The sequence below is a fragment of the Streptomyces sp. SDr-06 genome, from assembly GCF_003324565.1.
Classification (GTDB): Bacteria; Actinomycetota; Actinomycetes; order Streptomycetales; family Streptomycetaceae; genus Streptomyces.
On sequence record NZ_QOLA01000023.1, the window covers coordinates 55,660 to 113,154 of the forward strand.

Genomic DNA, 57,495 nt, shown 5'->3' on the forward strand with positions numbered 1-57,495 from the left:
ATCGTGTACGAGGCGAACGCGTCCACCTCTGCCGGGTCGATGCCCGCGTCGTCGAGCGCGGCGACGATCGCCCGGCACGCCAACGTCTTCTCGGACTCGGGCAGTTGCTTGGCGAAGGCCGTCTGCCCGATCCCCACTATGGCTGTCGCGTCCTTCAGGGTGGCCATGGCCCCACCTCCACGAGCGTCACCAGTACTGACAGCGGAGGAGGCTACAGCTAATCTGACGGATAGTCAGCAACGGGGAATCCCCTGCTCGAACGGGACCGAGAGCGCGGGGAAGGCGGAGGGGCGTGCGATGGGGCTTGCGATACGCGGGGACCTGGAGTGGGGCACGATCGCCCGGCTGGTGCGCGACGCCGCCGGGCGGTATGGCGAGCGCGAGGCCGTCGTCGAGGGGCGCGGCCGGATCTCGTACGCGGAGCTCGGCGAGCGCGTCGAGCGGGCGGCCGCCGCGTGCACGGCGGCCGGGGTGTCCCCCGGTGACCGGGTCGCGGTGTGGGCGCCCAACACCTCGGACTGGATCGTCTCGGCGCTGGGCGCGGTGACGGCGGGCGCGGTCCTCGTGCCGCTGAACACGCGGTTCAAGGGCGCGGAGGCGGCGTACGTACTCGAAAGCAGCCGGGCCAGGCTGCTCTTCGTGACCGGTACGTTCCTGGGCACCTCCTATGTCGCCTCGCTGCGCCGCGCGACCGCCGAGGGGTCCGGCCCCGGCCCGCTGCCGTCGCTGCCGCACCTGGAGCAGGTGGTGGTCCTCTCGGACGACGCCCCCGACGACTTCCGCACCTGGAAGGACTTCCTGGCGGGCGGCGAGGGCGTGTCCCGCGCCGAGGTGGAGGCCCGGTCGGCGCTCATCGAGCCGGGGTCGCCCTCCGACATCGTCTACACCTCGGGCACCACCGGCCGTCCCAAGGGCGCGGTGATCACCCACGCCCAGACCCTGCGCGGCTACGCCCTCTGGTCCGAGCTCGCGGGCCTGCGCGAGGGCGACCGCTATCTGATCGTGAACCCGTTCTTCCACACCTTCGGCTACAAGGCGGGCATCATCGCCTGCCTGATGCGGGGCGCCACGATGGTGCCGCAGCCGGTGTTCAACATCGACACCGCGCTCGCGAACATCGCCTCCGAACGCGTCTCGGTCCTGCCGGGCCCACCCACCCTCCACCAGTCGCTCCTGGACCACCCGGCCCGCGACCAGCACGACCTGAGCGCGCTGCGCCTGGTGGTGACCGGGGCGGCGGTGGTCCCGCTGCGCCTGGTCGAACGGCTGCGGGCCGAGCTGGGCGTCGGCACCGTCCTGACGGCGTACGGGCTCTCCGAGGCGAGCGGCATCGTCACGATGTGCCGCCGCGGCGACCCGGCGGAGGTCATCGCCTCGACCTCGGGCCGCGCGATCCCCGGCACCGAGGTACGGGTCGCGGCGGGCCCGGGCGAGCCGGGCGAGATCCTGGTGCGCGGCTTCAACGTCATGCGGGGCTACTTCGAGGACGAGCCCGGCACGGCCGGGGCGATCGACGCGGACGGCTGGCTGCACACCGGCGACATCGGCGTCCTGGACGAGGCGGGCAACCTCCGCATCACCGACCGGATCAAGGACATGTTCATCGTCGGCGGCTTCAACGCCTACCCGGCCGAGATCGAGCAACTCCTGGGCCTGCACCCCGAGGTGGCCGACGTGGCGGTGATCGGCGTCCCGGACCCGCGCCTGGGCGAGGTGGGCCGGGCGTACGTCGTGCGGCGGCCCGGGTCGGTCCTGACGGCGGACGACCTGATCGCCTGGTCCCGGCGCGAGATGGCGAACTACAAGGTGCCGCGGGAGGTCGAGTTCCTGGCGGAGCTGCCGCGGAACGCGAGCGGCAAGGTGGTGAAGGGAGAGCTGCGGGCCCGCGGTCCCCGTAGCTGACAGCTCCGCGCGGCGGCGACCGGCTCAGGTGGCGTGGATGTCCTGCGGGGAGATCACCGTGGCGTGGATGTCCTGGGCGGCGGGACCTCCCGCGGTGGCGTGTGGGGCGGTCGTCGCCGGGACCATGGCGGCGAGGGCCGCCGCTATGAGGACGGCGTACGTGGCGAGTGCGCGGCTGGTGCGGGTCATGGCAACTCCATGTGCGGTACTGGGTGTTGGGCGTGCGGGATGCGGGGCGTCGGCCCGCTCCGGTGACGGTGCGGGTGCCGCCCGCACGCAATGATCGCCGGTCCCGGTGGTGCGGTCACGGGGGCCCGCCGGAGCAGGCCTGCCGACATGCCACGGCCGCGGCGGCTCCCCTCCCGCGCCGCCGCGGCCGTCCCCCGCTCAGAAGGAGCTACGTGACGGGCTCCGAGGTCGCGTGGACGTCGTTCGTCGAGGCGTCCGTGGCCGTTGCGTGGACGTCCAGAGGCCCGACCGTGCCGTCGTCCGCGGCGGCCGTGGCGTGCACGTCCAGCGGCTTGACCGTGCCGTCGTCGCCCACGGCGGTGGCGTGGACGTCCAGCGGCTTGATGATCGGCTCGGTGCTCTTGATGTCGCCCATGGTGTCTCCCGTTGGCCGCGCAGTTGTGATGGACAGGACCCGTCCGGCCGCTCCCCCGAGGGCTTCCGGACGGGTCCTTCAGGGCCGCTCAGACTAGTACCGCGGCCGTTCGCCCTCCCGCTTGCCCCCCGGCCCACGGAACGACTGAGTAAGAGAGTGCCGGGTGGCGATAAACGAACGATGAACGCGCTGTACCGGGCCCTATGCGGCGTGTGCGGGGGTCAGCAGCGAGAGCACCACCTGGGCCTCCGGCGCGCCCAGCGCCTCGAACAGCTCCAGCGACTCCCGCCAGCAGACCTGCGCACGGCCGGTCTGCCCGATGGCGTCCAGGGCCTGCCCGAGGACGATCAGGACGTTGCCCCGCCGCCAGTCGCCGCCGATGCCGCGCAGCCGGGTGAGCGCCATCTCCGCGTTCGCGGCGGCCTGCGCCGGGCGCCGGGCCACGACGTCGACCTCGGCGAGACGGAACAGGGCCATCCCCTCCCACAGGCGCTGCCGGCCGTCCCGGAAGACGTCCAGGGCCTCCTGGAGCCGCAGCACCGCCTCGGCGTGCTGTCCGTTCTTGGCCAGGGCCAGGCCCAGCGCGTAACGGGCGTTGGCACCCCGCAAGGAGTTGCCGAGCCCGTCGTAGATGGCGATGCCGTTCTTCGCCAGCTCCACCGCGCTGGCCGTGCGGCCCATCGCGAGGTGGATGCGCGACAGGTTGCACAGCGCGCTGGCCTCGCCGGGGCGGTCGGCGCCCCGCGCGTAGTTCTCGATCGCCGTGGTGAGGTGCTTCTCGCCCTCCTCGTACCGGTTCTGGTAGAGGGCGATGACGCCGCGGATGTTGGGGGCCCAGCAGCCGGGCAGGGGGTCCTCGGCGATCTCGGCGAGCCGCATGCCCTCGGCGGCCTCCCGGTCGGCCTGGTCGAAGCTGCCCGCGGTGTGCCGGGCGTTGGCGAGCGCGGTGAGTGCGCGGCCCTCCGCCCGCACGTCGCCGTAGGCGTGGGCGGACGCCTGGAGGGCTGCGGCGGTGGCCACGTACTCCTTGGAGTTGGTGCCCGACTCGGCGAGGTCGAGGGCGGACCACAGCAGGTCCACGGCCCGGCGCAGCGCCTGCGGCCGCTCGGCGGCCTGCCGCACGCACGCGAGCAGCGGGATCGCCTCCGCGTACAACCAGTCCTGGGCCGCGTGGCGGTCCGCGAAGGACAGGCCCGCGCGCCCGGTCGGCTCCAGGTGGTCCACGAGCCGGTCGCCCGGCCGCTCCAGGGCGTACACCCCGGAGGCGGTCGCCAGATAGAAGTCGAGCAGCCGCGACATCGCGAGCTCCCGCTCCACGGGCGGGAGTTCGTCGCGCTCCGCGCACGAACGCGCGTAGAGCCGGACGAGGTCGTGGTAGCGGTAGCGGCCCGGGGCGGCCGATTCCACCAGCGACGTGTCGACCAGCGATTCCAGCAGGTCCTCGGTCTCCTGCTCGGGGAGGTCGAGGACGGCCGCCGCGGCGGCCAGTGAGATGTCGGGCCCGTCGGGCAGGCCGAGCAGCCGGAAGGCGCGGGACTGGGCGGGCTCCAGCTGCCCGTAGCCGAGCTCGAACGTCGCCTTGACCGCGAGGTCGCCGGCCTGGAGCTCGTCCAGGCGGCGGCGCTCGTCGGCGAGCTTCGCCGCGAGCACCGACACCGTCCAGGTGCGGCGCGAGGCAAGCCGGGAGGCGGCGATGCGGATGGCGAGCGGCAGGAAGCCGCAGGCGGCGACCACGTCCAGGGCCGCCTCGCGCTCGGAGGACACCCGCTCCTCCCCGACGATCCTGGTGAAGAGCTGGAGCGCCTCCTCGGGGGACATCACGTCCAGGTCCACCAGGTGCGCACCGACCAGGTCGACCATGCGGATGCGGCTGGTGACCAGGGCCGCGCAGCCCGCGGTGCCCGGCAGCAGCGGCCGGATCTGGGCCGCGTCGCGGGCGTTGTCGAGCAGGACCAGGACCCGGCGGCCGTCGAGCGTGGAGCGGAACAGGGCCGCGCGCTCCTCCATCGAGTCGGGGATCGCCGAGTCCGCGGTGCCGAGCGCGCGCAGGAACGCGCCGAGGACGGTGTCCGGCTCGGCGGAGTGCGAGCCCGCGCCCTGGAGGTCGACGTAGAGCTGGCCGTCGGGGAAGTAGGGGCGGGCGGCGTGGGCCACGTGCACGGCGAGCGTGGTCTTGCCCACGCCGCCGATGCCGGCGAGCGCGGAGACCGCCATCACCGTGGTCTCGGCGCTCGCCAGGCGCGAGGTCAGCTCGCGCACGAAGGCCGCCCGGCCGGTGAAGTCCGGCACGGAGGCGGGCAGTTGGGCCGGGCGCACCGGGATCGGGGCGGCCGCGGGCGCGGCGGCGGGCGGACGGGCCAGGTCCTCGTCGGCGCGCAGGATGCGCTGCTGGAGGCGGGCGAGTTCGGGGCGCGGATCGACGCCGAGCTCGTCGGCGAGCAGCCGCCGGGTGTCCGCGTACACCGCGAGGGCCTCGGCCTGGCGGCCGCTGCGGTACAGGGCCAGCATCAGCAGTTCGCGCAGCCGCTCGCGCAGCGGGTGGGCGGCGGTCAGCGCGGTCAGTTCGGAGACGGCCTCGGCGTGGCAGCCCGCCTCCAGGTCCATGTCGAGCCGGGCCTCGGTGAGTTGGAGGCGCCACTCGGCGAGCCGGGTGCGCTGGTTCTCGGCGTACGGGCCCGGCACGCCCGCCAGGGGCTCGCCGTCCCAGTGGGCGAGTGCGCTGTTGAGCAGGTCGCGGGCGCGGGTCTGGTCGCCGCCCGCCCGCGCCTTCTCGGCGGCCGTGGCCAGCTCCTGTGCCTGGGCGAGGTCGAGGGTGGCGGCGCCGACCCTGATCGCGTAGCCGCCGGACTCGCTGACCAGCACCCCGGGGTCGAGGACCTTGCGCAGCCGCGAGGCGTAGGTGCGGAGCGCGGCCAGGGCCTGGGAGGGCGGCTCGTCGCCCCAGATGGCGTCGATGAGTTCGGCGGCGGTGGCGGTGCGGCCGTCGCGCAGGAGCAGGGCGGCGAGCAGGGCGCGCTGCTGCGGGGAGCCGGAGGGCAGGGCCTGCTCGCCCCGCCAGGCCCGTACGGGTCCGAGAACGCCGAAGCGGAGCCCGGCGCCGGATGCCTCCGGGCCGTGCTCGGCCTCCTCCTGGGCGAGGTGCCCCGTCGCGCGCTGCGGCGGCGGTACCGGAGCGCGCTGCTCCGGTACGCGCGGCCCGCCGTCACGGTCCATAGCTGCCCCCTGTACCCCCGTACTCCTGGCATTGCTCCCGCCAGTCTGCCCTGTCCGGAGGGGTCGCGTCAGCAGCAGGTGACGCTCTGCACAAGGCTTCGACACATGCCCTGCACACTCATCGCAAGCCCCCCGGGGCGGAATTCGCGCCCGGGACGGGGCGGGGCGCCGCGCGGAGGCACCGTCCAACTAGCTGACGGATCGTCAGATCGGGTCTACCGTGAACGGCATGGAGACCTTCCCGAAGATCATCTCGGTGGACGACCACACCGTGGAGCCCCCCCACGTCTGGCGGGACCGCCTCCCCGCCGCGTACCGGGACACCGGCCCGCGCATCGTCCGGGCCCCCCTGAAGGAAATGACCTTCCTCGGCGGCAAGTTCGCCCCGGTCATGGGCGCCAAGGGCGACGACGGCCCGATCGGGGACTGGTGGGTGTACGAGGACCTCCACCGCCCGCTCACCCGCCTGGACACGGCGGTGGGCTACGCCAGGGACGAGATAAAGCTGGAGGTCATCACGTACGAGCAGATGCGGCCGGGCTCGTACGACGTGGCCTCGCGCCTCGCCGACATGGACGTGAACCACGTCCAGTCCGCCCTCTGCTTCCCGACCTTCCCGCGCTTTTGCGGCCAGACCTTCACCGAGGCGAAGGATCGCGAACTGGGCCTCCTCTCGGTGCGGGCGTACAACGACTGGATGGTGGAGGAGTGGTGCGGCCCCGAGGCGCACGGCCGTCTCATCCCCCTCACCCTGATCCCGCTGTGGGACGCGGAGCTGGCCGCCGCCGAGGTGCGCCGCAACGCCGCGCGCGGGGTGCGCGCGGTCGCCTTCTCCGAGATACCGCCGCACCTGGGGCTGCCCTCCATCCACACGGACGACTGGGACCCGTTCCTCGCCGCGTGCGACGAGACCGGCACCGTGATCGCGATGCACATCGGCTCGTCCAGCAGGATGCCCTCGACCTCCCCGGACGCCCCGCCCGCGGTCGGCTCGACCATCACCTTCGCCAACTGCTGCTTCTCGATGGTCGACTGGCTGATGAGCGGCAAGTTCGAGCGCTTCCCGCACCTGAAGATCATGTACGCGGAGGGCCAGATCGGCTGGATCCCGTACATCCTGGAGCGGGCGAACGTGGTCTGGGAGGAGAACCGGGGCTGGGGCGGAGTGGCGGACAAGGTCCACCGCCCCCCGTCCGAACTGTTCGCCGAGCACGTTTACGGCTGCTTCTTCGACGACGCGTTCGGTCTGCGCAACCTGGACGCGATCGGCGTGGGCAACGTCCTGTACGAGACGGACTACCCCCACTCCGACTCGACGTGGCCCAAGTCGCGCGAGGTCGGGGAGGCGCAGATGGGGCACCTGCCGCCCGACGTGGTGGAGCGGATCGTACGGGGCAACGCGATCGACCTGCTGGGGCTCAGTCCGGAGGGGCTCTGGGTGGGGGCGTAGGCGGGGTGCACGGGGTGAGGGACTGGCGGGCCGGCGTGCCGGCGGGGTTCCGGCGCTGGGCCGCCCCGCGCGCCGCCTGCGCGGCGGCCCCGGTCCCCGGCCGGAGTCCGCGGCCGGGGCCTCCCCGGGATGGCGGTGACATCCGGCCTCGTCGCCGCCACCATGAAGGCCATGGCGCTGACCCGTGCGGAAGCAGAGAAGATCCTGGCCGACCACTTCGCCCCTTGGGTGCTCGGCCTCGGGCTGACCGTGGAGGACACCGGCGAGCGGCACGCCGTGCTGCGACTGCCGTGGAGCGACGCGCTCGCGCGGGACGGCGGAGGGATCAGCGGGCAGGCCCTGATGGCCGCCGCCGACACCGCCACCGTCATCGCGGTGGCCTGCGCGCGCGGGGCGTACGGGCCGATGACGACCGTGCAGCAGTCCACCACCTTCCAGCGCCCGGTGACCGGCGCCGACGTACTCGTCGACGCGCGCGTCACCAAGCTCGGGCGCCGCATGGCCTTCGCCGACATCACCCTGACCGCCGAAGGCGCCGAAGAGCCCGCAGCCCGAGCGTCCACGGTGTACGCGCTGCTCGGCTGATCCGGCCGGTCCTACCCGGGCCTCGCCGTCCACGCGCCCGCTCCCACCCTGTCGGGGGCGGGCCATGATCACGCAACTCGGCGGGTACACGCGATAGTTGGTCTTGACCAACACATTGCCACTGCTATATCAGCCGTCGACCATGCTCCAGTGAATTTTGCCGACGGCGATCGGTGGCCAAGTGATCGTTTCGCATGTTACGTTCAGTCGTGCCTGGCACCGAAAGGCCGGGCGCCGGGCGGTCGTTCTCCTCCTTGACCGAAGGGGAGGCGACAGCCGGGTAATCGGGGGAATGAAGTCCGGGGGGACCTTTCGGTTTCCACGCCTGTTTGGGTTGCCCTTTGGGCTTCCTCCCCCTTGCGACGACGCAAGGGAAGAAACGAATGAACCGCAACTCTCTGCGCATGGCCGCTGTTTCCGCCATCGCCGCTGTTACCCTCGGCGGGGCCGCGGGTCTGGCCCAGGCCTCCGAGGCCCGGGTGGCCGCACCTCAGTCCGTTTCCGTCACGCAGCAGGCCGAGGCCCAGCAGGCCGCGCACGCCCTCCTGTCGAGCCCGCTGGCGGCCCGCCTCACGCCTGCCGAGCAGGTCGAGATGAAGCAGATCGCCAGCGGCGAGTTCACGGCTGCCAGCAAGTGGAGCGCCATCCGTGCCGCGTTCAGCAAGGTGGGCGGCTTCGCCAAGGCCATCGCCGGCAAGTACAGCGATTTCAAGAAGTGGTACGACGGCCTGTCCTGGTGGGTGAAGGCCCCGCTCGCGGCCGTCAGCCCGGGCCTGACGATTCTCGACATCTACAACGCCCTGCACTGATGACAGTGGGGGATCGGCCTGTTGGTGATCCCCGGTGAGCGGAATCCGGGGTGCGCATCACGGCACCCCGGAGCCCAGCACACGGTGTCGGCCGGGTCCGTCCGGACGGACCCGGCCGACACCCGGCATACGCAGAGACGGAGCGTCCTGGATGAACGAGACCAAGTCCCCCCGCGCCGCCACCGGCACGTGGGCGCTGCCCCTGCTCGCGCTGGCACCCTTGGCGGCCATCGGAGTCCTGGCGGATCAGACATCCACCCTGTGGAATGCGATTTCCTGGGTGCTGTGGGCCCTGTCCGCCCTTTCGGTGGCGGTCGAATGGGCAACGGTGCTTCGCCGTGGAATGCGCCGGTCCGCGCAATGGGGCATGTGCATTCTTGTCCACGCCGTAATGGCATGGCAGTTGATTGCCCTTTTGAATCAAGGGTGAATTGATGTCAGGAACGCGGTGCGGTGTTCGGGGCCGTGGCGCTCGGCGCTGCCCGGCCCGGTACGGCTGATCGCGCTCTCGAAGAGGTAATCGGGGGAAGAAGCTCGCGGGCGGCCTTTCGGTTTCCACGCCTGTTCAAGTCGCCCGTGAAGACTTCCTCCCCCTTGCGATAACACAAGGGAACCCTACCCGAACCCAGCGGCGGCGCGCGGCGGCTGTCCGGGCCCTCCCGGGCCGTTGGTCGGGCCGGCCGACCGGCTGCCCAGATGAAGGAATGACGCGGTGAAGAAGGGCGACCCGCTCGTGGAGGCGCACGGCCTCGGCCGGTCCCATGGCTCGAAACGGATCCTGGACGGTGTCTCGCTCGTCCTGCGGTCCGGCGAGGTGACCGGATTCGTCGGCGCCAACGGTGCGGGCAAGACCACGACGATCCAGGTGATGCTGGGCCTGTCGAGAGGAGAAGGGCACACCCTCTTCCTCGGCCGCCCGCTGCACTCCTTCGGCGCACCCGGAACCGTGGTGGGGGCGGTCCTGGGCGGCGTGGCGGGACATCCCCAGCACCGCCTGCGGGCGCACCTGCGCATGGTGGCCGCCGGGTGCGCGGCGCCGGACCGGCGCGTCGACGAACTCCTGGAGACCGTCGGGCTGTCGGACGCCGCCCAACTGCGGCTCTCCCAGCTGTCCTTGGGCATGGCGCAGCGCGCGGGCATCGCCCAGGCGCTCCTGGGCGATCCACCGGTGCTGGTGCTGGACGAGCCCGCGAACGGTCTTGACCCCCATGCGCTGCGGTGGTTGCGCGAGTTCCTGCGCACCCAGGCGGCGCTGGGCCGGGCCGTGCTGGTCTCCAGCCATCTGCTGGGCGAGATGGAGCAGTTGGCCGACCGTGTGGTGGTGCTGAGCCGTGGCCGGGTCGTGGCTCAGGCGCCGATGGCGGAGGTGATGGAGCGTGCCGCCGACCGTCGCTCGGTGACCCTGGAGGCCCCCGACCTGCCCACCCTGGAACGCGCGGTGGCGGCGCGGGGCGGCCGGTTGACGCCGACCGGCGGCCAGGGAGCGATCGTCACGGGCCTGGACCGGGCGCGCATCGGCACGCTGGCACTGGAGGCCGGCGTGCCCCTGTACTGGCTGCACGAGGAACGGCCCTCACTGGAGGACTTCTACCTGGCCATCGCCGAAGAGGAGTTCACGATCTCATGACAGCTCCCGTGACGACGGCCGCGACAGCCCCCACCGCCCCCGCGCCCGTCGGGCCCGCCGAGGCGTTCCGCCGGGCCTGCCGCTACGAAGGGCGCCACCTGCGCGCGCTGCGGTCCACCTGGATCCTGCTCGGCGTGGTCGCGCTCCTGAGCCTGCTGACGGGCGTCACGATCCTGCTCGACGCCGACCCGCGGCATACTGTCAGCCCGGTGGCCGTGGCAGACGCCATCGCGTGGACCCCGCTGGCGACGCAGGTTCCCGCCCTGTGCTTCTTCGTGCTCGTCCTGGCCACCGGCCCAGTCTCGACCGATCTGGTGAGGGGCGTCGCACGGACGACCTGGCTGGCCGTGAACGGGCGCGGCACCGCCTACGCGGCGAAGTGCGTGGTCGGCTGTCTCACCGGATCCGCCGTCGCCGCGGCGAGCGCGCTCCTCGGCTCGCTCTCCTGCGCGGTGGCCCTGGCGGCGGCCGGGGCCCCGCAGCCCGAATGGAGCGAAGTCCTGGCCCCGGCGGCGAGGTTCGTCGGCTGGATGGCGTGCTGGGCGGTGCTCTGCACGGCGGTGGCCGCGATGCTGCGCAACCGGACCGTCGCGGTCCTGCTCCTCGTCCTGTGGCCGCTGCTCGGCGAGCGCCTCGCGGGCATGCTGCTGCGGTATCTGCCGGGCCTCTCGGGGGTGAGCGACTGGCTGCCGTTCGCGGCGGGCCGGGCCATGCTGACCGACGTCTCGGCGTACGCGGCCGACGACCGGCCCTTCGCCCAGGCGCTGGTCGGTTCCCATCTGTCCACCCCGGTCGCGACGGCGGTGTTCTGCCTGTGCACGGCGGCCGTCGCGGCGGCCGGCCTGTGGGCGTACCGCCGCCGAGACATCACGTCGGCCTGACCCGGTCCAGTACCGCGTTCGCTTACGCCCCTTCCCCGAACCCGTGCGGCGCCGCGGACGTACCCCCTGACCCAGTCCGCACGCGCGGACGTCCCCACCCCTGATCGAGGAGACCCCTGCCATGTCATGGGCACGAAGAATCGCCGTGGGTCTGACGACCCTCGTTGTGCTCACCGCGGGCCTGTCGTCCGGCGCCGCGCCCGTCGCGTCCGCCGCTCCCACCGGAGAGGGCCGGACGGCGAAGGCCGCCATCGCCGACGCTGTCCCCGGCAGCTACATCGTCACCTTCAAGGAATCGGCCCCCCGCGCCGATTCCGCCGCGGGCCAGGCGGTGGCCCGGAAGTACGGGGCGACCGTGAAGCGGACCTATCACCAGGCCGTCAACGGATACTCGGTCCGGGCCTCCGAGTCGCAGGCCGAGCGGATCGCCAAGGACCCCGCGGTCGCGTCGGTCTCCGCCGACCGCGCCTTCCGTGTCACCGGCACCCAGTCCCGCCCGCCGTCCTGGGGGCTCGACCGCATCGACCAGCAGAGCCTTCCGCTGAGCCGGAGTTACACCTATCCGCGCAGTGCCGGATCGGGCGTGACCGCGTACATCATCGACAGCGGGGTCCGCATCACCCACCAGGACTTCGGCGGACGGGCCTCCTACGGCTACGACGCCATCGAGGACGACCAGGTCGCCCAGGACGGAAACGGGCACGGCACCCATGTCGCCGCCATCGCCGCGGGCAGCCGTTACGGCGTGGCCAAGAAGGCGAAGATCGTCGCGGTGCGGGTCCTCGACGACGCCGGATCCGGCACCACCGAGCAGATCGTCGCGGGCATCGACTGGGTGACGCGGCACGCGGTCAAGCCCGCCGTGGCCAACATGTCGCTCAGCGGAGGCGCCGACGCGGTGGTCGACCAGGCGGTCAGGAAGTCCATCGCCTCCGGAGTGACGTACACCGTCGCGGCGGGCAACGACGGCCAGGACGCGTCCCTGCACTCTCCGGCCCGGGTCCGCGAGGCGGTCACCGTGGGCGCCACCACCGAGCGCGACTCCCGCGACAGCCTGTCCAACCATGGCGCGGCACTCGATCTGTTCGCCCCGGGTGAGTCCATCGCCTCGGCCTGGAACGGCAGCGACACCTCCACGATCACCGACTCCGGTACGTCCATGGCGGCCCCGCACGTGGCCGGAGCCGCCGCCCTCTATCTCGCCGACCACCCCGAGGCCCGGCCCGTCCAGGTCGCCTCGGCCCTGACCGCGTCCGCCACCACCGGTCGCGTCACCAAGCCTGGCTCCGGTTCCCCCAACCGGCTCCTGAACATCGGCCGACTGCGCTGAGGCCCGCGACGAGGTGACCGCCTGCACACCCCTTGCCTGACGAGACGTCAGCTACGACGATGAGGCTCGTCGAGCCAATGTGACGGATCGTCAGATCAGGGGTGCGGGACGTGCCGATACTGCCGAACGGACGACTGGTGTACGGGATGCAGCTCCCCGTCCAGTCGCAGAGCACCATCTACGCGGAGGCGTGGGAGGCCGGTGCCGGGCCCGGGGATCTCGTCAAGATCGCGCGGGCCGCCGACCGGTCGGGCTTCGCCTATCTCGCGAGCTGCGACCACGTCGCCATTCCGCGCCGCCTCGCGGGAGCGATGAGCACCATCTGGTACGACCCGGTCGCCACCCTCGCCTTCCTCGCCGGGGTCACCGAGCGGGTGCTGCTGATGAGCCATGTCGCGGTGGTCGGGCTGCGCCATCCCCTCGTCACCGCCAAGCAGTACGCGACCCTGGACCACCTCAGCGGCGGCCGGCTGATCCTCGGGGTCGGGGCCGGGCACGTACGGGAGGAGTTCGAGGCGGTCGGAGCCGACTTCGAGCGCCGGGGCGCCGTGCTGGACGAGACGATCGACGCGCTGCGAGCCGCGCTCGGCCCGGAGGAGTACCCGTCCTTCCGCGGGGAGCGGTACGCGTTCGAGGGGCTGGGGCAGCGGCCCCGGCCCGCACAGCGGCGCGTCCCGGTCTGGGTCGGCGGATCGTCCCCGGCGGCGGTCCGGCGAGCCGCGCTGCGCGGCGACGGCTGGCTGCCGCAGGGCGACCCGAGAGACCAGCTCCCCACCCGGATCGCCCGGCTGAAGGAGCTGCGGGAGCAGGCCGGGGTCGAGGAGCCCATCGTGGTGGGCGCGATCACCGAGCCGCTGTACGTGGGCGAACCCGGCTGGGGCACCGGGCGGCACACCCTCACCGGCAAGCCGGAGGCCCTCGCAGAGTCGCTGCGCGCGTACCGCGCGATGGGCGTGGACCAGATCCAGATCCGGTTCCGCTCCCGCGGGTGCGCCGAACTGACCGACCAGATGGCCGCGTTCGGGGCCGAGGTCGCCCCGCACCTCCATGACTAGCACCCCCGATCACCAGGAGTCCGCTATGGGCAAGCTCGATGGGCGCGTCGTCTTCATCACCGGCGGCGCGCGCGGCCAGGGCGAGCAGGAGGCCCGGCTGTTCGTGGCCGAAGGGGCGAGGGTGGTCGTCGCCGATGTGCTGGACGAGCAAGGGGAGGCGCTGGCGAAGGAGTTGGGGGAGGACGCCGCCCGCTTCGTCCACCTGGACGTGAGCCGGGAGGAGGAGTGGGTGGCCGCGGTCGCCGCCGCCAAGGACGCCTTCGGCAGGATCGACGGGCTGGTCAACAACGCGGGGATCCTGCGCTTCAACGCGCTGGTCGACACGCCCCTCGACGAGTTCATGGCGGTCGTGCGGGTCAACCAGGTCGGCTGCTTCCTCGGGATCAAGACCGTGGCGCCCGAGATCGGGGCCGCGGGCGGCGGCACCATCGTCAACACCGCCTCGTACACCGCGATGACCGGCATGAGCGCGGTGGGCACGTACGCGGCCACCAAGCACGCGATCCTCGGGCTCACCCGGGTCGCGTCGATGGAGCTCGCGCACCTGGGGATCCGGGTCAACGCCGTGTGCCCGGGAGCCATCGACACCGCGATGTCCAACCCGGCCCAGCTGGACCCGACGGCGGACGCCACGGAGACCTCGGCGGCCCTCGACGAGCTCTACCGCAAGCTCGTGCCGCTCGGCCGGGTGGGGAGACCGCAGGAGGTGGCCGCGCTCGCGCTGTTCCTGTCCTGCGAGGACTCCTCGTACATCACCGGCCAGCCGTTCGTCATCGACGGAGGCTGGCTGGCCGGGGTCTCGCTGTTCTGAGGGGGGTGGGAGCGGCCCGGGTCCTGACCATGCGTCAGGTATTGACGGTCCCCACGGCCGGTGGAACAGTCGAGCTCGTCACAATCTGACGGTGCGTCAGAAACTCGTGATTTCTCATGAAGGAGAAGTCCCTTGGAATTCGGACTCTTTGTGCAGGGATACGTGCCGGCAGCACGGTCCGCGGTCGACCCCATGGCGGAGCACAAGGCCCTCATGGAGGAGACGAAGTACGTCATCCAGGCCGACAAGTCCGGCTTCAAGTACGCCTGGGCCTCCGAGCACCACTTCCTGGAGGAGTACTCCCACCTCTCCGCCAACGAGGTCTTCCTCGGCTACCTCGCCCACGCCACCGAGCGCATCCACCTCGGCTCGGGCATCTTCAACCCGCTGGCCCAGGTCAACCACCCGGTGAAGGTCGCCGAGAAGGTGGCCATGCTCGACCACCTGTCGGAGGGCCGCTTCGAGTTCGGCAGCGGGCGCGGGGCCGGGTCGCACGAGATCCTGGGGTTCATACCGGGTGTCACCGACATGAACTACACCAAGGAGATCTGGGAAGAGACCATCGCGGAGTTCCCCAAGATGTGGCTCCAGGAGGAGTACCCGGGGTTCCAGGGCAAGTACTGGTCGCTCCCGCCCCGCAAGATCTTCCCCAAGCCGTACGGGAAGTCGCACCCGGCCATGTGGTACGCCGCAGGGTCTCCCTCCTCGTACGCCATGGCGGCGCGCAAGGGGCTCGGGGTGCTCGGCTTCTCCGTGCAGAAGGTCTCCGACATGGAGTGGGTCCTGGAGCAGTACAAGACGGCCATCCAGGAGGCCGAGCCGGTCGGTGACTTCGTGAACGACAACGTGATGGTGACGTCCACGGCGATCTGCGCGCCGACGCACGACGAGGCCGTGCGGATCGCGGTCGAGGGGGGTCTCAACCGGCTCCAGTCGCTGGTGTTCCGCTATCACGACACGTTTCCCCGGCCGGAGGGGATTCCGGAGTGGCCGGAGACGCTGCCGGAGTACAACGCGGAGATCATCGAGTTGCTCATCGCCGAGGAGCTGATGATCTGCGGTGATCCGGACGAGGTGACGGCGCAGTGCAAGCGGTGGGAGCAGGCGGGGGCGGACCAGCTGTCGTTCGGGCTGCCGATCGGGGTGCCGTTCGAGGACACGCTCCAGACGATTCGGCTGATCGGGGAGCATGTGATTCCGAAGATCGATACGGATCCTGTGCATCGGTCCTCGCGGTTCAGGGGGGCTGCGGGGGGTTGAGCCGCCCCACCAACCCCCTGGGGCTCTGCCCCAGACCCCGTTCGTGCCTACCGCAGGACGGGCTGAGGATGCTCATGCGGGTCAGCACCGGTACCGCCGGGGGCGCGGGGAACTGCGCGAGCGGCCCCGCACGGTCCGCGGGCGTCCTGGGGCTCTGCCCCAGACCCCGTTCGCGCCTTGAGGGCGCTCGTCCTCAAACGCCGGACGGGCTGAGGTTGCCTGTGCTGGCCAGCACTAGTACCGCCAGGGGCGCGGGGAACTGCGCGACAAGCCACGCACGGTCCGCGGGTGAAGGACTCGCATCCGGACTCCCACCCCCGGAGGGTTTGGGGAAGGGGCGGGGAGGGGCTCCGGGACCCGGGGCGCAGCCCCGGAAACGCCCGAGCCACCCGACACCGCGCACACGGGCGGTGGGTGGGAGAACGCCCCCGGGGCCACCCCCAGCCCAGGGGGAGCCGGGGGCCGAAGCCCCCGGGCAGAGAGACGCGGGGCGGTGTCTTCCCGGACCGCCGCTCCGTAACCGGCCCCGGCCGGAGGCCATTCGCGGCGGCCCCCGACCGGGGCGCACCCGCTGTCGGGATCGGGGCCCCGGGCACAGGGGCCGGGGTGCAGCCGAGCACTCCGTACCACTCCCGGCCAGGGGGGACCCGCTGGCGGGACCGGGAGTCCCGGGCGCGGGGGCCGGGGTGGGCCCGGGCACCCCGTACTTGCCTGGCCGGGGTGCAGCCGAGCACTTCGCATCACTCCCGGCCAGGGGGGACCCGCTGGCGGGATCGGGGGCCCCGGGCACGGGGGCCGGGGTGCGCCCGGGCACCCCGTACGGCCGGCGCGGCAGCGACCCCGCACCACGACAAGGAAAGGGAACCCATGCTCGACCACCTGATCAAGGGCGCCACCCTCGTGGACGGGACCGGCGGGCCCGCGCGGAGCGCCGACGTGGGGATCCGGGACGGCCGGATCGCCGTCGTGGCCACCCCCGGCACCGTCACCGAGGCGGCCGTGACCAGCGAGGACGCCACGGGGCTCGTCCTCGCCCCCGGGTTCGTCGACCCGCACACCCACTACGACGCCCAGCTCTTCTGGGACCCGTACGCCACCCCGTCCATGAACCACGGCGTCACCACCGTCGCCGGCGGCAACTGCGGGTTCACGCTCGCCCCGCTCAACCCCGCGCGCCCCGAGGACGCCGACTACACCCGCCGCATGATGTCCAAGGTCGAGGGCATGTCCCTCAAGGCCCTTGAGGACGGGGTCGGTTGGGGGTGGTCCAGTTTCGCGGACTACCTCGGGGCGCTCGACGGGCGCATCGCCGTCAACGCCGGGTTCATGGTCGGGCACTGCGCCCTGCGACGCCACGTCATGGGCCCGGACGCGGTCGGCGGGCAGCCCGGTCCCGAGCAGATGGACGCCATGCTCGCCCTGCTGCACGACGCGATGGACGCCGGGGCCTGGGGGCTCTCCACCACCCAGTCCTCCACCCACTCCGACGGCGACGGCAGGCCCGTCGCCTCCCGGCACGCCCTGCCCGCCGAACTCCTCGCCCTCAGCCGGGCGGTGGGCGAACACGAGGGGACCCAGCTCGAAGCGATCGTCGCCGGGTGCCTCGACCAGTTCGCGGACGAGGAGATCGACCTGCTGGTCGAGATGAGCGCCGCCGCCGGGCGTCCCCTCAACTGGAACGTCCTCACGATCGACGCCGCCGTTCCCGAACGCGTACCCCGTCAGCTCGTCCCCAGTGAACGCGCCCGCAAGGCCGGGGGCCGGATCGTCGCCCTGACCATGCCGATCCTCACGCCCATGAACATGTCGCTCGGCACCTTCTGCGCCCTCAACCTCATCCCGGGCTGGGGCGAGATCCTCGGCCTGCCCGTGCCCGAGCGCATCGACCGGCTGCGCGACGCCGGCGTACGCGCCGAGATGCTGCGGCGCGCCGACAGCAAGGAGGCCGGGATCTTCCGGCGCCTCGCCGACTTCGGGCGGTACGTCATCGGCGACACCTACAGCCCCGAGAACGAGGGGCTCTCCGGGCGGGTCGTCGGGGACATCGCCGCCGAGCGCGGGCTCGACCCGTTCCACTGCCTCGTCGAGATCTGCGCCAACGACCGGCTGCGTACGGTGCTCTGGCCCATGCCGACCGACAACGACCCCGCCACCTGGGCGCTGCGGCGCGAGACCTGGGAGCACGAGGACGTGCTGCTCGGCGGGTCCGACGCCGGGGCGCACCTCGACCGGATGTGCGGCGCCCCGTACACCACGCGCTTCCTCGGGGACTGTCTGCGCGGCCGCAGGCTCGTCCCGCTCGAACGCGCCGTGCGGATGCTCACCGACGATCCGGCCCGGCTGTTCGGGCTGCGCGAGCGCGGCCGCGTAGAGGAGGGCTACCACGCCGACCTCGTCCTCTTCGACCCCGAACGCATCGAGGCCGGACCCGCCACCCTCGTCCACGACCTGCCCGGGAACAGCCCCCGGCTCGACTCCAAGGCGATCGGCATCGTCTCGGTCCGGGTCAACGGCGTCGAGACGCTCCGCGACGACCGGGTGACGGGCGCCGTGCCGGGCACGGTGCTCCGTTCCGGGCGCGACACCAGGACGGTGAGCACCAGGTGAGTAGCTCCCAACTGACCAGCAGTGAGCGGAAGTTGTTCATCGGTGGCGAGTGGGTCGAGCCCGACGGCGGCCACTTTCCCGTGCTCGATCCCGCCACCGAGGAGGAGGTCGGGCTCGCGCCGGAGGCCAGTCGCGAGCAGGTGTACCGGGCGGCCGCCGCCGCGCGCGAGGCGTTCGGCTCCTGGTCGCGTACGCGCCCCGAGGAGCGGGCCGCGATCCTGGACCGGGCCGCCGACCTCATGCAGCGCGACTTCGTGCCCAACGCCGAACTCGCCCGCGCCGAGACCGGCGCCACCGCCGCCACCGCCCGCGGCATGCAGGTCGGGGTCGGCGTCGCGCGGTTCCGCCGGTACGCCAAGGGCGCCCTGGAGCCGGTGGAGCGGGCGCTCGTGCCGCAGGTGAACGAGGCGGGGCCGATGGGGCGGGCCGGGGTCTTCGGGGCGCTCGCGGTGCGCCAGCCGGTCGGGGTGGTCACCTGTATCACCTCGTACAACAACCCCTGGGCCAACCCGGCGGGCAAGGTCGCGCCCGCGCTCGCCATGGGCAACACGGTCGTGGTGAAGCCCGCGCCCCAGGACCCGCTGTCGGTGTTCAGGATGGCCGAGGCGCTGGAGGAGGCCGGGGTGCCGCGCGGGGTGGTGAACGTCGTCACCGGGTCCGCGCCCGCGGTGGGCGAGGCGGCCGTCGACTCGCCCGACGTCGACATGGTCAGCTTCACCGGCAGCACGGCCGTGGGGCAGCGCATCGCGGAGGTGTGCGGGCGGGCCATGAAGCGGCAGCTGATGGAGCTGGGCGGCAAGGGGGCGGCGGTCGTCTTCGACGACGCCGACCTCGACTCGGCGGTCCAGGGCATCGGCACGACCTTCTCCTTCTACAGCGGCCAGATCTGCACCGCGCCGACCCGCGTCCTGGTCCAGCGCGCGGTCCACGACCAGCTGGTCGAGAGGCTCAAGGCGTACGCGGGCTTCCTGAAGGTGGGCGATCCGACGGCGCGGGACACGGTGGTCGGGCCGGTGATCTCGGCCGCCCACCGGGACCGGGTCGAGTCGTACGTGGAGCTGGGCCGCAAGGAAGGCGCGACGGTCGTCACCGGGGGTGAACGCCCGCCCCTGGAGCGGGGGTTCTATGTCGCCCCCACGCTCCTCGCGGACTGCACCAACGACATGCGGGTGGCCCGCGAGGAGATCTTCGGCCCGGTCGTCGTGGTCATCCCCTTCGACGACGAGGAGGAGGGCGTCGCGCTGGCCAACGACAGTGAGTACGGCCTGCTCGACTACGTGTGGTCCGGGGACGTGGCCCGCGCCTTCCGGGTCGCGCGGCGGCTGCGCGCGGGCGGGGTCGGAGTGAACACGATCGGCCGGAACATGGAGGCGCCGTTCGGTGGCTTCAAGAAGAGCGGGGTGGGCCGGGACGTCGGCTCGTACGCGCTGCACGCGTACAGCGAGCTCCAGTCGATCGTCTGGCCCGGGTGACCGCTACCTCGGGGACAGCTCGGCCATCTCGCCCCAACCCTGCCCGGGCACCTCGACGTTGATGATCTCGGGGGTGGTGGCGATGGCCCCGGCCATCGACTCCATGCCCGCGCGGAAGTGGTCGGAGTCGACGTGCGCCGCACCCGCGGCGGCGTCGGCGAAGGCTTCGAGCAGGGTGTACCGGGTGGGGTCGTCCACGCTGCGGGACCAGTCGTAGAACAGGTTGCCCGGCTCCGCGCGGGTGGCGCGGGTGAAGTCGTCGACGATGGTGAGCCAGTTGTCGGCGTGTTCGGGCCGGACGGTGAACCTGACGGCGATGAAGATCATGCCTCCACCGTGCGGGGCCGCCCGCGCCGGTGCAAGCGGGACGCGGCGGATTCCGGCCCCGCCGGAAAACGGGCCGCTCAGCCCTCCGGGACCAGCTCGGCGGCCGCCCGCGCGACGGCGCCACGGATCGCGCCGCGGCGCCCGCGGAACTCCGCGGTGGCCAGGGACACCGACAGGGCGTGCACGCTGCCGTCCCCGCGCGGGCCGGGCAGCGCCACGGCCAGGCAGGTGTACGCCGGGTCCGCCTCCCCGACCGACACCGCGAACCCCTGCCCCCGGACCCGCGCCAGCTCGGCCTCGAACCGGTCGGCGGCCGTGATCGTACGGTCGGTGAAGCGGGCCATGCCGTGCTCGTCGAGATAGCGCCGCCGCACCGGCCGGGGCAGCCCGGCGAGCAGCGCCTTGCCGTGCGCGGTGGCGTGCGCGCGGATCTCGGGGCCGGGGACGAACGGTTCGGCGGTGTCGCTGACGGGCGCGGTGCTGTCGACGACGGTGATGAGACCGCCCCGGTACACCGTGTAGTACGCCTGCGCCCCGGTGGCCCGCCGCAGCCGCACCAGCAGCTCCCCGACCCCGGCCCCGACCCCGAGATGCCGCTGGTACCCCCGGTGCAGCGCGGGTACCCGGGGCCCCGGCACGTACCCCTGAGCGGTCCGCGTCAGATGGCCGCGCGCGGTCAGCGCCCCGAGCAGGTGATAGGCGGTGGACAGCGAGCAGCCGACCCGCCGCGCCAGCTCCTTGGCCCCGACGGGCCCCGGCGCGTCGGCGACGGCATCGAACATCGCGAGCGCACGCTCGACGGACTGGGGGGTGCTGCTGGCCATGGGGCGAGGGTACGACGCCGGGTCAGCGGCCCAGAAACACCGGATTGGTGAACGCCGCCAGCGGCCCGGGCAGGCCCGGGGCGAGCGGGGGGTGGCGGAGCTCGGCCCGGATGTACGTCGCGTACGCCGGGGTCGTCTGCCAGGTGGCCGTGCCGGTGCCCGAGGCGGGGAGCTGGGTCGTGAACAGGGTGCCCTGGTCCGTCACGAAGGCGGCCGAGCAGCCGGGGGCGCCCTGTGCCTCCAGGCGGGCCGTCACCGGCTCGTCCGGGGCCGCCCGCAGACGTTCGCCGATGCCCGCGTGCTGGCCGCGGCCTCCGGAGACGGTGAAGGACAGGGACACCGCCGCCGACTCCGCCACGTAGGAGTGGCCCGCCTTCAGGCCCGCCTGGATCGCCTCGCGCGTCAGGTCGTCGGCCAGGACCACCGTCTGGGGGCCGCCGACGCGGTCCGGGTCGCGGTGGGCGTCGCTGTTGCCCATCGCCGGGGTCCAGGCCCTGCCCGAACGGGCCGCCACCGTCAGGGAGTTGTCCCACTCCTGGAGGGTCACCTCGTCGTCCGGGGTGTACGGGCCGTTCCACACCTCCGCCGCGTCCGCCTCGCCGAAGCCGAACTTCCAGCCGCAGCCGACGCAGGTCGCGTGCGGGTGGGCCGGGACCACGAGGCCGCCCGCCGCGCGGACCTCGCGCGCGAAGTGGCCGAAACGGTTGTCCCGGGCCCGGTAGCGCCAGTCGACGAACGTGCCGGGGTCGGTGCCGAGGGCGACCACGTGGCCGTTGCGGGTCGTGACCTCCTCTCCCGTCATGATCAGCAGGTCGTCGCCCCACAGGCCCTGCCACGCCCGGTGTGCCGCGTTCGTGTTGTGCTCCGAGGTGTTGATGAAGTCCAGGCCCGCCGCCCGGGCCAGCGCCGCGATCCGGTCCGGGGTGCGCCCGCCGTCCGAGTACACGGAGTGCAGGTGGCAGTCGCCCCGGTACCAGGCCCGCCCCCGCCCCTTGGCCCGGGCCGGCGGGTAGACCGGTGGCGGGGTGGTGCCGGGCTCGCCGTACTTCAGGGTGACCGTCACCGTGTACGGCAGACCCTGCGGGGCCACCGTGTACGGGCCCAGCGCCACGTGCCAGGTCCCGGCGCGCACCGGGCCGGGCAGATAGCCCGGGGTCGCGTCGTCGGCGCGGATGAAGAACTCCGTGCGCGCCCCGCCCGACCAGCCGCGGAAGCCCTCCCCGCCGAGCGCCGTGCCCCGCTCGTCGAAGACGCCGATGTCGAGCGCGTTGTTCTGGGTGCCCGCGGGCACGGTCTTCTTCTCGTACGCGTACGAGACCGCCAACTCCCGCACTCCGTGCGGCACTTCGACCGGCAGGTACACGAAGTCGGGGGAGCCGGGCGGCAGGGTGCCGCGCACCACTCTGGTCTCGTCGGGGCGGGCGCCGGCGCCGCCGCCGGGGGCCGCGTTCGCGAAGCTCACGGTTCCCAAGGTAAGGGCGGTGGCCGCGCCCGTCACGATGAGTCCTCGCCTGCCGATGGATCCGGATCCGTTCTCGGTCATGAGCGGAGCTCCCAGGAAGTGGGGGATGGATACGGGTGGTTCGGGAGGGGCGGCGCGGGGCGCCGGGCTCCGGCCGGGTGTGTGCCCACTGTCGTACCCGCGTGTGAACGCCGGGAGTCCGGGAGTTGAGGGGACGTGTCCGATTCCGGGGGACCCGGGACACCGGCCCCGGACGGCTCTTGCGGCCGCGCGGTGCTGGGGATAGGAAGTGATCCCCACCGCAGACCGACCGGAAGGTATGCCGATGCGCATCGCCGTCACCATCTTCCTGACCGACCAGACGATCACCCCGGTACGCCTGGCCCGCGAGCTGGAGGAGCGCGGGTTCTCCGGGCTCTACCTGCCCGAGCACACCCACATCCCGGTCGAGCGGGTCACGCCCTACCCGGCGGGCGGCGAGCTGCCGCCGGAGTACGGGCGCACCCTCGACCCGTTCGTCGCGCTCGGGCAGGCCGCGGCGGTCACCGAGAACCTGCACCTCGGCACCGGGATCACGCTGATCGCCCAGCACGACCCGATCGACCTCGCCAAGCAGATCGCCACCCTCGACCACCTGTCCGGCGGCCGCTTCACGCTCGGGCTCGGCTTCGGCTGGAACAAGGAGGAGGCCGCCGACCACGGTGTCGAGTGGACGACCCGGCGCGAGCTGGGCCGGGACCGCATGGCGCTCATGCGCGCCCTGTGGTCCGCGCAACCGACCGCCCACGAGGGCGAGTTCGGCTCGGTGCGGGCCTCGTACGCCTTCCCCAAGCCCGTCCGTGACGGCGCTCCCCGCACCCTGATCGGCGGGGCCGCGGGACCGAGGCTGTTCGCGCACATCGCCGAGTACGCCGACGGCTGGCTGCCCATCGGCGGGCGCGGCCTGACCGAGTCGCTGCCGGTGCTCCGCGCGGCGTGGGAGGCGGCCGGGCGCGACGCTCGGGAGCTCCAGGTCGTCCCGTACGCCGTGCTGCCCGCCCCCGGCAAGCTCGCGCACTACGCCGAGCTCGGCATCGAGGAGGTCGTCCTCCAGCTGCCGCCCGCCGACGAGGCCGGGGTGCTCAAGGTCCTCGACGAGTACGCCGCGTTCCTCTAGGCGACGGGGCGCGGGGGCGCCCGTCGGGTGGGCCGCCCCCGCGCCGTGCGTCAGCTGAGCGGGACCTCCAGGTAGGAGGGGTCCTCGTCGGGCGAGGTGACGGTGATCGTGCCGGGCGTCTCGGCGGCCGGGCCGTAGAACGGGTCCACCGAGTCCAGGACGAGCATCAGGCGGTGCCCGGCCCGCACGTCGTACCCGGTGACCTGGAGCGCGATGTCGATGGTCACCGGCTCTTGGGGAGCGCTGCCCAGCAAGGTGTAGGGCGCGTGCGTGATGATGCGGCCGATGCCGAACGCGTTGACGTCGAAGAGGTACGCCACGAACGTCGCGTCCGCCTCGCTGGGCGCGACCGTCACCCGCAGCCGCGGCACGCCGCGCAGCTGGTGGCGGGACGACAGCGGCGCGCTCGTCCACACCCCGGCGTCGGACCGGTCGATCTTCCCGGTCCGGTACGCCTTGGGCAGCCCGGCCAGCTCCGCGTACCCGGTGAGCAGGATCCGGTCCGCGACGGTGGCCGGGGTGTCGGTGCCCGTGGTGAACGTGGTGTGCCAGCCGTTCGTGGGCTTGTCCAGGAGGCCGCCGTCCTTGCCGCCCTCGGCGGGCCCGGTGAGGTAGAAGCGCTCCGGGTTGCCGGTGGCCGCGTGCCAGCTGGGCCGGGACTCCAGGGCCCGGCCCCACATGACCTCGCTGACGACCTGGTCCTCGGCGCCGGAGTCGGTGTCGAAGGCGGCGGCCGCGGCCTCGTCCCCGTTCGCTTCGAGCAGGTGCCGGTCGAACCACTGGTGCGCGTCCTGCCAGATCCGGTTGGGCAGTCCGATCATGCCGGACATCTCGGGGCCCGAGTGGTCCCCGATCGACCAGAGCAGCCGCTTGGGTCCGCTCAGCGCGTTGAACATCTTCAGCGTCTGGTTGCCCGGGAACAGCGTCTCGTGCCACGCCTGCGCGAACAGCACCGGCACCTGACGGTCATTCAGCTTCTGAGCGCGGTGGTACGGCGAGCGCTCGGCGGCCCACTCCAGCGTCTCCTCGATGTTCCGGTTGGCCAGGACGTCGTCGAAGGCCTGCTGGGTGCGCTCGCTGAGCCGCGCGGTGGCGGCCGCGCCCAGCAGGGTCTGGACGGAGGCGACGTGCCGGGTGTCGTTCTCGTAGAACGCCTCGCCCAGGTCGCCCCAGGTGCTGAGCGCGACCACGGCGTGCACCCGCCGGTCCTCGGCGGCGACGAGCTGGCTGATGCCGGAGCCGTAGGAGTCGCCGAGGAAGCCGATCCGGCCGATCGAACCCGGGCCGCCCGCCTGGGAGATGAGGTGGTCCAGGGCCTTGCTGCCGTCGGCGATGTCGGCCTCGCCGGCCACCTCGACCTCGCCGCCGGACTCGCCGAAGCCCCGCGCGGTGTAGGCCAGCACGTGGTAGCCGCGGCGGGCGAAGCGCATGGCCTGCACGGTGTAGAGCGTCCAGCCCTGCTTGGCCCACGGCGAGGGCATCACGATCAGCGGGTGCGGTCCCTCCTCCCGGTGCAGCCACACCGCGGCGTCGAGTTCCACGCCCTCGCCGACCGGCACCTTCACGCCGTCCAGGAAGGTGGCCACCTCGCGCGTCTCGGCGACCTCGGCCGCCCGTGCGGGGGAGAGCTTCGAGGTGTCGCCGGTGCGCAGCGCCCGCGCGACCTGGTCGAGCGCCTCTTCGTCCAGCTCCGGGTAGAGGCTCACCACGGCGTCCGGTCGCGTTCCCTGTGAAGTCGTCACGTCGGTCCCATCCGTTCGTCGAACGTGCACGGGTGTCGCCGCTCGGGCCCGGAGCGACCCCCAGTATCGGCGCGGACGCGCCGCGTGGTGCCGCCCTTTCGCGCAGATCGGCCGGAAATGTGCGGCGGGTGCCGGGGACGGTGCCCGCCGCCCGGGTGCGAATCCCCGCGCTCGTATCCTCGGAGGATGACTTCCAGCGCGCAGCCCCCGCAGGCAGAAGGACCGGACCCTGCCTCGCAGCAGTCCGCCGCACCGACCGCCAACTCGATGCGGCGCGCGCTGAAACGCGCCAGGGACGGTGTCGCGCTCGACGTCGCCGAGGCCGCCGTCCTGCTCCAGGCCCGCGGCGCCGACCTCGACGACCTCACCCGCTCCGCCGCCCGGGTCCGCGACGCGGGCCTGGACGCCGCGGGCCGGCCGGGCGTCATCACGTACTCCAAGAGCGTCTTCATCCCGCTCACCCGGCTGTGCCGGGACAAGTGCCACTACTGCACCTTCGTCACCGTCCCCGGCAAGCTGCGCCGGGCCGGGCACGGGATGTTCATGTCGCCCGACGAGGTGCTCGACATCGCCCGCAAGGGGGCCGAACTCGGCTGCAAGGAAGCCCTGATCACGCTCGGCGACAAGCCCGAGGACCGCTGGCCCGAGGCCCGCGAGTGGCTGGACGCGCACGGCTACGACGACACCATCGCGTATGTGCGCGCCATGGCGATCCGCATCCTGGAGGAGACGGGCCTGCTCCCGCACCTCAACCCGGGCGTCCTGTCGTGGACCGACTTCCAGCGGCTCAAGCCGGTCGCGCCCTCCGTGGGCATGATGCTGGAGACGACCGCGACCCGGCTGTGGTCCGAGCCCGGCGGCCCGCACCACGGCTCCCCGGACAAGGAACCGGCCGTGCGGCTGCGGGTCCTTGAGGACGCGGGCCGCTCGTCGGTGCCGTTCACCAGCGGTCTGCTCATCGGCATCGGCGAGACGTACGAGGAGCGCGCCGACTCGCTGTTCGCGCTGCGCCGGGTCTCGCGCGCCTACCACGGCATCCAGGAGCTGATCATCCAGAACTTCCGCGCCAAGCCGGACACGGCGATGCGCGGTATGCCCGACGCCGACCTCGACGAGCTGGTGGCGACGGTCGCCGTCGCCCGGCACATCATGGGCCCGGCCGCCTGCCTCCAGGCGCCGCCGAACCTGGTCGCGGGCGAGTACGAGCGGCTGATCGGCGCGGGCATCGACGACTGGGGAGGCGTCTCGCCGGTCACCATCGACCACGTCAACCCCGAGCGCCCCTGGCCGCAGATCGACGAGCTGGCCGCGCGCTCCGGTGCCGCCGGGTTCGCGCTGCGTGAACGGCTGTGCATCTACCCGGAGTTCGTCCAGCGCGGCGAGCCGTGGCTGGATCCGCGGCTGCTGCCGCACGTGCGCGCGCTCGCCGACCCGGAGACGGGCCTGGCCGACGAGACGGCCGAGGTGCGCGGCCTGCCCTGGCAGGAGCCGGACGAGGGCTTCGTGGCGTCCGGCCGTACCGATCTGCACCACACCATCGACACCGAGGGCCGCACCGGCGACCGCCGCGAGGACTTCGACTCGGTGTACGGGGACTGGGGCGCGCTGCGCGAGGCGGCGGCCCCGGGCATGGTGCCCTCGCGCATCGACGCGGACGTGCGCCAGGCGCTCTCGGTGGCCGCCGACGACCCGACCAGGCTGACCGACGCGGAGGCGCTCGCCCTGCTGCACGCGGACGGCGAGGCGCTGGACGCGCTGTGCCGGGTCGCGGACGACGTCCGCAGGTCGGTGGTGGGCGACGACGTGACGTACATCGTCACGCGGAACATCAACTTCACCAACGTCTGCTACACCGGCTGCCGCTTCTGCGCCTTCGCCCAGCGCCGCACCGACGCGGACGCCTACACGCTGTCGCTGTCCCAGGTGGCCGACCGGGCCGAACAGGCCTGGGACGTCGGCGCGGTCGAGGTCTGCATGCAGGGCGGCATCCACCCCGACCTGCCGGGGACGGCCTACTTCGACATCGCGCGCGCGGTGAAGGAGCGGGTGCCGGGCATGCACGTCCACGCTTTCTCGCCCATGGAGGTCGTGAACGGCGCCACCCGCACCGGCATGTCGATCCGGGAGTGGCTGAGCGAGGCGAAGGCGGCGGGGCTCGACTCGATCCCGGGCACGGCGGCGGAGATCCTGGACGACGAGGTCCGCTGGATCCTCACCAAGGGCAAGCTGCCGACGGCCACCTGGATCGAGGTCGTCAGGACCGCCCACGAGCTGGGCATCCGCTCCTCCTCCACGATGATGTACGGCCATGTCGACCAGCCCCGGCACTGGCTCGGCCACTTCCGCACGCTGGCCCGCATCCAGCAGGAGACCGGCGGCTTCACGGAGTTCGTGACGCTCCCGTTCATCCACACCAACGCCCCGGTGTACCTGGCGGGCATCGCGCGCCCCGGGCCGACGGCCCGCGACAACCGCGCGGTGACGGCGATGGCCCGCCTCCTGCTGCACCCGCACATCCCCAACATCCAGACCAGCTGGGTGAAGCTCGGCCAGGAGGGCGCCGCCGAGATGCTGCGCTCGGGCGCGAACGACCTGGGCGGCACCCTCATGGAGGAGACCATCTCCCGTATGGCGGGCTCCAGTTACGGCTCGTACCGCTCCGTCAAGGACCTGGTGGCCATCGCGGAAGCGGCGGGCCGCCCGTCCCGCCCCCGCACCACGCTGTACGGCGAGGTCCCGGACGAGCGGGTACGCGCGGCCCATGCTTCGGACGGGCATCTGCCGGAGCTGCTGCCGGTGGTGGGGGACTAGTCGAGCGCCATAGTCCCCCGCGTATACCGCATCCCGTACCGCTCCCCGAGGGCGTTGACCTTCTCCAGGTCCATCGTTCCCTCCGGGGTGCGGACCGCCGGGCCCGCCTCGAACAGGGCCTCCACGAAGCGGTCCCAGCCGCCCGGGGTCGAGATCTGGAGGGCGCGGACGGGGGGTTGGGAGGCGTTGCGCATGGCGTGCGGGACGCCGTGGGGGAGCAGGGCGGACATGCCCGGGGTCAGCCGGTGCGTGGCGCCCTTGTAGTCGATCTCCATCTCGCCCTCCAGGACGTACACGAACTCGTCCATCAGCTCGTGGACGTGCGGCGGGATGTCGACGTCGAGCCGGTTCTCCAGTACGGCGAGGCGGCCCTCACTGTCGGTGGTGGTCACCTTCACGCCGAAGCCGGGCGGGAGCGGGACCCGGGTGGGGCGGGTCTCGCCGGGCCGGAGTACGAAGAAGCGGTCCTCGGGGGTGTCGGATGCGTCGGGCATGGCTGTGCCTTCTCTGTCGGCGGTGGATGGGGCGGTCGCTCGCAGCACCACCGTACGCCCTATGTGGAGGAAAAGCTCCAGTTAACCGTCGGCGCCTAGCATGTCCGCATGACAGGACTGCGTGCCGACGCCCGGCGGAACCGGGAGAAGATCCTGGCCGCGGCCCGGGAGCTGTTCCGCGAACAGGGGACGGCGGTCGCCCTGGACGACATCGCCCGGCGGGCGGAAGTCGGCATCGGCACCCTGTACCGGCGCTTCCCCGACCGGGACGCGCTCATCACCGATGTGGCCCTTGAGGGGTTCGAGACCGGCCTCGCCGCGCTCGAGGCGGCCCGCGCGGCCGGGGGCGGCCCGGTGGCGGTCCTGGACGAGCTGTTCCGGCGCGTGGTCGAGCAGCGCGACCGCCTGGTGATGCCGCTCATCGGCGGCCCCGTGGTGCGCGACCCCCGGGTGCGGGGGCTCCAGCGGACGATCCTCGGCGCGCTGGAGGAGGTGCTCGCCGAGGGGCGGGCCGCCGGGGTCATGCGGGCCGACGTCACCGCGTTCGACCTGATCGGGGCGGCGGCGATGGCGTGCCGGCCCATGCCGCACCTGCCGCGCGAGGCGGCCGGGGCGCTCGCCGCACGCCATGTCGCCGTCTATCTCCACGGGCTCCGGCCCCAAGGTGCCCTGGCACTCCCCGATATGGTCGAGGTGGGGGAGTATCTCGGTCTCGACTGACGGGGAGTGGTGGGGGGCGTGCAGCCTTCGATGCAGGAGCTCATCCGGCGCCGCAAGCGGGCCGGATTCGTGGGGCGGCGGGACGAACTCGCCGTCTACCGGCGCAACTTCGACGTCCCCGTCGACGACGAGCGGCACCGCTTCGTCTTCCGCGTGCACGGCAACGCCGGGGTCGGGAAGACCTCGCTGGTGCGGGAGTTGGAGCAGGCGGCCCTGGAGCGCGGGGCGCTGACCGCCTACACCGACGAGGGCGTGGACAGCGTCCCGGAGGCGCTGGGCGCGATCAGCGCGCGGTTCGCCCGGCAGGGCTGCCCGCTCAAGGCGCTCGACAAGATACTGGCCACCTACCGCCAGCGCCGGTACGAGGCCGAGGCGGCCGGTGCCGGGACCGGCTCGGGCCCCTCGGCCGGCGCGGTCGCCGCGGCGCGGGCGAGCCTGGCCGGGGTGGGCCTGGTGCCCGGCGTCGGGGCGATCGCCGCCGCCGTCGACCCGGCCCAACTCGCCGAGGGGGCCGACCGGTTGAGGGCCGCGCTCAGCGCCCGGCTCGGCCGCCAGGAGGACGTGCAGCTCGTCCTCGACCCGCTGCGGGTGCTCACCCCGGTGTTCGTGGAGGAGCTGGGCCGGGTCGCCGCCCAGGTCCCGTGGGTGGCCCTCTTCTTCGACACCTACGAACGCACCGGGGCCTTCCTGGACGACTGGCTGCGCGACCTGATCACCACCGACCGCTACGGCGGGCTCCCGGCCAACGCGGTGGTCACGCTGTCCGGCCAGGGCAGGCCCGACCCCACGCGCTGGCCCGCCGCCGCCGACTTCGTGGCCGATCTCCCGCTGGAACCCTTCACCGAGGACGAGGCGCGCCAACTCCTGGCCGGAAAGGGGGTGGTGGACGAGGACGTCGTACGCGACGTGCTGCGCCTCTCCGGCCGGCTCCCGGTGCTCGTGAGCACCCTCGCGGGCAGTCGGCCCGCGACGCCCGGCGACATCGGCGACCCGAGCGCCACGGCGGTGGAACGGTTCCTGAAGTGGGAGCCCGACCCGGTGCGCCGGTCGGCCGCGCTGGAAGGCGCGCTGCCCCGCCGCCTGGACGAGGACACCTTCCGCGCGGCCGTCAGCGGGGACGCGGCCGGGATGTTCGACTGGCTGCGCTCGCTGCCGTTCGTGCGGGACCAGGGCGGCCGGATCAAGTACCACGACGTCGTCCGCGCCCCGATGCAGCGCCTCCAGCGCACCGCCTCGCCGCAGCGCTGGCGGGCCGGGCACGAACGGCTCGCCGCCTGGTACGCCCAGGAGCGGGCCGCGGCCGGGACCGGCGGGCACTGGCGCGACGAGGCCTGGCGCGAGCCGCGCCTCGAAGAGCTCTACCACCGGCTGTGCGCCGACGCCGCGGGCGCCTTCGGGGAGGTGCTGCGCGACGGCATCGAGGCCTGCCGGCAGGGCACGGTCACCGCCCGCCGCTGGGCGCGGGTGATCGCTGAGGCCGGGGAGGACGCCAACCGCGAGCCCCTGCGCAAGTGGGGCTCCGCCTGCCTCGCCGCCCTCGCCGCCGAGGACCGCCACGGCGTGGACGTCCTCGGCATGATGCTCGCGCGCCCCGAACTCACCGACGAGGACCGGGTCGCCGTGCACACCGCCCGCGCCTGGGGCCACTTCAGGAGCGAGGCGTACGAGGAGGCGCTCGCCGACTACCGGCGCGCGCTCACCCTGGACCCCGCCGCCGCGGACGCCCTCCACGGACAGGCCGTGGCCCACCGGGCCGTCGGCGACCACGCGGCCGCCCTCGCCGACCTCGACCGGCTGGAGGAGCTGGAGCCGGGCCGCCCCCGCGCGCCCCGCGAGCGCGGCGAGACCCACCGGCGCGCGGGCCGCTATGCGGAAGCCGTCACCGAACTGGGCCGGGCCCTCGCGCTCGACCCGGGCGACGCGCTGATCCTGGGCAGCCGGGGCCAGGCCCTGGCCCAACTGGGCCGTCCCGCCGAGGCGTTGGAGGACTTCGACCGGGCCCTGCTCATCGACCCCGACTACGGCTGGGCGCTGGTGCGGCGGGCCCATGTGCGCGGGCTCCTCGGTGACACCGAGGGCGCGCTCGGCGACCTCGACCGGGCCGAGCGGCTCTCGCCGTCGTGGGCGTGGGTGCTCGGCGAGCGCGGCGACGTGTTCCGGTTCGCGGGGCGCTACGAGGAGGCCGTCGCCGCGTACGGGCGGGCCCTCGCGCTCGACCCGGGGTACGCGTGGGCGCTGGGCAGCCGGGCGGTGGCGCTCGCCGAGCTGGGGCGCGGCGCCGAGGCGCTGGCCGACCTGGACCGGGCGGTGGCGCTGGTGCCGGGCTATGTGTGGGCGTACAGGCAGCGTGCCCGGCTGCACCGGGCCGAGGGGCGGGAACAGGCCGCGCTCGCGGACCTCGCGCGGGCCGAGCAGGCGGGCGCGGCCCAGGGCATCCCGCCCGGCCCGCTGCCCGCCGACAAGGGCGACCCCGCCTACCCGGGCAGCCCGCCGGGGCCGGGGCCCGCCCCCAGAGCCTGAGCCACGGCGCGCAGGGTCGGTCAATTTGCCCTCTTAAACGGGCGCATCCGTTCAGGTACCGTGCTGCCGCATGAGCGCAGCAGCCGGAGCCACCGCACCCGTCTGGGGCCGTGCCGAACAGCAGGACTTCCGCAGCCGGGTGCGGGGCTGCCTGCTGGGCGGGGCGATCGGGGACGCGCTCGGCACGGGCGTCGCGGGCCTCGCGCTGAGCGAGATCCGCGCGCGGCACGGCCTGGACGCGCTGGGCGACCTCGTCCCCGCGTACGGCCGCGCGGGCGCGGTGAGCGCGGCCACCCAGCTCACCCTGTTCACCGTCGACGGGCTCATACGGGCCCAGGTGCGCCGCGACACCGGGGCCTGGCACCCGCCCACCGATGTGCACCGCGCGCATCTGCGCTGGGCGGCGACCCAGCGCGACTGGGGGCCCGACGAGCGCCGCGAGGACATCGGCTGGCTGGCCCGCGAGGAGTGGCTCTACGCCCGGCGCGACCCCGCGAAGGCGTGTCTGGTGGGACTCGGCGACGACATCATGGGGACCCTGGAACAGCCGAAGAACCCGGGCGCGGACGACCCGGCCGCACTGACCCGGTCCGCGCCGTTCGGTCTCCTGGTGGGCTGGGAGCCGCAGTTGGTGCTCCAGCTCGCCGTGGAGTGCGCGGCGCAGACCCACGGCGACCCGGCGGCCTACCTCTCCGCCGGAGCGCTCGCCGTCATCGTGCACGGGCTCGCACGCGGCGAGTCCATGGACGGCGCGGTCCAGCGGGCCCTCGCGCAGCTCGCCGTGCGCCCGGGGCACCAGCGCGTCACCGAGGCGCTCAAGCACGCGCTCGGCGCCGTACGGCAGGGCATGCCGAGCCCGAGCCTGGTCGCCACGCTCGGCACCGGGCACACCGCGCCCGAGGCCCTCGCGATCGGGGTGTACTGCGCGCTGGTCGGCGAGGACATCCGGCACGGCCTGCTGCTCTCGGTCAACCACGACGGGCCGTCGGACGCCACCGGCACCGTCTGCGGCAGTCTGCTCGGCGCGATGCACGGCGAGACCGCGCTGCCGCCCGCCTGGCTCGCCCAGCTCGAAGGCCGGGCGACCGTGCTCGAACTCGCCGACGACTTCGCGATGGAGATGACCCAGGGCCCCGCCCTGCACGGTCCCGCCGTCAACACGGCAGGGTGGCTGCTGCGCTATCCGAGGGGTTGAATCCACCCCTGCGGGCGGATGACCGGCCCCAGCGCCGCGTGTCCCTCGCGCGCGCACGCGGGACTTCGCCAGGGTCGTCGTCATGACCCCCCTTCCCGTGGCCCGCACCGTGGCCGCCCGCACGTCGTCGGCCCGCTGGTTCACGGCCCCGCTGGTCGCCCTCGCCCTGCTCGGCACCGGCGCGGGCACCTCCGTCGCCGCCCCGGCCGACGACGCCGACCATCCGCAGTACGTCCAGAACGAGGACGAGCCCGCCTTCACCGACCCCTCGGCCCGCGAGGGCGAACTCCCCCCGTACGACGCCAGGGACGCCCAGCACGCCGTCGACCAGATGGTGATGGAGGAGGACGAGGAGGCCGGCGGCCAGCACTGCCCGCCGGGCGGCGACGACGACTCCAAGGGCCGCCACGAGCGCCCGGGCCCGCACCGCGACGGCGCCTACCCGGCCCCGGGCGGCGACGGCTTCGCGCCGGGCGAGACGGGCGACCCGCAGATCGTCGGCTGAGGCGGCGGCCCCGAACGGCTCGCGGGCCCGCGCCGGGCCGTCCGTGCCACGCTCAGTCGGCCGTCGCCACCCTCGCCTCCCCGGCTTCGGACGGCGCCGGTACGGAGGCGGCCGCCGGGGCCGAACCCGGGCCGCCGTCATCGGAGTTGATGCGGGCGAGCAGCGCGTCCCGCCCGGGGGTGTCTTCCGGCTTGAGGAGACCGATCAGGACGTACAGGATCAGCGAGATCGCGAGCGGCACCGACACCTGCCACTGGAGGGCCACGCCGGTCTTCTGCGAGCCGTCCAGGTCGTAGTTCACGAAGAAGAACGCGAGCAGCCCGGCGGCCCAGCTCGTGAGCGCCGCCGTCGGGCCGGACCTCCGGAACGTCCTGAGCATGCCCAGCATGAACGGGATGGCGATCGGGCCCATCAGCCCGGCCACCCACTTGATCACGACGGTGATGATGTCCTTGAACGCGGGCGAGTTGACCTGTGTCGCGATCGTCATCGACAGGCCGAGGAAGACCAGGGTCGACAGGCGTGCGGCGACGAGCCCCGCGCGCGGGTTCCAGCCGCGGGCCGACGTCGACAGGACCGGCATGATGTCCCGGGTGAAGACCGCCGAGATGGCGTTGGCGTCCGACGAGCACATGGCCATCGTGTGCGAGAAGAAGCCGACGACGACCAGGCCGAGCATGCCGTGCGGCAGCAGCGTCTGGGTCATCAGGGCGTACGAGTCCGAACCGTCCGGCTTCTTCGCGTGGACCAGGAGCGGCGCACACCACATGGGGAAGAACAGCACGGTCGGCCACACGGCCCACAGGATCGCCGAGAGCCGGGCCGACCGCGTCGCCGAGCGCGCCGAGTCGGTGGCCATGTAGCGCTGGGCCTGGTTCCACATGCCGCCGTTGTACTCGAAGGTCTTGATGAACAGGAACGCCAGCAGGAACGTGACGGTGTAGGGGCCCGCGGTGGCGTGGGCGTGCCCGCCGGGCAGCTTGTCCCACACCGTCCACAGCGTGGCGAAGCCGTCCAGCTTGCCCATGACGGCGATCAGCATCGCGAGTCCGGCGGCCAACTGGATGACGAACTGGCCGAGTTCGGTGAGCGCGTCCGCCCACAGCCCGCCGACCGTGCAGTACACGGCGGTGACGCAGCCCGTGATGAAGATGCCCTGGGTGATGGTGATGCCGGTGAACACCGACAGCAGCGTCGCGATGGCGGCCCACTTGGCGCCCACGTCGACGATCTTCAGCAGCAGCCCGGACCAGGCGAGGGCCTGCTGGGTCGGGAGGTTGTAGCGGTTCTTGAGGTATTCGAGCGGGGAGGCCACGTGGAGCCGGGAGCGCAGCCGGTTGAGCCGGGGCGCGAAGAGCCGGGCGCCGATGCCGATGCCGACCGCGATGGGGAAGGACCAGGTCACGAAGGACGTGACGCCGTACTGGTAGGCGATGCCCGCGTAGCCGGTGAACATCACCGCGCTGTAGCCGGACATGTGGTGCGAGATGCCGGACAGCCACCAGGGCATCCTGCCGCCGGCGGTGAAGAAGTCGGAGACGTCGTCGACCCGCTTGTGGGACCAGATGCCGATCGCGACCATCACGCCGAAGTAGCCGATGAGCACGGCCCAGTCGAGACTGTTCATGTGCCCCCTCCAAGGGGTCCGCCCTGTGTACGTCGCTGAACGACGTCAGTGAACTCGGATGCCCTTCGTCGGCTCGCCCGGTTCAGCGGCGCCCCGTGCGGGAGCGGGGACTTCGGGGATTGAACCCCTTGTCGGAGGGGGTGGTCAAGGCATTCGGCGGTCATGGATATGAACAAGGGTCAGGAAGTCGAACGATTTTGCCCGTGCTTTGCCTCGGGAGGTGTTGTCGTGCGCGCGACCGGGGCCACACGATGAGCGGGCACTTCGTCAGGCTCCGTCCAGCAGGCTCCCTGCACATGCGAGCGACCACATGCGAACGACCGCACGGGATGCGGGTCCCCTGCGGCCGAGAGGGTCAGGTCCAACTGCCGTTGATTCAAGGCGGGTTGCGCACACGTCCACGGGCGCGCGTCTCGGGTGAGCCCACCTCGCGGGAGCGGATTCACGCCGGCGGGCTCACCTCATCAGCTCCCCGGCGTTCACGAGCAGCGACTGACCCGTGATGGCGCGGGCCCGGTCGGACGCCAGGAAGATCACGGCCTCCGCCACGTCGGCGTCCGTGGCCAGCTCCGGCAGGGCCATCCGCTCGGTGAGCCGCCCCAGCACCTCCTGCTCGGGCACGCCCTCGGTGTGCGCGGTGAACTGGACGTACGCCCGCACCGGCGGCCCCCACATCCAGCCCGGCAGCACCGTGTTGACCCGGATGCGGTCGGGTCCGAGCTCCCGCGCCATGGAGTACATCGCCGAGGTCAACGCCCCCTTCGAGGCCGCGTACGCCGCCTGCCGCACCTGTGAGGGCGCCGCCACCGACGACTGCGTGCCGATCACGACGACGGAGCCGCCGCGCGCCTTGAGCGCGGGCAGGCAGGCCCGCGTCATGCGCAGCGTGCCGAGCAGGTTCACGTCGATGACCTGCTGCCAGGTGGCGAAGTCCGCGTCCTGGAGGCCGCCGAAGGACCTGTCCCAGGCGGCGACATGGACGACCGCGTCGATCGCCCCGAACCGCTCCACGGCGAGCGCGGCGAGCGCCTCGCACTGCCGCTCGTCGGTGATGTCGGTCGCCGCGTACGCCGTGTGGCCGCCGTCGGGGTCGATCTCGGCGGCGGACTTGGCGAGGTTGGCCTCGGTGCGCGCGCCGAGCACCGCGTTGCCCCCGTCGCGGACCACGGCCGCGGCCACCTGGTGCCCTAGTCCGGCCCCGACCCCGGAGACGACGACGGTCTTCCCACGCAGCAACATCCGGTCGCCTCCCGGCTCTGGCACATTTTCTGACGGAGCGTCAGAGTAAGTCCGTCCGGTGGCCAAGGGAAGGGACGCGGCATGACGGAGGACACACGGCCCGAGGCGTACGCGGAGCTGGCGTCGGTCGGGCCCTACGGGGTGCGCCCGGGGCACGCGCTGATCACCATGGTGGAGCCGCACCCGGGCCATGAGTACGCCTACAACCGCTGGTACGAGGACGACCACTACTACGCCGGTGCGATGGCCATGCCCTGGATGTACGCGGGGCGCCGCTGGGTGGCCACCCGGGCGCTCCAGGGGCTGCGCTACCCGGAGAAGTCCGCCGTCGCCCAGCCGGTCGGCGCGGGCTGCTACCTCTCCACGTACTGGATCACCGACGGGCGCTACGACGAGCACATGAAGTGGACCGTCGGCATCAACAAGCGCCTCAACCGCGACGGCCGGGTCTACCAGGACCGCACCCACGTCTTCACCTCGTTCCAGGACCACGAGGCCACCGTCTACCGGGACGGAGCCGCCGGGCCGCGGGACTACCACGCGCTCGACCACCCGTACGCGGGGCTCGTCCTGGAGGTCATCGACGCCGAAAGCGCCGGGGCGCGGGCCGAGTTGCTGGAATGGCTGTGCTCGCGCCACCTGCCCGAGCGGCTGGCCGGGGGGCCCGCCGCGATGGTGACGGTGTTCCGCCCGACGCCGCTGCCGGGCGACCGCATGACGTACGTGAAGCAGGTGGAGGGGGTCGACACCCGCCTCACCCTGCTGTGGTTCCTGGAGCGGCACCCGGGGGAGGTCTGGGCGGACCGCTTCACGGGGCTCGACGCGGAGGTCGCCGAAACGGGCCTGGGGAGGCTGGAGTTGGCGGCACCGTTCATCCCCACCGTGCCCGGCAGCGACCGCTACGTGGACGAACTCCGGTAGCCGGTCCCGGCGCCGCGGACATGGCCGAGCCCCCTCGGCCGGGACGGCGGACCAGTCGAGAGGGCTCTTGTCGGTACTGCGGGTATCACGATGGCCGGCGAGGTCGTCAGCTGAGGGAATCCCGGGTCACCTCGGCCACGAACGCGTTCCACGCGCCGGGGGCGAAGGAGATCGAGGGGCCCTCGGTGACTTTCGAGTCCCGCACGGCGATGGCGTGCGTCTGAGGGGACTTGACTTCGACACATGCGCCGTTTCCGGTGGAGTACGAGGACTTGGTCCAGGTGTCCGTGGCGCCCTGAAGAATTGCCATGTTCGCTCCGGTTCTTGCGAGTTGGTCGTTCTCGGCCAACGTTTTTCGTTGGCGTGATCGACGCTACTCGCAGGTCCCCCGGTGCGCGGCGGCCATTCACTCAACCGGATGGCATATTCCAGCCGGGCCTTCCATCGCGGCGTGTGGGGGGTGTACGGTGCCGCGCTTCAGGCTCTCACCCGGCTGTGCCGCGCGCGTAGTCCTTCGCGATCGCGGTAATGAATTCCCGCGTCTGGTCGACATTCAGGGCCTGCGCGCGCAGGTGCTCGTACATCACGCTGTATTTCTGGACATCATTGGCCTTTTCCAGGTAAAGGTCACTGGTGACGCCCTCGATGTAGACGACACTGGAGTCCGACGCGTCCGGAAATTCCAGAATCGCGTACTGCCCGTTGATTCCCGGGTGCGCGCCCATGCTGAACGGCAGTACCTGCACGGTGACATGGGGCAGCTGGGACTGCTCGATGAGGAACTCCAGCTGGTCGATCATCAGCTGTTTGTCGCCGACCCGGCGACGCAGCGCCGCCTCGTCGATGACCACCCACAGCCGCAGGGGGTTCTCCGCCGCCCGTACCCGCTCCTGCCGTCGCAACCGGACGTTCACCCGTTTCTCGACGTCGGTCGGGGCGGTCTCCGGGAGCGCCCCCGCGATGAGGGCCTCGGCGTACTGCCGGGTCTGGAGCAGGCCCGGCACGACCTGCGGATCGTAGACGCGCAGGCTCGCCGCGTCCGTCTCCAGGCCGATGTAGACGCTGTACGGGATGTCGCCGAAGGCGTGCCACCAGCCCTGCTGGCGGGAGTCCTTGGCCATCTGCATCAGCGAGTCGACGATGCGGTGGTCGTCGACCTCGTACACCCCGCACAGATCGCGGACGTCGCGCTGGCTGATGGAACGGCGGCCGTTCTCAAGGCGGCTGATCTTCGACTGGGACACCAGCAGACGCTCGGCGACCTCTTCGGCCGTCATGCCTTTCAGCTCGCGGAGCCTGCGCAACTCCTGGCCCAATCGGCGCCGCCTGACGGTGGGATTCACATTGGACGCCACGGGTAACGCACCTCCGGCTCACGGCTTTTCTGTTCTTCTGCTCAGCAGACTGCCACCAATATCCGGGCGCGCGCTGGAAAATGGCCACACACAGCGACTACGCGAACGCGCGGGGCTGTCGAGACAGCCCCGCGCGTCATGTGCGGTTCCCGAACCGGGTCATGGGGACGACGGCGCGGCGGTGGTGCGGTCCTGCCGGTGGTACTAGTGGTGGGCCACGGCCCGCACCATCGCCCCGTGATGCGGCTGCATCGGAACGCCGGCCGCCGCGGCGTGGCGGCCTCCGTTGTCGGGGGCGGCGGCGCTCTGGCCGTTGCGGCGTGGCTGAGCGGCCACCCCGTTCTGCACGTCCATCACGGCGTGCGCGACGAGCCCACCCATGGGGTCGTGCCTGATCAGGTCCCTGAGACGGGAGCGCGATGACCGCCCCTCGTTGCCGGGGTAGAGGTGCTTGCCGAGCCCGACCGCGTGGGCCAGCGCGGCGAGCGCCGCGGTCCGCGGGTCCGGCGGTACGCCGGTGCGGATCGCACTGTCCAGCCGGGCCCTGATGTCCCGGCTGATCGCCGTGTCCGTCGCCTGGTAGCGAGTCGTCGGCAGCACCCCGCACATCTGGCCGGACACGGCATGAACCATGCCGCACCGCTCCAGGTGCGCGAGGTAAATCTGGCGGAGCCCGAGGCGGGGCCCGCCGATCCAGTGGACGGCCCGAACCGGACTGCCGCGCCTGCGCAGCAGTTCCAGTGCGGAGTCCAGTGTCGGATCTCCTGTCGGCCGTGCCATCACCACGGCGATGCGATCCCCGTCTGGGGCTATCCGTCCTGCCAGAGCCAGCTCCACTAGCTGAGCTCCGGCGAGGCCGAGGTCGAGCGACTGCGGCTGCGCTGTGGTACCCGTGGCCGGGTCCAGAGCGAGCAGCAACAGCTCTTCCGGAATAGTTCTGCGGCTCCTGCCCATCCATGCCTCCCCGCGTGGATGAATGACAGGGTGACCCCTCTCACATTCATCTGTCGAGAGCGCCTGGGTGGTTCGTACGGGAACCGACAGGTATGTCGTTCTCGTCTAGCCGGGGGGTCCTACCCGGCACACGGGACACTGGTACATGGTTCGGACAGTTTCGGATGACGCCACCCGGCGTCTGGAGGAGGCATCGGTGGCGGGCGAGTCCCCCGACAAGTCGGAGCAGCAGCAGTCGTCGGGGGAGACGACTACGAGCGAACGCGATCCGCGTCTCGCGGTCTCCCACTCCCCGTCCCCCTCCGGCAAGGGAGAGGACGGCGCCAGGACGGCGAATGGTTCCGGCACCTCCGCGGCGGGCTCGGGTTCGGCCGCGGCGGGTTCCGTGGACCAGGCGACCGCCGTCTTCCGCGCCCCGCGCCAGGAGGACGGCGACTCCCGGCTCCGCGCGGCGGTCGCGGCGTGGGTCGACCAGGAGGCCGAGGCGGAGTCGGATACCGCTGGCTCGGAGGGTGCTGAGCGGGGCGCCGCTGGTTCGGGTGCCGCTGAGCCGGGCGTCGTGAAGTCGGCGGACTCCGTGTCGGGCGACCGCGAGTCCGACGGGGCCGAGGCCCGCGACGCCGACACCGCCGACACCGCCGACACCAAGGACAGCCGCACCGCGCCCAGCACCGGCGCCAAGCCGACGGCGGGCGACGCCAAGCCGGAGACCAACGGCAGCGAGCCCGCGTCCACCGGCACCAAGTCCGAGGCCGTCGACAACGCTGCCACGACTGGCGCGACCGCGGACGCTGACGCCACCGTTGACGTCGACGACAAGGCTTCCGACGACAAGGCCACGGCCGACAAGGCTCAGCCGAGCCGCACCGAGCCCGAGCCCGGAGCCGCGAGCGGCACCAAGGCCGAGTCCGAGTCCGAGCCCGTAGCCGAGAGTGCCTCCAAGTCCGAGCCCGCAACCAAGCCCGGCACCGAGCCCGACAGCGACGACGATGCCTCGGCAGCCCGCACCACCTCCTGGGGCGCCAAGCGCAGCACCACCCCCGAGCCCAGGTCGACCTCCTCCGAGCCCAAGCCGACCCCCTCCGAGCCGAAGGCGACTCCCTCCGAGCCGAAGGCGACTCCCTCCGAGCCGAAGGCGACTCCCTCCGAGCCGAAGGCGACTCCCTCCGAGCCGGAGGCGGACCTGTCCGAGTCCAAGGCGGGCTCCTCCGAGCCGAAGGCGGGCTCCTCCGAACCCAAGGCGCAGGCCGCCGAGGCCAAGGCTCAGGCCCCTGAGGTCAAGGCCGCCGAGGCCAAGGGGCAGGGCTCCGACCGTAAGTCCGACGGCAAGGGGGCTCAGGACGAGGGGATCGACCAGCCGACCACCGTCTTCAAGGCCGTCGCTCCGCCCGCCGTCGATCAGCCGACGGCGATGCTGAAGCTGCCCTCGCCGCAGCGGGAGTCCGCTGCCGGGCGGACCGGGGAAGAGGCGGGCGAGCGGACGAGCCGGTTCGTGCCGCTGCGGCCGGACGACGCGGGTACCGCGAACGGCGCCCCGGCCAAGAAGCTCGACGCCCCCGCTCGCAAGCCCGAGGCGCCGAAGGTCACCCCGCCGCCCGCCACCGGCCCCGGTTTCGGCGCCCCGAGTGGGGCCGTCCCCGAGCGGGCCGAGCGCACCAGACAGCAGCCGCTGCCGCCGAAGCCCCCGCTCGACCTGCTCGCCGAGCTGACGAACACCCCGCCCCCGCCGCAGACCCCGGTCCGCACCACGGTGCGGCGGTTCAAGATCTGGACCCCGCTGGTCCTGCTGCTCCTGGTCGTCTTTGCGGTCGTACAGATCCTGCGCCCGCTTCCCGCGCCGAAGCTGACCCTCACCTCGTCGGCCACGTACACCTTCAACGGGGGCGAGCTCAGCCTGCCGTGGCCCGCCGAGGGGCAGTCCGCGGTGGCCGTGGACGGGGTGGGCAGCCTCGGTACGCACGGGGAGCAGAAGCCCGCGCCGCTGGCGAGCGTCGCCAAGACGATGACGGCGTACGTGATCCTCAAGGGCCACCCGATCACCGGGAAGCAGGAGGGCGAGAAGATCACGGTCGATCAGCAGGCCGAGGACGACGCCAAGAAGCCGGACGAGTCGACGGCGCCGATCCGCAAGGACCAGCAGTTCACCGAGAAGCAGATGCTCGAACTGCTGATGATCCCGTCCGGCAACAACGCCGCGCGGCTGCTGGCCCGTTGGGACGCCGGGAGCGAGGACGCGTTCATCGCGAAGATGAACGACGCCGCCAAGGGACTCGGCATGACCAGCACCACGTACACCGACCCGAGCGGGCTGAAGGAGACCACAGTCTCCACGCCGACCGATCAGCTCAAGCTGGCGCAGGCCGTGATGCAGAACGACATCTTCCGGGAGATCGTCAACACGCCCCAGATCAAGATCCCGGGCATCGACACGATGATCTACAACAACAACACGATCCTGCTCAAGCCGGGTGTGAGCGGCATCAAGACCGGCTCCTCGACCCCGGCCGGCGGCAATCTGCTGTGGGCGGCCGACACCGTCGTCGACGGCAAGAACCAGCGGATCTACGGCATCGTCATGGGCCAGCGCACCGGCACCACGCTCGACAACAAGCTGAAGTCCGCGATCAGCAACAGCTACACGCTGATCCAGGCCGTGCAGAAGGCGGTGACCTCGGCGACCGTCGTCAAGAAGGGCGAGGTCGTCGGGTACGTCGACGACGGGCTCGGCGGCAGGACCCCGGTCGTGGCGGCCAAGGACCTGAAGGCGGTCGGCTGGCCGGGCCTGAAGGTCGACGTGACCCTGGGCGACGCGGGCAAGGCCGTCCCGCACTCGGCGAAGCCGGGCACCGTGGTCGGCGAGCTGTCGATCGGCACGGGCAACGGCAGGCTGACCGCCCCGGTCGAGCTGGGCCGCGCCCTGACCGAGCCGGGCGTGGGCGACAAGCTCACCCGACTGGGCTGACCGCCCCCGACCGCTTCGAGGGCGCCCCGACCTGCGGGGCGCCCTCGTGCTAGCTTCGGGCAACTGGGGACGCGGGGACGGCGTCCCTTGAGTCGGGGGACAATCTCGGGGGAGTACCCGGGGAAGCATCGACTCCGTCCGGAGTGCTCCGGACACAAGCAGTACGGGCCGCCCGGGCGGCCCCCGCGCGGACCGTGTGCGAATGCACACGGTCGCGCATGCCAGGTGAGACAGCGTGAGGCGGGAGAGCCGCAGTGACCACCGCTGAGCCGACGCCCACCCGCGCCGACAGCAGCCCCAGTACGACCACGAGCACCACCGGGACCGGGACCCCGTCCTGGGCGTCCCGGGCCCAGCGGCGAATACGCCTGGGCCCGGACTCCTGGCCGAGACGCCACCCCGTCGCCTTCGTGACGGCGGCCGCGGCCGTGACCCACATCCTCTGGTTCCTCGTCTTCGCCAACAGCGGCGGGGACCTCGCGGCGCAGGACGCCTGGACCGAGTTCGTCGGCCGCCACCCGGAGTCGGCGTACAACCTGGCCTGGTACGGCGGCATGCACCCGGTGTCGTACAGCGTCGTCTCGCCGTATCTGATGTCGGTGCTCGGCGTCCGGACCACGATGATGATCGCCGGGACCGTGTCGGCCGGGCTCACCGCGCTGATCCTGGTCCGCGTCAAGGCGGTCCGCAACCCGCTGGCCTGCTCCTTCGCCGCGCTCTTCGCCTTCCTGTGCAACGCCGTGTCGGGCCGTGTGACCTTCGGGCTCGGCACGATGTTCGCGCTCGGCGCGGTGGCCGCGGTGTTCTGCTGGCCGCACAACCGGCGCGAGAACCGCTGGCAGAAGGCGGCCGTCGCCGCGCCGTGCGCCGCGCTCGCCACCGCGAGCAGCCCGGTCGCGGGACTGTTCCTCGGCATCGTCGCGGCCGCGCTCTTCCTGAACAAGCGCCGCCCGGGCGCGTACACGATCGGTCTGCCGCCGGTCGTGGTGGTCGCCCTGTCGGCGTGGCTCTTCCCCTTCTCGGGCACGCAGCCGATGGCGCTGATGACGACCTCGGGCCCGTTCCTCTTCGCGGCCCTCATCTTCTTCCTGGTGCCGAAGGACTGGCGGACGGTCCGCACGGCCGCGCTGGTGTACGGCGTCGGGGTGCTGCTGTGCTTCGCGATCCACTCGCAGATCGGCTCGAACATCACGCGCCTGGCGATGCTGTTCGCCGGGGTGCTGCTGCTCGCGGCCCTGCCGTACGCGGTGCCGAAGTCCCGCAAGTGGTACGTCCTCGTGCTGGCTTTCGCCGGCCTCAACGGCTGGATCGGCTTCAAGTCGGCGGACGACATCGTGCGCACCGCCCCCGCGGCGACCTGGGCGCGCGATCTGGCGCCGCTGGTCGCCCAGTTGCAGGGGCTCGACGCGGAGACCGGCCGGGTCGAGGTGGTCCCCGCCTCCAGCCACCGCGAGGCCTCGGCGTTCACCCCGTACGTGAACCTCGCCCGCGGCTGGAACCGGCAGGCGGACATGCAGCGCAACCCGCTCTTCTACGACGACACCCTGAACTCGGAGAACTACCACGCCTGGCTGGACCGCTGGGCGGTGCGCTACGTGGTGCTGCCGATGGGCCCGGCGGACTCCAGCGGCGACATCAAGGAGGCCAAGCTCCTCCAGGAGGGCCAGCCGTACCTGAAGCAGATCTGGTCGAACGAGCACTGGCGCCTGTACGCCGTCGACAACCCGACCCCGCTCGCGGACCCGCCCGCCACGGTCAAGCACGCCGGTGAGGGCGAGGTCACGGTGGAGGTCGGCTCGGCGGGCAAGGTCCTGATCCGCATCCCGTACTCGCCCTGGCTGAAGCTGGTCGACGCCAAGGGCAAGGGTGTGGTGCCGCCGCAGGAGACCCCGGAGTCCAAGCTGCGCGGCCACGGCCCGAAGTCGTACACCAACCCCAACGGCTGCCTGCGCAAGGCCCCCCAGACGGCCGCGGGCGACGAGTGGACCGAACTCGTCGCCCCGAAACCGGGCACCTACCGGGTGGCCGCGCCCTACAGCATCCCGCGCGGCACGGGCTGCCCGGAGGGCCTGACCCCCTGAGGGAGCCCGGTCCCATCCGCCGGGTTACCTCGATGGGGTGAATCCAGCCGGTAAGCGGCAACTGGCCGCCATCTCCACATGTCCCACATCTTGCTTGCGACAGCAGACATCTTGGGGGACCCGTGAGTAATCAGCAGCCTCAGCATCCCGGATGGGCCGGCCCGCAGCAGCCCTACGGCCAGCAGCCGTACGGGCCGCCGTTTCAGCCGCAGCCGCCGAAAAAGGGACCCGGCGCGGGGAAGGTCATCGGCCTTGGCTGCCTCGGCCTCGTCGGCGTGGCCGTCGCGCTCGGCGTCGTCGCCGCGGCCGTCAGCGGCAGCGGCGCGAACGACTCCGGCAGGAGCGCCTCGAAGTCCACGACCGGCAACAAACCGGCCGCCGGCGCCAAGGACGACAGCAAGAAGGCCGACGTACCGAAGACCGTCGTCTTCAAGGTCTGGGGGAGCGCCCCGGCCGGAATGCTGGGCGGTCTCGACATCTCCTACGGCTCCGACAGCGACACCCGCAAGGGCGTGTTCGAGGACGGCAAGTTCGAGGCCACCCTGCCCCTCAAGAAGGGCGCGATGTACTACTCGCTGAACGCCCAGTTGCAGGGCTCGGGCGACGTCAATTGCAGCGTGACCGTGGACGGCCAGACGAAGGCCGGGCACGCGTCGGGCGGCTACAACATCTGCGACGCCCAGCTCAACAGCGACTTCACCGGGGGCTGGCAGTAAAAGAGGCCCGGATTCCCCGCCGCCCCGGGGCACCGACCCCGTGCCGTCGTACGGAAAGGCCCCGAACCATGATCGGTTCGGGGCCTTCGTCCTGCTCACCACTGTGCCCCCGGCAGGATTCGAACCTGCGACACCCGCTTTAGGAGAGCGGTGCTCTATCCCCTGAGCTACGGAGGCGTGCTGCCGATGGCAGACCTGGACAGGGTAGCGGATGTGGGGAGGGGCTTGTTGGCGGGGCGGGGGGAGTGGGGCGAGGCCCGGCGTCCGAGGGGCCCGGCGGGGGCTCAGGTGGTCGCGCTGCCCGCTGTCCAGGCGGGCCAGGGCATGTTCCAGCCGCTCAGGCCGTTGTCGGGGGCCACCGTGCCGCCGCCCGTCGAGTTGGTCACGATCACCACGTCGCCGGGCATCGAGTTCGCGTAGAACCAGGCGGCGGGGGAGCCGGGGTCGCCGCCGCCCTGGGTGTCCTGGAGGCCGACGCAGCCGTGGCTGGTGGCCTGGGCGCCGAAGGTCGACGGCGCCGCCCAGTAGTTGCCGTGGATGAAGGTGCCGGAGTTGGTGAGGCGCTGGGCGTGCGGGACGTCGGGGATGTCGTACTCGTCGCCGAGGCCCACCGTGGTGCTGTTCATCTTCGTCTGCCGGTACTGCTCGCTGATGACCATCGTGCCGTTGTACGTGGCGAACTTCGGGGAGCCGGTGGAGACGGGCACCGTTTTGACCGTGGCGCCGTTCTGTCGGACGGTCATCTCCTGGTGGGCCGCGTCCACCGTGGAGATCTGCTCGCGCCCCACGGTGAAGGAGAAGGACCTGTCCTGAACTCCATAGATTCCCTTGGCCAGTTGGAGCCCGTCGAAGTCGAAGTTCACGGTCACCTTGGAGTCCGGCTTCCAGAACTCCTGGGGGCGGAAGTCGACGCGCCGGTCGCCGAACCAGTGGCCCACCGCCTGCTGGCCGCCGGTCGAGGTGATCTTCACGGCGGATTCCGCGGCCTTCCGGTCGGTCACCGGCTTGTCGAACCGGAAGGAGACCTCCATGCCCACGCCCACCGTGGAGGTGTCCTCGGGGGTGTAGAAGGCGATCACCGAGTTGCTCTCGGAGACCGTGGTGAAGCGCGCGGTCCTGGTCGCCGTCCGGCCATCCGGGTCCTTCGCCTCGGCGGTCAGCGTGTACGCCGTGCCGCGGGCCAGGTTCGCCGAGGGGTGCCAGGCGTTGCGGGCCGGGGTCAGTGCTCCGGCGATGGCCTTGCCGCCTTGGGCCGTGAGGGTGACCGAGGTGAAGGTGCCGTCCGTCACGCTCGCGCCGACGTCCTTGACGGTGATGCCGACGTGGCCCGCGCCGTCCTGCGGTGTGGTGGTGATCCGCGCCCTGGACACCGTCGGGCTCGGGCCGGGGGAGTCCGTGCCGCCGCCCGACGAGCAGGCGCCCAGCGCCAGCACGGCCACGGCGAGCAGGGCCAGGATCGCCGCGGCGCCGGGGCGGCCGGTCTGTGCGCGCTTCGTACGGTTGCCTGTCACCGTGGACGTCTCCCCTCCGAGAGGCTGCCGGCCTGATGTGCCCGTTATGCGGTGGTATGAACCTTTCTTGTAGTGTGCGGTAACGCCCTGTGCGTACGCATGCGGGGTTCTGGGTTCTGGGTCGGGCTACGGACGGAGTCGAGGGATGACGTACGGACCCCGTTGGGGGCGGATACCCCGGATGGGCCGGCCCACCCGTCTGCGTCTCGTGCTCTGCTCGCTCGCCGGGCTGCTGCTGCTCGTGGGCGGCGCGGCCGCGTACACCTGGCACCGGCTGAGCGACAACATCAGCAGCGTCGAGCTCGGCTCGCTGCTCACCCCCGCCGCGTCGGCCACCTCCGACCTCAACATCCTGATCGTCGGCTCCGATTCGCGGGCCGGGAAGAACGCGGGACGGGCGGGCGGGGGCGACGACACCGGGCGCTCGGACACCACCCTGCTGCTCCATGTGTACGGGGGCCGCAGGAAGGCTGCGGTCGTCAGCATCCCGCGCGACACCATCGTCGACCGCCCGGCCTGCACGACCGCTTCCGGCCAGAAGCTGCCGGAGCGCGAAGGCGTCATGTTCAACTCCGTCTACGAGACGGGCGGCGCCCCCTGCACGGTGGCGGCGGTCGAGTCCCTGAGCGGCGGTCTGCGGATCAACCACTACGTCGAGGTGGGCTTCGACGGCTTCGCCGAGCTGATGGACGCCCTCGGCGGGACCACCGTGACCCTGGTCAAGCCCATCGACGACAAGGACAGCGGGGTCCATCTGCGGGCCGGCCGACACCACTTGAACGGCCAGCAGTCCCTCGACCTCGTACGCACCCGGCACGGCGTCGGCAACGGCAGCGACCTCGGACGCATCCAGCTCCAGCACCAGTTCCTGACCGCCCTGCTCAGCCGGCTCACGGGGCAGAACCTGCTCGCCGACCCGGCCAGGCTCTTCAACGTCGCCGACACCGCGACGAAGTCCCTCACCACGGACTCCTCGCTCGCCCACGTCGGCAACCTCGCCTCGCTCGCGTACTCGATGCGGGGGCTCGGCGCGCCGGACGTCCAGATGGTCACCCTGCCGGCCCAGCTGGAGCAGGGTGACGAGGACCGCCTGGTGCCGGACGCCGCCCGGGGCGCGAAGGTCTGGGCCGCCCTCAAGGCGGACCGGCCCGTCCCGCAGGACGCCCTCACCGGCACGGCCTCGGGACCGAACGGAATCGGCCAAGTGGTGCGGCCGGGCTGACCGCCAGAGCAGTTGTGTTCTACACCGACCTTGACCGGGGCGGGGCCGCGGCATAGCGTCGTGCACCACTGGGACTGAGCAGGCGCTTAGGAGGCTTCCCGTGGCGACGACAGAGCCGGACCCGAACGGGCCCGAAGCGACCGGGCCGGACGCGACCGGGCCGGACGCGACCGGGCCGGACGCGACCGGGCCGGACGCGGCGGGGCCCGGCTCCGCCGGGCGGCCCGCGACCGGGTCCGGGGAGGCCGGGCCGGGCTTCGGGCCCGAGCGCGCGGAGGCGCTGCTCACCGCGCCGGGCGCGCCCTTCGCCACCGTCCGCACCGAGACGGGCGACCTCGTGTACGCGACCGGGCCGCGCACCCTGCGCGAGTTCGTCGAGACGGTCTGGGCCTTCGGGGACCGGCCGTTCCTGATCGCCGAGACCGGCACGTACAGCTACGCCGAGTTCCTCGCCGCCGCCTGCGCGCTGGCCCGCCGCCTCACCGACGTCCACGGGCTGCGCCCGGGTGACCGCGCTGCCATCGCCCTGCGCAACCATCCCGAATGGCAGATCGCCTTCTGGGGAGCCCAGTTGGCGGGCCTGGTGACGGTGCCGTTGAACGCCTGGTGGACCGGCGAGGAGTGTGCGTACGCCCTCGACGACTGCACCCCGCGCGTGCTGCTCGTCGACGGCGAGCGCCTGGAGCGGGTGGCGGGCTGGGCCGCCGCGCACGGGGTGCCCGGCCTGGTCTTCCACCACGCGGGCGAAGTGCCCGCCGGATTCGAGCGGTACGAGGACCTCGACGAGCTCACCTCGCCCGACCCGGCGGCCGGGCCGCCCGACGTCGAGGTCGCGCCGGACGCGGACGCCACCATCCTCTACACCTCCGGCACCACCGGCCGCCCCAAGGGGGCCGTCGCCACCCAGCTCGCCCAGGCCGGGGCGGCGATGAACCCCCGCTTCCAGGCGGCCATGTCGCTGCTCGGCCGCGGCCTCGTCCCCGGGCAGGGACCCGCCCCGGTCACCCTCATGACCTTCCCCTTCTTCCACGTCGCCGCCTTCACCTCGGTGTACGCGGCGATGTCGGCGGGCGGCACGCTGGTCCTGATGCGCAAGTGGGACGCGAGCCGCGCCCTCGCGCTGATCCGCGAGCACCGGGTCACGCACTACGCCGGGGTGCCCGCGACCGCCCTCCAACTCCTCGCCGCCGCCGCGGAGTCCGGGGATCCGCTGGAGAGCCTGACCGCGCTCAACACCGGCGGCGCCGCGGCCCCGCCCGGCCTCGTGGGCGGCCTCACCGCGCGGTACGGCTCGCGCATCGAGCCGCGCAACGGGTACGGGCTGACCGAGACCAGTGGCGGGGTGATGGCCAACTTCGGTGTGGAGTACCGACGTTGGCCCGACAGTGTGGGGCGGCCCACCCCCGTCACCGAGGTGCGGATCGCCGGGGCCGACGGGGCGCCGCTGCCGGACGGCGAGGTGGGGGAGCTGTGGCTGCGCGGGCAGTCGCTGATCCGGGGGTACTGGAACGATCCCGGCGCCACGCGACTCGCCTTCCAGGACGGGTGGTTCAGGACCGGGGACCTCGCGGTGCTGAACGAGGGGCGGGTCTCGATCGTCGACCGGCTCAAGGACGTGGTGATCCGGGGCGGCGAGAACGTGTACTGCGTGGAGGTCGAGGCCGTCCTCCACGACCACCCCGCGGTGCTGGACGCGGCGGTGCTCGGGGTGCCGCATCCGGTGCTGGGGGAGGAGGTGGCGGCGGTGGTGCAGGTGCGTCCGGGGTCCGGGGTGTCGGTGGACGAGCTGCGGGCGCATGTCGGGGCGGTGCTCGCGGGGTTCAAGGTGCCGGGGCGGGTGGTGCTGCGGGAGGGGGTGTTGCCGCGGAATGCGACGGGGAAGGTGCTGAAGCGGGAGCTCCGGGAGGTTTTCCCCACCCCGCCCCTTCCCTAAAGCCTCCGGCGGTTGTGGGGGTGGGAAAGGTCCGTCACCCGGGGCTCCGCCCCGGACCCCGGGGAGTTTGCCCGCCCGCCCGCCCGTGACGGGGGTTGGATGAGCTGAGCCCTGGGGGCTGCGCCCCCAGACCCCCTGCGGGGGCTGCGCCCCCTGCACCCCCACGGGGCTTCGCCCCGGACCCCGGGGAGTTCGCCCGCCCGCCCGCCCGCCCGTGACGGGGGTTGGATGAGCTGAGCCCTGGGGGCTCCGCCCCCAGACCCCCTGCACCCCCACGGGGGTCCGCCCCGGACCCCGATGGGGGCTGTGCCCCGTGCCCCGTGGGGCCTTGCCCTGGACCCCTGGCGGGGGCTGCGCACCGGGCCGTCGGCCCTCGTGCGTTGGAGAGGCGGAGGTCGCCCAACTCCCCTTCAAGGCAACGGAGTTGAGGGGAGACAAGCCTCAGGATTTCGTTACCTTTACGTGGTAGTTGCCCATCCCGTCCACCCCGGTCACGGCGATCCGCACTCCACTCGTGCGGTCCACGAACGTTTCTCCCGTGGTGTACGGCGCGTCCGAGAGTTCCGCGTTCACGTTGGGGCGGCGGGTGCAGCCGCCGCTGGTGGGCTGGCTGTCGGAGACGTTGATCGGGCCCCGGCCGGTGTCGACGCTCGCGTCCACGCGGTAGATCAGCACCCCGGGCTTGCAGACCGCCTCGTCGTTGCCCGCGCGGGTGCGGACCTCCACCGCGTACCCGCTCTCCTTCGTCACCGGCACGAAGACCAGCTTGGGGCCGCCCTCGGTGGCCAGCGGGCTCAGGACGTACTGGCTCACGCCCGTGCCCGTCGCGCACGACACCTGGCTGTTGTCGAGCCAGCCCAGCTTCCACTTGTGCCAGCCCAGCATGTCGTTGTTGGCGCCCCAGTCCTCGGACATGATGTCCCAGTGCCCGACGGCCCCGCCGCCCTGCGCGGTGTAGAGGTCGGGCAGTCCGAAGACGTGGCCGTTCTCGTGCGGCAGCACCCGGTAGCCGGTCTCCCCGTAGGAGCCGGAGCCGTCGTCCTGGCGGCTGTAGACGAACGAGGTGTTGGAGAGCGGGACGCCGTCCGCGTAGGGCGCGTCCTCGTTGCCGGAGAACGTCACCGAGAGGACCGTGTCCAGGGCGGAGGGGCCCGCGTTCGGGGTCACCAGCACGTTCACCAGGTCGTACTTCGAGAAGTTCACTCTGGGCCCGGCCGCCGCGATCATGTCCTGGACCAGGCGGTGGTAGCCGGGCTCATAAGGGGAGCCGCGCTCGATTCCGTACGCCGTGAACGACTTCGGCATCCTGAGCCAGTTCGGGATCGGGGCCTCGGCGCGGTAGTCGAGGCGGCCGTAGGAGGCGTTGCGGAACCAGTCGCTGGTCTGCGGGAAGAACTCCTTGTACCGGCTGAGGGCGGAGCCGGGGCCCGGGGCGTCCGGGAAGTCGATCATGAGGGTGAGGGCCCGGACGATGCCGGTGGAGTGCGCGTAGCCGGGCGGGGTCGGCATGCCCTCCGACATCTGCACGCCGAGCACGGCCGGGATCCGGCAGGGGGCGAGCGGGGACTCGCCGGGGGCGGCCACCGGTCCCGCGGAGGCGCGGCTGGCGATCGACAGGGTGGTGGAGCCGGTGGTCAGCGCCGCGAAGGCGACCGAGGCGAGGGCGGCGCCGAGGATGGGGCTGCGCCGCCGGGGGGATATGCGGCGGCCGGGTGCCCGAGCCGGGCGGGACTGGCTGTCGTCCTGCATGCGCACGCGCTCGCCTTCGGGGACCGGCAGCAGGCCGGTTCCTGACTGCGCTCGTCTGATCACCCTGTGGCGGGTGGGACGGGTACGCGCGCTGGGTGGCCCGAATGTGGGTTTTTCGGGACATGGGGATATGTGACTCAGGTCACATGTCGGGCGGAAATAACCGGGGAAGGTTTCCCCGTTTGAACTCGTGTCCCCGCGAAACGGGGAGTGCTTCCCCGCTTGGGTCAGGTCCCGGGCGGACAACGCGGGCCCGACCGCCCACCAGACCCGATCACCTTCCAGAAGGAGCAGAGTCGTGCAGACCGCCGCCGCTTCCGTCGCCGCAGCGCCGCGTCGTGCCCCGCGCCCGCGGGCCGACGCCCTGCGCAACCGGGAGCGGATCATCGCCGCGGCGCGGGAGATGTTCGTCGAGTACGGCGCCGAGCGCCCGCTGGACGAGATCGCCCGCCGGGCCGGCGTCGGCAATGCCACGATCTACCGCCACTTCGCCGACCGCGCCGAGCTCATCACCAGCGTGGTGCTCTCGGTCATGGACCGCGTCTCGGCCCAGGCCGAGACGGCCGCGGCCGAGGAGACCGATCCCTTCGACGCGCTGCGCCGCTTCGTGCACGCCGCCGCCGACGAGCGGATCGGCGCGCTCTGCCCGATGCTCTCCAACACCTTCGACCAGGACCACGCGGAGCTGAACGCGGCGCGCGAGCGCCTCGAACGCGACGTCGAGGGGCTGATGGCGCGGGCCCGCGCGGCCGGCCGGCTCCGCGACGACGTCGCCGTCGGCGACCTCATGGTGGCCCTCTCCCAGCTGACCAGGCCCCTGCCCGGCACGCCCTGCCCGAACATCGACCAGTTCGTCCACCGCCATCTGCAACTGTTCCTCGACGGGCTTCAGGCCCCGGCGCGGTCCGAGCTGCCCGGCAGTGCGGCGACCCTCGACGACCTCCGCACGAGCTGATCGCCTCCCGCCCTCAACTCCCTGTTCACGCACCGTAATTCAGCCGTAGTTCAGACGTAGTTCCAGCGTAGTTACGACACTTTTTCCGGTATTCCGCGTCCCAAGGTGGCTACCCCCATGTCAAAAACAGTCGGTCTCGACACGTCGGACCAGTTCTCCCTCGCTCCCGATCCAAGTCGCTGGAAGGCGCTCGCCTTCATAGCCCTGGCCCAGCTGATGGTCGTGCTCGACGCGACGATCGTGAACATCGCGCTGCCCTCGGCCCAGCACGCGCTGCACATCAGTGACGCCAACAAGCAGTGGGTCATCACGGCCTACGCGCTCGCGTTCGGCGGGCTGCTCCTGTTCGGCGGGCGCATCGCCGACCTGTGGGGCCGCAAGCGCACCTTCGTCGTCGGTCTGCTCGGCTTCGCGGCCGCGTCCGCGCTCGGTGGCGCCGCCACCGGCGAGGCGATGCTGCTCGGCTCGCGCGCCCTCCAGGGCGCCTTCGGCGCACTGCTCGCGCCGGCCGCCCTCTCGCTGCTCGCGGTGATGTTCACCGACGCCAAGGAGCGCGCGAAGGCGTTCGGCATCTACGGTGCGATCGCCGGTGGCGGTGGCGCGGTTGGCCTCATCCTCGGCGGCTTCCTCACCGAGTACCTCAACTGGCGCTGGACCTTCTTCGTGAACATCCCGTTCGCGATCGTGGCCGCGCTCGGCGCCTACCTCGTCATCCGCGAGCCCGCCGGCACCCGCAACCGCTCGCCGCTCGACGTGCCCGGCGTGGTCCTGTCCACCACCGGTCTGGTCGCGCTCGTCTACGGCTTCACCCGCGCCGAGTCGGCCGGCTGGTCGGACACCCTGACCATCTCGATGTTCATCGCCTCCGCGGTGCTGCTCGCCGCCTTCGTCACCCTCGAGGCCAAGGTGCGGCACCCGCTGCTGCCCCTGCGGGTCATCACCAACCGCAACCGCGGCGGCGTCTACCTCTCGCTCGGCCTCGCGATCATCGCGATGTTCGGCCTCTTCCTCTTCCTCACCTACTACCTCCAGGTCGTGAAGGGCTTCTCGCCGGTCAAGACGGGCTTCGCCTTCCTGCCCATGATCGCGGGCATGATCACCGGCTCCACCCAGATCGGCGCCCGTCTGATGACCCGGGTCCCGCCGCGCCTGCTGATGGGCCCCGGCTTCCTGACCGCCGCCGTCGGCATGCTGCTGCTCACCCAGCTCGACATCGACACCTCGTACGCCGGTGTGATCCTGCCCGCGCAGATCCTGCTCGGCCTCGGCATGGGCACCGCCTTCATGCCCGCCATGTCGCTCGCCACCATCGGCGTCGAGCCGCGTGACGCGGGTGTCGCCTCCGCGATGGTCAACACCTCGCAGCAGGTCGGCGGCGCGATCGGCACGGCCCTGCTGAACACCATCGCCGCCTCGGCGACCACCGCGTACGTCAGCGGCCACATGGCGCTCGGCGCCACCAACCCCGAGCTCCTGAAGCTCCAGGCCATGGTGCACGGCTTCACCGCCGCCATCTGGTGGGCGGTCGGCATCCTGGCGGCGGCCGCCACGATCGCCGTCACCCTCATCAACACCAACCGCCCCGGCGGCGGTTCGGTCTCCGGGCCGGGCGCCGGTGAGGACGTCGAGGACGAGGTGCGCATCCCGGTGGTCGCCCACTGACCGCCCGGTAGCACCCCGGACGCACGGACCTGCCCCGGCCCCGCCGACTCAGCGGAGCCAGGGCAGGTCCGCTTTGGCGTCCGCGGGCTGGAGGCCCTGCGCCATCACGCGCATGATCTCGCCGAGCTGCTCCACCTGCGCCGGGGTCAGCCGGTCGAACATCGCCTGCCGTACGGCGCTCACATGCCCCGGCGCGGTCCGCTCCAGAACCTCGAAGCCCGCCTCGGTCAGCGTGGCGAGCTGGCCGCGCTTGTCGGACGGGCAGTCCTCGCGCTTGACCCAGCCGTTGTTCTCCAGCCGCGCCACGGCGTGCGAGAGCCGGGAGCGGGTGATCTTGGAGTGCTTGGCCAGCTCGGTCATGCGCATCCGGCGCCGGGGCGCCTGGGAGAGCTGGACGAGCAACCCGTAATAGAGGTGCGGCATCCCGGCATCGCGCTGGAGCTGTCGGTCGAGGTGGTCTTCGAGGAGCCGGGTGGCGTGGAGGTAGGCGCGCCAGGTGCGCTGCTCCTCGTCGCTGAGCCAGTTGGGTGCCGAGGTCATACATCTACTGTACGGACGCTTCTTGAAAGTTGAACAAGCCAGCGTTACCGTGGAGCAAGAGCTTGAGATTTCAAGCAATATTCCGGCCGGACCCTCGGCCGGACCGCGAGTGAGCCGGAGTGTCCGCCATGACCGTCGCCCGCCCCGAGCGCATGCCCGCCCTGTACCTCTCGCACGGCGCCCCGCCGCTCGCCGACGACCCGCTGTGGCCCGGCGAGCTGGCGGCCTGGTCCGCGGCGCTGCCCCGGCCCACCTCGATCCTGATGGTCTCCGCCCACTGGGAGGAGGCCCCGCTCGCGCTCGCCGCCACCGAGACCGTGCCCCTGGTGTACGACTTCTGGGGCTTCCCCGAGCACTACTACCAGGTCCGCTACGCCGCGCCCGGCGCCCCCGGACTCGCCGACTCCGTACGGAAGCTGCTGCGCGCGCCCGGCATGCCCGTGCAGGACATCCCGGACCGCGGGCTCGACCACGGCGCGTATGTGCCGCTCGTCGAGATGTTCCCCGCCGCCGACATCCCGGTCCTGCAGATCTCCCTGCCCACCCTCGACCCGCGCAGGCTGTACGAGATCGGCCGCAAGCTGGCGCCCCTGCGCGACGAGGGCGTGCTGATCGTCGGCAGCGGCTTCTTCACCCACAACCTGGCCGCCCTGCGCCACACCGGCGGCCAAGTGCCCACCTGGTCGGCCGAGTTCGACGACTGGGGCGCGCGGGCGCTGGCCGACGGCGACCTCGACGCCCTGCTCGACTTCGAGCACAAGGCCCCCGCCGGGCGGCTCGCCCACCCCCGCACCGAGCACTTCGCCCCGCTGTTCGTGACGATGGGCGCGAGCGAGGGCGAGCCGGGCGGGGCGCGCAGCGTCATCGACGGGTTCTGGATGGGGCTCGCCAAGCGCTCGGTGCAGTACGGCTGAACGGGAACGCGGGGCACGGGAGTTGTGCACGCGGGGCGCCTTCCGCTGCTCGGGCGCCCCTGAGGGCTACGACGCCCCCAGCTCCTTCTCGTACCAGGCGACGTCCCAGTAGCGGCCGAACTTGCGGCCCACCTCGCGGTAGGTGCCCAGGTGCGCGAAGCCGAAGCGTTCGTGCAGCTTGACCGAGGCCTCGTTCGGCAGGGCGATCCCGGCGTACGCCCGGTGCACGTCCTCGGTGGCCAGCGCCTCGAACAGGGAGCGGTACAGGAGCGTGCCCACGCCGCGGCCGGTCGCCCGCGGCGCGCAGTACACGCTCACCTCGACGGACGTCGCGTACGCGGGCTTCGGGCGGAAGGGGCTGCTGGTCGCGTAGCCGAGAACGCCGCCGGGGCCGACAAAACGGTCATCGTGAGCAACCAGAAGACGGTGCGGGCCGTCTTCAGGGTGGGAGTGCAGCCACGGACGGCGCTGTTCGGCGGTGAAGGCGACCGTGTCGAATGTGATGGCGGTCTCACGGATGAAGTGGTTGTAAAGGTCCGTGAGTGCCTCCAGATCGGCCTCCGCACCAGGTCTGACCTGCACCTCTGTACGTCCCTGCGGCACCTGTCCCCCTCCCGTGGCGGCACAGGGTACTGCATGATCACGAAAATCGATGGGTGGGACGGGAATTCTGTCCGGATTCCAGCCGTTGTTTCCATCGGATGCAGGGCACCCGGGAGGGTGTCGCGACCACTCAGTAAGGGAGCACGCATGGCAACCCGCGCCGTCGCCCGCCGACAGTCCGCCTCTGGCGGTTCGGAGTCGGAAAGCAGGGTCCGCGCAGTCAGCGGTGAGATCGCCGACCGCGACCTGGTCGGTATGTACCTCGACGAAATCGCGCGTACGCCGCTGCTCGACGCCGCCAAGGAGGTCGAGCTCTCGCAGACCATCGAGGCCGGTGTGTACGCACGCCAGATCCTCGACGGAGAGGTCGAGAGCAAGGCCGCCGGGGCCTCGCGCGAGGAGCTGGAGGCGCTGTACGCCGCCGGCGAGCGCGCCAAGGACCTCTTCATCCGGTCCAACCTGCGCCTCGTCGTCGCCGTGGCCCGGCGCTACCCGAGGGCCGGTCTGCCCCTGCTCGACCTCATCCAGGAGGGCAACGCCGGCCTGGTGCGCGCGGTCGAGAAGTTCGACTACGCCAAGGGCTTCAAGTTCTCCACGTACGCGACCTGGTGGATCCGCCAGGCCATCACCCGCTCGATCGCCGACCAGTCCCGCACCATCCGCCTCCCCGTCCACCTGGTCGAGGAGCTGGGCCGCATCCGCCGGGTCCAGCGCGAGTTCAACCGGGAGAACGGGCGCGACCCCGAGCACACGGAGATCGCCGCCGAGCTGGGCTCCACGCCCGAGCGCGTCGGTGACGTCCTCGACTGGGCGCGCGACCCGGTCTCGCTGAACATGCCGGTCGACGACCAGGGCGAGACCCAGTTCGGCGACCTGCTCGAGGACACCTCGGCCGTCTCGCCCGAGCAGTCCGTGCTCACGCTCCTGCGCAGCGAGGAGCTCGACGACCTGATCGGCAAGCTCGACCAGCGCACCGCCTCGATCATCAAGATGCGCTACGGCATCGACGACGGCCGCGAGCGTACGCTGACAGAGGTGGGCAAGGAACACGGCCTGACCCGCGAGCGGATCCGTCAGATCGAGAAGCACGCGCTGCTCGAACTGAAGAAGATGGCCCGCGACACGGGCTTCGACGCGGCGGCCTAGGCCCCGCCCCCCAGACGAGCTCCGGCGCCTTCCCCCCCTGGTG

47 protein-coding genes and 1 tRNA gene (1 of these 48 only partly in view) are annotated in these 57,495 nt (G+C 72.3%); 29 read left to right on the top strand and 19 right to left on the bottom strand.

Features of this window, described 5'->3' with window-relative positions; genetic code table 11:
* Positions 1 to 167 carry the beginning of a lipid-transfer protein gene (locus tag DT019_RS32295; protein ID WP_114040524.1) on the bottom strand. 982 nt of this gene lie to the left of the window's left edge, so 167 of the gene's 1,149 nt are visible here — the first part of the coding sequence; the start codon lies at positions 165 to 167; the stop codon falls past the left edge of the window.
* A gap of 142 nt (positions 168 to 309) precedes the next feature.
* On the opposite strand from DT019_RS32295, the gene DT019_RS32300 reads away from it, so the two are divergent.
* The gene (locus tag DT019_RS32300; protein ID WP_317617830.1) at positions 310 to 1,902 is read left to right on the top strand and encodes a FadD3 family acyl-CoA ligase; all 1,593 of its coding nucleotides are present in this window, start codon (positions 310 to 312) and stop codon (positions 1,900 to 1,902) included.
* A gap of 24 nt (positions 1,903 to 1,926) precedes the next feature.
* On the opposite strand, the gene DT019_RS39875 is transcribed toward DT019_RS32300, so the two are convergent.
* From DT019_RS39875 to DT019_RS32310, 3 genes are all read right to left on the bottom strand, one after another.
* Entirely contained in the window at positions 1,927 to 2,091 is a 165-nt protein-coding gene (locus DT019_RS39875) for a hypothetical protein (protein ID WP_189390105.1), read from the bottom strand.
* A 208-nt stretch (positions 2,092 to 2,299) separates the two neighbouring features.
* Positions 2,300 to 2,506 carry a hypothetical protein gene (locus DT019_RS32305; RefSeq protein ID WP_114040526.1) on the bottom strand — a complete coding sequence of 69 codons (207 nt, stop codon included), beginning with the start codon at positions 2,504 to 2,506 and terminating at the stop codon, positions 2,300 to 2,302.
* A gap of 201 nt (positions 2,507 to 2,707) precedes the next feature.
* Complete coding sequence (locus tag DT019_RS32310; protein ID WP_114040527.1) at positions 2,708 to 5,719, bottom strand: AfsR/SARP family transcriptional regulator; 3,012 nt, start codon at positions 5,717 to 5,719, stop codon at positions 2,708 to 2,710.
* A 229-nt stretch (positions 5,720 to 5,948) separates the two neighbouring features.
* On the opposite strand from DT019_RS32310, the gene DT019_RS32315 reads away from it, so the two are divergent.
* The 12 genes from DT019_RS32315 (at position 5,949) to DT019_RS32370 (ending at position 19,606) form a co-directional block, all read left to right on the top strand.
* A complete protein-coding gene (locus DT019_RS32315; protein WP_114040528.1) occupies positions 5,949 to 7,169 on the top strand; it encodes an amidohydrolase family protein in 1,221 nt (406 codons plus the stop codon).
* A 171-nt stretch (positions 7,170 to 7,340) separates the two neighbouring features.
* A complete protein-coding gene (locus DT019_RS32320) occupies positions 7,341 to 7,754 on the top strand; it encodes a PaaI family thioesterase (RefSeq protein ID WP_114040568.1) in 414 nt (137 codons plus the stop codon).
* 383 nt (positions 7,755 to 8,137) lie between these two features.
* On the top strand, positions 8,138 to 8,563 hold the full coding sequence (locus tag DT019_RS32325; protein ID WP_114040529.1) for a hypothetical protein: 426 nt from the start codon (positions 8,138 to 8,140) through the stop codon (positions 8,561 to 8,563).
* A gap of 151 nt (positions 8,564 to 8,714) precedes the next feature.
* Entirely contained in the window at positions 8,715 to 8,993 is a 279-nt protein-coding gene (locus tag DT019_RS32330) for a hypothetical protein (RefSeq protein WP_114040530.1), read from the top strand.
* Between the two features lie 282 nt (positions 8,994 to 9,275).
* Positions 9,276 to 10,190: an ABC transporter ATP-binding protein gene (locus DT019_RS32335; protein ID WP_114040531.1), complete on the top strand. Its 915-nt coding sequence runs from the start codon at positions 9,276 to 9,278 to the stop codon at positions 10,188 to 10,190.
* On the top strand, positions 10,187 to 11,071 hold the full coding sequence (locus DT019_RS32340; protein WP_147267369.1) for a hypothetical protein: 885 nt from the start codon (positions 10,187 to 10,189) through the stop codon (positions 11,069 to 11,071). Before DT019_RS32335 ends, DT019_RS32340 begins: the two co-directional genes overlap by 4 nt.
* Before the next feature lie 121 nt (positions 11,072 to 11,192).
* Positions 11,193 to 12,401: a S8 family peptidase gene (locus tag DT019_RS32345; RefSeq protein ID WP_114040533.1), complete on the top strand. Its 1,209-nt coding sequence runs from the start codon at positions 11,193 to 11,195 to the stop codon at positions 12,399 to 12,401.
* 110 nt (positions 12,402 to 12,511) lie between these two features.
* Positions 12,512 to 13,456, top strand: a complete 945-nt coding sequence (locus tag DT019_RS32350; protein WP_223279862.1) for an LLM class F420-dependent oxidoreductase — start codon at positions 12,512 to 12,514, stop codon at positions 13,454 to 13,456.
* Positions 13,457 to 13,481: 25 nt separating this feature from the next.
* The gene (locus DT019_RS32355; RefSeq protein WP_114040534.1) at positions 13,482 to 14,267 is read left to right on the top strand and encodes an SDR family NAD(P)-dependent oxidoreductase; all 786 of its coding nucleotides are present in this window, start codon (positions 13,482 to 13,484) and stop codon (positions 14,265 to 14,267) included.
* Between the two features lie 132 nt (positions 14,268 to 14,399).
* Positions 14,400 to 15,527, top strand: coding sequence for an LLM class flavin-dependent oxidoreductase (locus DT019_RS32360; protein ID WP_114040535.1), 1,128 nt, complete (start codon positions 14,400 to 14,402; stop codon positions 15,525 to 15,527).
* 867 nt (positions 15,528 to 16,394) lie between these two features.
* On the top strand, positions 16,395 to 18,134 hold the full coding sequence (locus tag DT019_RS32365) for an N-acyl-D-amino-acid deacylase family protein (RefSeq protein WP_114040536.1): 1,740 nt from the start codon (positions 16,395 to 16,397) through the stop codon (positions 18,132 to 18,134).
* Positions 18,131 to 19,606 carry an aldehyde dehydrogenase family protein gene (locus DT019_RS32370; protein ID WP_411292757.1) on the top strand — a complete coding sequence of 492 codons (1,476 nt, stop codon included), beginning with the start codon at positions 18,131 to 18,133 and terminating at the stop codon, positions 19,604 to 19,606. Before DT019_RS32365 ends, DT019_RS32370 begins: the two co-directional genes overlap by 4 nt.
* Before the next feature lie 3 nt (positions 19,607 to 19,609).
* On the opposite strand, the gene DT019_RS32375 is transcribed toward DT019_RS32370, so the two are convergent.
* The 3 genes from DT019_RS32375 to DT019_RS32385 form a co-directional block, all read right to left on the bottom strand.
* A complete protein-coding gene (locus DT019_RS32375) occupies positions 19,610 to 19,933 on the bottom strand; it encodes a putative quinol monooxygenase (RefSeq protein WP_114040537.1) in 324 nt (107 codons plus the stop codon).
* A gap of 77 nt (positions 19,934 to 20,010) precedes the next feature.
* Positions 20,011 to 20,757: an IclR family transcriptional regulator gene (locus tag DT019_RS32380; RefSeq protein ID WP_114040538.1), complete on the bottom strand. Its 747-nt coding sequence runs from the start codon at positions 20,755 to 20,757 to the stop codon at positions 20,011 to 20,013.
* 22 nt (positions 20,758 to 20,779) lie between these two features.
* The gene (locus tag DT019_RS32385) at positions 20,780 to 22,300 is read right to left on the bottom strand and encodes a CehA/McbA family metallohydrolase (RefSeq protein ID WP_114040539.1); all 1,521 of its coding nucleotides are present in this window, start codon (positions 22,298 to 22,300) and stop codon (positions 20,780 to 20,782) included.
* Positions 22,301 to 22,544: 244 nt separating this feature from the next.
* Between DT019_RS32385 and DT019_RS32390 the strand changes: the two genes are divergently transcribed.
* On the top strand, positions 22,545 to 23,375 hold the full coding sequence (locus DT019_RS32390; protein ID WP_114040571.1) for an LLM class F420-dependent oxidoreductase: 831 nt from the start codon (positions 22,545 to 22,547) through the stop codon (positions 23,373 to 23,375).
* Positions 23,376 to 23,425: 50 nt separating this feature from the next.
* Here the strand turns inward: DT019_RS32390 and DT019_RS32395 are convergent, their stop codons facing one another.
* A complete protein-coding gene (locus DT019_RS32395) occupies positions 23,426 to 25,117 on the bottom strand; it encodes a CocE/NonD family hydrolase (protein WP_114040540.1) in 1,692 nt (563 codons plus the stop codon).
* Positions 25,118 to 25,303: 186 nt separating this feature from the next.
* Between DT019_RS32395 and DT019_RS32400 the strand changes: the two genes are divergently transcribed.
* Entirely contained in the window at positions 25,304 to 27,928 is a 2,625-nt protein-coding gene (locus tag DT019_RS32400) for a bifunctional FO biosynthesis protein CofGH (RefSeq protein ID WP_114040541.1), read from the top strand.
* Here the strand turns inward: DT019_RS32400 and DT019_RS32405 are convergent.
* Positions 27,925 to 28,422, bottom strand: coding sequence for a cupin domain-containing protein (locus DT019_RS32405; protein WP_114040542.1), 498 nt, complete (start codon positions 28,420 to 28,422; stop codon positions 27,925 to 27,927). The genes DT019_RS32400 and DT019_RS32405 overlap by 4 nt on opposite strands.
* A gap of 108 nt (positions 28,423 to 28,530) precedes the next feature.
* On the opposite strand from DT019_RS32405, the gene DT019_RS32410 reads away from it, so the two are divergent.
* From DT019_RS32410 to DT019_RS32425, 4 genes are all read left to right on the top strand, one after another.
* Positions 28,531 to 29,142, top strand: a complete 612-nt coding sequence (locus DT019_RS32410; protein ID WP_114040543.1) for a TetR/AcrR family transcriptional regulator — start codon at positions 28,531 to 28,533, stop codon at positions 29,140 to 29,142.
* A 30-nt stretch (positions 29,143 to 29,172) separates the two neighbouring features.
* Entirely contained in the window at positions 29,173 to 31,662 is a 2,490-nt protein-coding gene (locus tag DT019_RS32415; protein WP_114040544.1) for a tetratricopeptide repeat protein, read from the top strand.
* A gap of 70 nt (positions 31,663 to 31,732) precedes the next feature.
* The gene (locus DT019_RS32420) at positions 31,733 to 32,857 is read left to right on the top strand and encodes an ADP-ribosylglycohydrolase family protein (protein ID WP_114040545.1); all 1,125 of its coding nucleotides are present in this window, start codon (positions 31,733 to 31,735) and stop codon (positions 32,855 to 32,857) included.
* A gap of 82 nt (positions 32,858 to 32,939) precedes the next feature.
* On the top strand, positions 32,940 to 33,362 hold the full coding sequence (locus tag DT019_RS32425) for a hypothetical protein (protein WP_147267370.1): 423 nt from the start codon (positions 32,940 to 32,942) through the stop codon (positions 33,360 to 33,362).
* A gap of 52 nt (positions 33,363 to 33,414) precedes the next feature.
* Here DT019_RS32425 and DT019_RS32430 read toward each other — a convergent pair whose 3' ends face one another.
* On the bottom strand, positions 33,415 to 34,989 hold the full coding sequence (locus DT019_RS32430; protein ID WP_114040547.1) for a sodium:solute symporter family protein: 1,575 nt from the start codon (positions 34,987 to 34,989) through the stop codon (positions 33,415 to 33,417).
* 456 nt (positions 34,990 to 35,445) lie between these two features.
* Positions 35,446 to 36,228 (bottom strand): SDR family oxidoreductase, encoded by a 783-nt coding sequence (locus DT019_RS32435; RefSeq protein WP_114040548.1) that lies wholly within the window; start codon positions 36,226 to 36,228, stop codon positions 35,446 to 35,448.
* A gap of 81 nt (positions 36,229 to 36,309) precedes the next feature.
* On the opposite strand from DT019_RS32435, the gene DT019_RS32440 reads away from it, so the two are divergent.
* Positions 36,310 to 37,149, top strand: coding sequence for a hypothetical protein (locus DT019_RS32440; protein WP_114040549.1), 840 nt, complete (start codon positions 36,310 to 36,312; stop codon positions 37,147 to 37,149).
* 106 nt (positions 37,150 to 37,255) lie between these two features.
* On the opposite strand, the gene DT019_RS32445 is transcribed toward DT019_RS32440, so the two are convergent.
* From DT019_RS32445 to DT019_RS32455, 3 genes are all read right to left on the bottom strand, one after another.
* A complete protein-coding gene (locus DT019_RS32445; RefSeq protein WP_114040550.1) occupies positions 37,256 to 37,459 on the bottom strand; it encodes a DUF397 domain-containing protein in 204 nt (67 codons plus the stop codon).
* Between the two features lie 175 nt (positions 37,460 to 37,634).
* Positions 37,635 to 38,504, bottom strand: coding sequence for a helix-turn-helix domain-containing protein (locus DT019_RS32450; protein WP_114040551.1), 870 nt, complete (start codon positions 38,502 to 38,504; stop codon positions 37,635 to 37,637).
* 204 nt (positions 38,505 to 38,708) lie between these two features.
* Positions 38,709 to 39,458: a GOLPH3/VPS74 family protein gene (locus tag DT019_RS32455; RefSeq protein ID WP_114040552.1), complete on the bottom strand. Its 750-nt coding sequence runs from the start codon at positions 39,456 to 39,458 to the stop codon at positions 38,709 to 38,711.
* Between the two features lie 196 nt (positions 39,459 to 39,654).
* On the opposite strand from DT019_RS32455, the gene DT019_RS32460 reads away from it, so the two are divergent.
* The 3 genes from DT019_RS32460 (at position 39,655) to DT019_RS40465 (ending at position 45,217) form a co-directional block, all read left to right on the top strand.
* Positions 39,655 to 42,420, top strand: a complete 2,766-nt coding sequence (locus DT019_RS32460; protein WP_189390107.1) for a D-alanyl-D-alanine carboxypeptidase — start codon at positions 39,655 to 39,657, stop codon at positions 42,418 to 42,420.
* A 254-nt stretch (positions 42,421 to 42,674) separates the two neighbouring features.
* The gene (locus tag DT019_RS32465) at positions 42,675 to 44,501 is read left to right on the top strand and encodes an MFS transporter (RefSeq protein WP_114040554.1); all 1,827 of its coding nucleotides are present in this window, start codon (positions 42,675 to 42,677) and stop codon (positions 44,499 to 44,501) included.
* A 122-nt stretch (positions 44,502 to 44,623) separates the two neighbouring features.
* Positions 44,624 to 45,217: a hypothetical protein gene (locus tag DT019_RS40465; protein ID WP_114040555.1), complete on the top strand. Its 594-nt coding sequence runs from the start codon at positions 44,624 to 44,626 to the stop codon at positions 45,215 to 45,217.
* A gap of 104 nt (positions 45,218 to 45,321) precedes the next feature.
* Here the strand turns inward: DT019_RS40465 and DT019_RS32475 are convergent.
* Both DT019_RS32475 and DT019_RS32480 read right to left on the bottom strand, forming a co-directional pair.
* Positions 45,322 to 45,394, bottom strand: a tRNA-Arg gene (locus DT019_RS32475).
* 107 nt (positions 45,395 to 45,501) lie between these two features.
* Positions 45,502 to 46,728: an Ig-like domain-containing protein gene (locus tag DT019_RS32480; protein ID WP_114040556.1), complete on the bottom strand. Its 1,227-nt coding sequence runs from the start codon at positions 46,726 to 46,728 to the stop codon at positions 45,502 to 45,504.
* Positions 46,729 to 46,873: 145 nt separating this feature from the next.
* Here DT019_RS32480 and DT019_RS32485 point away from each other — a divergent pair, with 145 nt between their 5' ends.
* Entirely contained in the window at positions 46,874 to 47,950 is a 1,077-nt protein-coding gene (locus tag DT019_RS32485) for an LCP family protein (protein WP_114040557.1), read from the top strand.
* A 280-nt stretch (positions 47,951 to 48,230) separates the two neighbouring features.
* Complete coding sequence (locus DT019_RS32490; RefSeq protein ID WP_114040572.1) at positions 48,231 to 49,883, top strand: class I adenylate-forming enzyme family protein; 1,653 nt, start codon at positions 48,231 to 48,233, stop codon at positions 49,881 to 49,883.
* Positions 49,884 to 50,324: 441 nt separating this feature from the next.
* Here DT019_RS32490 and DT019_RS32495 read toward each other — a convergent pair whose 3' ends face one another.
* The gene (locus DT019_RS32495; protein WP_114040573.1) at positions 50,325 to 51,632 is read right to left on the bottom strand and encodes a M6 family metalloprotease domain-containing protein; all 1,308 of its coding nucleotides are present in this window, start codon (positions 51,630 to 51,632) and stop codon (positions 50,325 to 50,327) included.
* Positions 51,633 to 51,930: 298 nt separating this feature from the next.
* Here DT019_RS32495 and DT019_RS32500 point away from each other — a divergent pair, with 298 nt between their 5' ends.
* Together DT019_RS32500 and DT019_RS32505 are read left to right on the top strand one after the other, a co-directional pair.
* Complete coding sequence (locus DT019_RS32500) at positions 51,931 to 52,587, top strand: TetR/AcrR family transcriptional regulator (RefSeq protein ID WP_223279863.1); 657 nt, start codon at positions 51,931 to 51,933, stop codon at positions 52,585 to 52,587.
* 117 nt (positions 52,588 to 52,704) lie between these two features.
* Positions 52,705 to 54,249, top strand: coding sequence for an MFS transporter (locus DT019_RS32505; RefSeq protein ID WP_114040559.1), 1,545 nt, complete (start codon positions 52,705 to 52,707; stop codon positions 54,247 to 54,249).
* A gap of 48 nt (positions 54,250 to 54,297) precedes the next feature.
* Here DT019_RS32505 and DT019_RS32510 read toward each other — a convergent pair whose 3' ends face one another.
* The gene (locus DT019_RS32510; RefSeq protein ID WP_114040560.1) at positions 54,298 to 54,789 is read right to left on the bottom strand and encodes a MarR family winged helix-turn-helix transcriptional regulator; all 492 of its coding nucleotides are present in this window, start codon (positions 54,787 to 54,789) and stop codon (positions 54,298 to 54,300) included.
* 128 nt (positions 54,790 to 54,917) lie between these two features.
* On the opposite strand from DT019_RS32510, the gene DT019_RS32515 reads away from it, so the two are divergent.
* Positions 54,918 to 55,703: a dioxygenase gene (locus DT019_RS32515; RefSeq protein WP_114040561.1), complete on the top strand. Its 786-nt coding sequence runs from the start codon at positions 54,918 to 54,920 to the stop codon at positions 55,701 to 55,703.
* A 66-nt stretch (positions 55,704 to 55,769) separates the two neighbouring features.
* Here DT019_RS32515 and DT019_RS32520 read toward each other — a convergent pair whose 3' ends face one another.
* Entirely contained in the window at positions 55,770 to 56,306 is a 537-nt protein-coding gene (locus tag DT019_RS32520; protein WP_114040562.1) for a GNAT family N-acetyltransferase, read from the bottom strand.
* A 147-nt stretch (positions 56,307 to 56,453) separates the two neighbouring features.
* On the opposite strand from DT019_RS32520, the gene DT019_RS32525 reads away from it, so the two are divergent.
* Positions 56,454 to 57,452 carry an RNA polymerase sigma factor RpoD/SigA gene (locus DT019_RS32525; protein WP_114040563.1) on the top strand — a complete coding sequence of 333 codons (999 nt, stop codon included), beginning with the start codon at positions 56,454 to 56,456 and terminating at the stop codon, positions 57,450 to 57,452.
* Positions 57,453 to 57,495: the final 43 nt, after the last annotated feature.

Bases quoted from the DNA above. Each gene is read 5' to 3' on its own strand.
- DT019_RS32440 (WP_114040549.1), top strand. From the start codon at position 36,310: ATGACGGAGGACACACGGCCCGAGGCGTACGCGGAGCTGGCGTCGGTC.
- DT019_RS32495 (WP_114040573.1), bottom strand. From the start codon at position 51,632: ATGCAGGACGACAGCCAGTCCCGCCCGGCTCGGGCACCCGGCCGCCGC.
- DT019_RS32355 (WP_114040534.1), top strand. From the start codon at position 13,482: ATGGGCAAGCTCGATGGGCGCGTCGTCTTCATCACCGGCGGCGCGCGC.
- DT019_RS32525 (WP_114040563.1), top strand. From the start codon at position 56,454: ATGGCAACCCGCGCCGTCGCCCGCCGACAGTCCGCCTCTGGCGGTTCG.
- DT019_RS32415 (WP_114040544.1), top strand. From the start codon at position 29,173: ATGCAGGAGCTCATCCGGCGCCGCAAGCGGGCCGGATTCGTGGGGCGG.
- DT019_RS32505 (WP_114040559.1), top strand. From the start codon at position 52,705: ATGTCAAAAACAGTCGGTCTCGACACGTCGGACCAGTTCTCCCTCGCT.
- DT019_RS32510 (WP_114040560.1), bottom strand. From the start codon at position 54,789: ATGACCTCGGCACCCAACTGGCTCAGCGACGAGGAGCAGCGCACCTGG.
- DT019_RS32430 (WP_114040547.1), bottom strand. From the start codon at position 34,989: ATGAACAGTCTCGACTGGGCCGTGCTCATCGGCTACTTCGGCGTGATG.
- DT019_RS32400 (WP_114040541.1), top strand. From the start codon at position 25,304: ATGACTTCCAGCGCGCAGCCCCCGCAGGCAGAAGGACCGGACCCTGCC.
- DT019_RS32305 (WP_114040526.1), bottom strand. From the start codon at position 2,506: ATGGGCGACATCAAGAGCACCGAGCCGATCATCAAGCCGCTGGACGTC.
- DT019_RS32375 (WP_114040537.1), bottom strand. From the start codon at position 19,933: ATGATCTTCATCGCCGTCAGGTTCACCGTCCGGCCCGAACACGCCGAC.
- DT019_RS32340 (WP_147267369.1), top strand. From the start codon at position 10,187: ATGACAGCTCCCGTGACGACGGCCGCGACAGCCCCCACCGCCCCCGCG.
- DT019_RS32330 (WP_114040530.1), top strand. From the start codon at position 8,715: ATGAACGAGACCAAGTCCCCCCGCGCCGCCACCGGCACGTGGGCGCTG.
- DT019_RS32435 (WP_114040548.1), bottom strand. From the start codon at position 36,228: ATGTTGCTGCGTGGGAAGACCGTCGTCGTCTCCGGGGTCGGGGCCGGA.
- DT019_RS32420 (WP_114040545.1), top strand. From the start codon at position 31,733: ATGAGCGCAGCAGCCGGAGCCACCGCACCCGTCTGGGGCCGTGCCGAA.
- DT019_RS32320 (WP_114040568.1), top strand. From the start codon at position 7,341: ATGGCGCTGACCCGTGCGGAAGCAGAGAAGATCCTGGCCGACCACTTC.
- DT019_RS32445 (WP_114040550.1), bottom strand. From the start codon at position 37,459: ATGGCAATTCTTCAGGGCGCCACGGACACCTGGACCAAGTCCTCGTAC.
- DT019_RS32390 (WP_114040571.1), top strand. From the start codon at position 22,545: ATGCGCATCGCCGTCACCATCTTCCTGACCGACCAGACGATCACCCCG.
- DT019_RS32515 (WP_114040561.1), top strand. From the start codon at position 54,918: ATGACCGTCGCCCGCCCCGAGCGCATGCCCGCCCTGTACCTCTCGCAC.
- DT019_RS32385 (WP_114040539.1), bottom strand. From the start codon at position 22,300: ATGACCGAGAACGGATCCGGATCCATCGGCAGGCGAGGACTCATCGTG.
- DT019_RS32485 (WP_114040557.1), top strand. From the start codon at position 46,874: ATGACGTACGGACCCCGTTGGGGGCGGATACCCCGGATGGGCCGGCCC.
- DT019_RS32365 (WP_114040536.1), top strand. From the start codon at position 16,395: ATGCTCGACCACCTGATCAAGGGCGCCACCCTCGTGGACGGGACCGGC.
- DT019_RS39875 (WP_189390105.1), bottom strand. From the start codon at position 2,091: ATGACCCGCACCAGCCGCGCACTCGCCACGTACGCCGTCCTCATAGCG.
- DT019_RS32345 (WP_114040533.1), top strand. From the start codon at position 11,193: ATGTCATGGGCACGAAGAATCGCCGTGGGTCTGACGACCCTCGTTGTG.
- DT019_RS32425 (WP_147267370.1), top strand. From the start codon at position 32,940: ATGACCCCCCTTCCCGTGGCCCGCACCGTGGCCGCCCGCACGTCGTCG.
- DT019_RS32325 (WP_114040529.1), top strand. From the start codon at position 8,138: ATGAACCGCAACTCTCTGCGCATGGCCGCTGTTTCCGCCATCGCCGCT.
- DT019_RS32405 (WP_114040542.1), bottom strand. From the start codon at position 28,422: ATGCCCGACGCATCCGACACCCCCGAGGACCGCTTCTTCGTACTCCGG.
- DT019_RS32455 (WP_114040552.1), bottom strand. From the start codon at position 39,458: ATGGGCAGGAGCCGCAGAACTATTCCGGAAGAGCTGTTGCTGCTCGCT.
- DT019_RS32310 (WP_114040527.1), bottom strand. From the start codon at position 5,719: ATGGACCGTGACGGCGGGCCGCGCGTACCGGAGCAGCGCGCTCCGGTA.
- DT019_RS32315 (WP_114040528.1), top strand. From the start codon at position 5,949: ATGGAGACCTTCCCGAAGATCATCTCGGTGGACGACCACACCGTGGAG.
- DT019_RS32380 (WP_114040538.1), bottom strand. From the start codon at position 20,757: ATGGCCAGCAGCACCCCCCAGTCCGTCGAGCGTGCGCTCGCGATGTTC.
- DT019_RS32410 (WP_114040543.1), top strand. From the start codon at position 28,531: ATGACAGGACTGCGTGCCGACGCCCGGCGGAACCGGGAGAAGATCCTG.